Raw genomic sequence first — 57,671 nt, forward strand, 5'->3', positions numbered from 1 at the left:
CTAACCAATGCGCGCCGCCGCAAGACTCAAATGCCACCGTTGTATGGGGTAAATTAGAGAGCCATAAAAGCAGTTGAACCCGATTGAATTTCTTACGAAACACCTCATGCCCATGCTGGTCATGTCCGATACAGTGAAATGTACGTCTACCTAGATCGATGCCAAGAATATGTAAATTGTCCATGATGGAACACCTCAGTGGTTTCGGTTTCCTCAAGCTTAGCCACTGACGTCGCTAGGGGTGAGGTTGGGGCGGACCATATCATTAGAGTGCCCAGAAATGCCTGTTTGTTCGTTGGCGTTGTCCGGGCCGGTTGTAGGCGCTCCCGGCGCCGACAACCTAAAAATTCGTCCTGAATTTTCCCCCTGGGGGCGTGATTCCGTTTGATGCTGTAAATGGAACAATCCGTCATTCCCGCGCAGGCGGGAATCCAGACAGCGAGTGCATTTCTAAAGATTTTGCGGGTATGTCGCGCTTGGGTTCAGCGACAATCTCAGCATTTACGGATGCGCGCCAGACACTCTTTGTTGGCCCAAAGAGTGCCCAGAAATGCCTGTTTGTTCGTTGGTGTTGTCCGGGGCGGTTGTAGGCGCTCCCGGCGCCGACAACCTAAAAATTCGTCCTGAATTTTTCCCTGGGGGCGTGGTTTTCTTGTGATTTTTGAGTTGCTGTGGCTGGCGGTTTGTGTGAGGCATGAAGGTATGTCGCGCTTGGGTTCAGTGGCAATCTCACCATTTGCGGATGCGCGCCAGACACTCTTTGCTGGCACAAAGAGTGCCCAGAAATGCCTGTTTGTTCGCTGGTGTTGTCCGGGCCGGTTGTAGGCGCTCCCGGCGCCGACAACCTAAAAATTCGTCCTGAATTTTTCCCTTGAAGCGTGATTCCTTTTGATGCTGTGAATGCAAAAATCCGTCATTCCCGCGCAGGCGGGAATCCAGACAGCGAGTGCATTTCTAAAGATTTTGCGGGTATGTCGCGCTTGGGTTCAGTGGCAATCTCACCATTTACGGATGCGCGCCAGACACTCTTTGCTGGCCCAAAGAGTGCCCAGAAATGCCTTTTGATTCTTTGGTGTTGTCCGGGTCGCTTGTAGGCGCTCCCGGCGCCGACAACCTAAAAATTCGTCCTGAATTTTTCCCTGGGGGAGTGGCACTGTTTGGGTTCGTAACTCGTTATTGCCCCATTGTGAGTTAGAGTGATTGTTCAGTCATTCTCTGGATCATATTTTTTGGTTAAGATTTTCTAATGTGTCGTAAATTGTAAAGAAAGGGGCTCATCAACGGCCCATTACGAGATTACATACGGCCAAGACGCACAACAGACTCTTTCATACTTTCTTCAGTAGCTGAAGCAGTAGTGGAGCAGCGCTTTTGGTCAACACATATTGAATGTTGATAAGCGCTTGAAGATGAGTGCATTACCGGCCTGAGCACATAACCTGAATCTATGTATAATGCAAATCCATGCATATACTTAGCAAGTGTCCAGTATTAGTATTGCAGTTTCATATGTTCCGAGTAGTATGTGTAGTTTGTCATACACTTAAGCCTACTCTTTGTCGGCTGATAGAAAGTATGGAAGCTGGAGATGTGCGGGGAGTAGGACTGTTACCTAGAGGCGGTAGCGTGGCTGTGTAGTGGTCAAGTAATATATCACCTTTAATCAGGTGGCCAAATTCACCGTAACATACATACCTACTTAATTTAGAAGAATTCAATTTTATAAGGCAGGAATGGCCAATGTGGTCAGATAAAGAATCATCAATCGATTTTCTAAATTTTAATGAAACAGCTGAATCTATCAAAGATCTAATTACTGAAAAGAAACTAATGCCCATTAGCGTTGGGGTTTTTGGTAATTGGGGTGCAGGTAAATCCACAATACTAGAACTAACTAAAAGCTGCCTTGAAAACGATAGTAAAGAAGGAAAAGAGTATATTCAAATACACTTCGATGCATGGATGTTTGAAGGTTTTGATGATGCTAAGGCGGCGTTGTTAGAAACGATAGCCTCTGAGCTTATTAAAGAAGCAGAAGGAGATAAAGGGCTATTAAAAAAAGCAGAAGAGTTTTCTAAACGGGTAGATAAAATCAGATTACTGGGAATGTTGGCAGAAGGAGGTGCGGCATTATCTGGATTTCCAACATTTGGGATTAGCCAAAAGATAATAGGTTTGTTTGGCGAGGATGATGAAGATCCTGAAACTCAAATAGAAGAAGACGAATTTGAGATTGGTGATATTAAATCTGCTGTAAGTAATGTAAGCAAGACCGCTAAAAATGGCAAAGGTGTTCTAAAACCAAAGAAAAAGTTGTCACCACCTACAGAAATAAGAAAGTTTAGAAATGCGTACTCTTCACTATTGAAAAGTTTCAATAGGCCACTTATCGTTTATGTTGATAACTTGGATCGATGCTCTCCAATCAATGCTATTTCTACACTGGAAGCGATTCGATTATTTCTATTCTTGCCAAATACAGCTTTTGTTATCGCGGCAGATGAAGACATGATTCGCTTAGCTGTACCACACTTTCATAAAGGTGCTTCTCAACGGCATCAGACGGACTATTTAGATAAACTGATTCAAATTCCTGTTCATGTGCCTAAGCCTGGTATTGCTGAGGTTAGAGCCTATCTGATGATGTTGATAGCTTCAGACAAAAAAGTTGAAAAGCAGGAATTTGAGAAGTTCAGGTCAAAACTTGAGGAATCGTTAAGGCTTTCTTGGCAACAGGATCAAATAACGGTAGACGACCTGTTGGCGGATTGCGATATAGAAAATAAAGATGAATTAAGAGGTGAGTTTAAAGTTGCCGAACAGCTTGCCCCTATTTTAGCTGAATCATCAAACATCAATGGTAATCCGAGGATTGTAAAACGCTTACTTAACCAAGTTCGAATGAGGTTGAAAACAGCTAAAAGAAGAGGAATGCAACTAGATGAAAAAACAATAACTAAGTTAGTTATTTTTGAACGATGTATGGGTACTCAGGCGACGAATAAGTTGTATGAACTTATCGATAAAGAAAAGGGCTTACCTGCTGTTATCGCTGACATGGAAAACATTGATGAGGAATTTTCTCTCAATAATCTCCCAGAAGAATGGAAGCATGATTTAGAGTTTCTCGATAAATGGTCAAAAATCCAACCATCCTTTGCTGAACAAGATCTCACAGCCGCAGCTTATCTAAGTAGGCAAAGCATTCCAATGGGAGCGATTAATTCAATCATGTCTGGTGCAGCTCAAAAACTCTTAGATGGTTTATCGAAGCAAAAAAATAGACTAAGTGAAACAAATTCCAAGCTTATAGAATTGACCTCGCAAGAGGAGTATTTATCGGTAATGGATGCCTTAATCGAGAAATTTAAGTTAGTGGAAGATTGGAACAAAATGCCATTAGGCTTATATGGCGCAAGATTACTTGCTATTAAAGATAGTAAATGTAAATCAGTCCTTTTAGCTTATGTAAAGACAGTACCAAATAAAGCTTGGAAAAAGCCAATTGTTAACGAATTAGAGGTAGTTAAGTAGTGGGAACTTCAGCATCTTCTACTGGGCCAAATAATCAAAGTCCATTAGTACCACCGTGGGCAGAACAGAGTGATCCAATGCAGTTTGGTACTGGTGACGGAACAAATGACGGCCAAGATTCCACAAATGATGATGGTCAGGATCCAAGTAACGATCCTAGTCAAGAAATAGATAACGGAAAGGTTCAAGAGAAAATACCGGGGCCAGCATCGATTCCAGCACCTCCAAATCGTTTAGCAAGCGCGAGAAGAGCTTTTGGTGAATACGCTAGTGGTGGAGGTAGTTCATCTAATTTAAGAAGCTCACTTAGAAAGTATGCTAAAGGGTCAGGCGGTGGTTCAGGTACAAGCAGGCGATTAGCGAGTGGTATTAGTGCTGGTACCGGTCTGTTAAGAATGATGAGCGGCGACAGCGTAACGGTAAATAATAACTCGCTGTCTTTATCAGAATTAAATGGCTTAACAACAGATCAGGCTATAGACAGGATCACGGAGCATTTAACACCAGAAAATGGTGATGCAGATGCTGTTAGGATAGCGTTGGATTATGCACTTTCCGAAGCATTACCTGATGAGGAAGATTTTAACGCGGATGTAATTACTGAAGATGTAATGCATGAAGCACTCTCTTGCTATTTAACCGACCTAATTTTCCAAGATATTGTTACTGGAATGGGGAGAGCATGGTTTAATACTGAGCATGCAAGTAAGCATCATCGAATGGAAGAAGAACTAAGGGAGTTAGTGAAGGTGGTTACACAAGAACAAGTAGAAAAATTGACGAGTGGTAACGCGGGGAATATAACAAAAGACAACATTACTCAGTTACAGATTGATGCTATTACACAATCGGTTGAAGTTTGGGAGAGTTACAATGACTAATTTTTACTTTCATAACGATCCATCTGAACTTCCTTCATATTCAAAACATTGCCATCCAGTGCAGATCTATAATACTCACCAGTATGATAAAACAAAGTACAGCGTAGCATCTCGCGCTTTACTAGATACAGTAAGGAATTTAGGTGTTCAAATTGATACTGATGCGATAGACCTTATAACAATTGCTACTGCTGTTACAGCTGCTGATACTTTCGAGCAAAGAGAAACAGCAGCAGATGCTTGGTCAAGGCAAATGCACCTGCATATACCGGTAAAAGATAATAGCAAGTGGAGTTTATTGGCAGATCGACTTAGAGATATTTTAAACTTTCTTACAGGAGATCAGTGGAAGTTTACTTTTTTTAAATCATCAATGGCAATTCCTAAACCAAAGACGAGTTCAAAAGCTGAAGAAAAACGTGACACTCTTAAGGGACTAAACTCTGTTTGTTTATTCTCAGGAGGATTGGATAGTGCTGTAGGTGCTATCGACATATTGAATGGAAATTCTGATTACAGACCTCTTCTTGTTAGTCACGCCTATAGAGGGGATGGAGTTAAGCAAGAAAATATCAAATCTCTTTTAAGATCGCGATTTGGAGAGCTTTCTTACAGTATTTCTCCCAGTTTAAAGGAAGATTTAAAAGGGAAAACAGATACATCCATGAGAGGAAGAAGCTTTAATTTTCTAGCTATGGCTGTGCTGGGAATTGTTGCGTTGAGGAATGTCAATGATGATTCTAAAATATCAACAATAATTGTGCCTGAGAATGGATATATATCTATTAATCCTCCATTGACACGACGAAGGATAGGCAGCCATAGTACCCGAACAACCCATCCGTACTTTTTGAATAGATTTGAGTCTTTCTTGAATGATGCTGGATATAATGTGAAGTTTATAAACCCATATCAATTCAAAACTAAAGGTGAAATGCTTGCCGAATGTAAAGACCAAGTAGCTATTGCTAAAGCAGTACCATTGAGTGTGTCTTGCAGCCACTGGCACAGGGAGCATATTCAGTGTGGTCGATGTGTTCCCTGTTTAATCAGGCGCTCTTCTGTTTATCATGCAAAGCTAACGGAAGATGCAGATTACGAAAGCACAAACTTGCAGGTCGTTTATAAAGAAAGAGAAAAACGAGATGATCTTCAAGCCGTACAAACCGCTATCATTAGACTCAATAAATCTGGTGATTATCGTTCATGGCTACGACAAAGCGGATCACTACCTTCTGATGCTGATATCAGGAGAAAACTTGAATCGACAATTCGGCGTGGCTTAAGAGAGGTTGAAGTTTTTCTCAAAGCGGAAAATCTATAATGATGGATTTACATTGTCATGTGGATCTCTATCCCGATCATGAAAAAATCCTCAAAGACATAGATAGTTCAGGTATTTATGTTCTATCTGTCACAACGGTCCCTTCTGCTTTCAGAGGAACTGTTGCTCTTACTAAAAAGTTAGATAATTGTAGAACGGCGTTAGGGTTACACCCTCAGTTGGCTCATCAAAGATATAATGAATTATCTTTATTTGACTCATTATGCAATGGAACAAGATATATCGGCGAAATTGGATTGGATGGCTCTAAAGGCTATGTTGAACACATGGAAGTTCAACAAGTGGTGTTTGAGCACATTCTAAATAAGTGCTGTGAGTTTAACGATAAAATCTTAACAATTCATAGCCTTAATGCTGTTGATAAAGTGTTAGAGCTATTAAGTGTCTATCCAAAAGCAGGAAGACCAATTCTTCATTGGTTCTTAGCAACAAAAAAACAAGTTGATAGGGCTGTTGAGCTGGGGTGCTACTTCTCTATTGGGCCAGCAATGCTTCATTCTGCAAGAGCTAAGAAAGTAATCTCATGGTTACCAAAAGAGAGAGTTTTATTGGAGAGTGATGGCCCATTTGCCAAGGTTAATGGAAAAATATTGTTTCCTTCTGATGTTATTGGAGTTGTGAGTTTCCTCTCTACGCAGTGGAGCACATCAGCGGATGCTGTTCAATATCAACTTAGAATCAATCTTAAAACTTTGCTTACTTAAAGTGTTAATTGGTCTGATTGATTTGATACTCATACTTAGGCCTGAGTTTCAGCACTAACATATTTATGCCCAAAAACAAGTTTCGGCCCAAAGTTACCCACTTCCCTAGGGAAAAATTCAGGACGAATTTTTAGGTTGTCGGCGCCGGGAGCGCCTACAACCGGCCCGGACAACAGCAACGGACAAACAGGCATTTCTGGGCACTCTTTGTGCCAACAAAGAGTGTCTGGCGCGCGTCATATCATGGCGAGGGAAGCACTGAACTCAAGCGCGACATACTCACTCAATCTTTAGGAATGTACTCGCTAACTGGATTCCCGCCTGCGCGGGAATGACGGCTTTTAGCATTGACGATATATAATAGGAAATACAAAACAAGGGAAAAATTCATGGACGAATTTTTAGGTTGTCGGCGCCGGTAGCGCCTACAACCGGCCCGGACAACATCAGCGAACAAGTCGGCATTTCTGGGCACTCTTTGTGCCAGCAAAGAGTGTCTGGCGCGCGCCACACCATGCCGAAGAAACCACTGAACCCAAGCGCGACATACCAGACAGATTTTAAAGAGAACACACCCCACTTCGCTCACCTTATATTGATCACCCAGAATGATCCGTATAACCTGAACTGAAACAACACTCTAAGAATCATTATGAGCACAACTAAGCCCATTACCCGAAAAGAAAAAGGCTCGACGATTGAGCGTGTCTTACGGATTTTATCCTTTATTTCCGAACACCAAGGTCAGTATGATCAGAATGAACTGGCTGAGGCGATGGATCTCCCCAAGCCAGCTACTGCAAAACTCCTTGTGCAGTTAAAAGAGCTTGGCATTCTGCGCGAGAACATGCTGAGAAAAGTGATTGCCGGCCCTGAATTCCGCCAGATGGCGCTGGCCGTGCTGCGCAATAAGGTCTTTGAATCGCAGCGCCTGACGGTACTGGAAAGACTGTCGGCGCAAATTGGTGAAACCTGTGGCATCTCTGTGCCGAACGGCATCGAAATGCTGTACTTTGAGCGGGTTCAGACCAACTGGCCTTTGCAGATCAGCCTGCCGGTTGGCAGCTCAGTGCCGCTGGCCGCGACGGCGTCAGGCAAACTGTATCTGGCGACTTTGCCGGACGGCGTGCGCCGGGTGATTCTGGATAATATTGCTCTGGAAGTCTTCACCGAGCATACCCTGATAGACAAGGCAAAACTGGAGCAGGAGCTGACCGCTATCCGTGAACTGGGTTATGGCCGCGATAATGGTGAATTCATTGATGGTATGGCCGCGGTTTCCGTGCCGATAGCCCGTGATGGTTTGCTGCTGGGTTTTCTGTTCTGTCACAGCCCTGTGGTTCGTCATCCATTGCTTGATCTGGAAACTTTTGTGCCGCTGATGCAAGAAGCCGCGGATGAAATTATGGCAATGATGCTGAGCTGAGATTAGCTGGCAACAGCAAAGGGCCGTGTTTATGTCAGTTCTTGAATATAGCCCTGAAGCTGATCCCGGGTACGTTCGAGATCGGGCAGATAAGTCAGTAACTGATCCAGAGATTTGCGTGTTTTCGGGCAGTGGCAAAACAGGGATGCCAGAAATTTGCCATCGGAAGATTTGACCGGAATAGCCACAGCGACCAGCCCGTCGATGAATTCTTCGTTATCTACACTCACCTGACGTCCGCGGATGATCTTTAATTCCTGCTCCAGCGTATCAGGGTCGGTATGGGTATTTTTGGCCAGTTTGGTCATATCCAGCTGGCCTATGATCCGCTCCCGCTGCGTCTTGGGCAGGGAGCTCAGAAACAACTTGCCGCTGGCGGTTGCCCAGACAGGGGTTTTCATCCCTATGGGTAAGACAATCTGCAGCGGCCAGTTGGTCTGAATTCGTTCGTGGTACACCATTTCATTGCCGTCCGGAATCGCAATCCCACAGGTTTCTTTCACCCGTCGCGACAATCCGTGCAATATCGCCTGAAGTTGTGCTTTTCGCTCGTTGTTGCTGTTCAGGTTGAGGGCAATACGTTTGAGCTCAGCACCGGGGTAAACGTTGCCGCGTTCGTCGGCAGTCAGAAACTGTTCTTCGTCCAGTTGCTGAACCAGGCGATGATAGGTCGGTTTTGGGATCTCAGAATGAAAAATCAGATCCGGCAGCGGAACCGGCTGCTCCTGTCTGGCGCTTTGGGTGATGATTTCCACAATGCGACTGACGGCGTTGGCTTTGTTTTCCATAGCTGAATCCTGCATTTCCTGTTGTCCGGCGATTATAGCGGGTATACCTATTGCCTAAAAGGTTGATGTGGAAACGATTCGCAGAAAATACTCTCGGTATTTCCCTCAAACAGGGACGGCATGACAAAGGTGCGCCCAGAGAGTGGCAACTCACTGCGTTCTTGCTCCGACATGCCATACCAGCCCGTGGTAACAAACAAAATGTCGAGTTTGTCGCCGCCAAAGGTACACCGGGTCGCGTGCTTTACCGGCAGCGCTTCCAGATGAATACATTTACCTTCCGGGTTGTAGATGCTGACAGCGCCTTTATTCCAGTGGCACACGTAGAGATTTCCCAGCGCGTCGGTTGTCAGCCCATCGGGTAAGCCTTCTTGCTCCGGCAACTGAATAAAGACACGTTTATTGAGGACGGCAGTCCAGTCATCATTCATTTGCAGCTCGATAACCTGACCCCGGAACATATTGGCTACGTAGGCGCGCTTTAGCCTGGCGTTAAACGCAATACCATTGGCAACAGCATATCCGCTATCAAGCTGACTGATGGTGTGGGTGTCAGCCCGGTAGCGGTACAGACAGCCATCGGCTTGCTCCAGGTGGCTTTCATTCATGGAGCCAAACCAGAGATCGCCACTCGGGCAATTCACCGCATCATTCAGTCGTATTCCGGCCAGCCCTTCGGTTGGGTCGGCGATAAACTCAAAGCCGCTGAAATCCGCATGGCAGCGATACAACCCCGTTTTTGTCGCGGCGAGCCAGCCAGAGCTGGCAGGCGCAATGGCCGTGACCGCGACCGGTACGTCGGTGGCGCTATGGGTTTTTGTTTTCAGGGAATACTGGAGGATGCAGTTGTGCTCAGTATCGACCCAGAACAGGGTCTGCTCTGAGGCCAGCCAGATCGGCGACTCGCCAATTTCGCACGTGATATCAGTCAGGGGTTGAGCCAAGGGGTTGTTCATAATTAATGTCCATATAATGATATTTAAAGTATCAATATAGATTAACTATGGCAAAGGTGAGCTGGCGGTGTGTAAAAAACAAACCCTGCTCACAGAGCAGGGTTCAGGTCGTCTTTTCGCGTGTGAAGGGTTTACCAGCGGTAATTCAGTGTGGCTATCACACTGCGTTCTTCACCGTAGTAACAGTAGTAGTCACAGCTCGACACATAGGTTTCGTCAAACAGGTTGTTGACGTTCAGTTGAGCCTGCCATTGGTTGTTGATGTTGTAACGGGCAACGGCATCCACCAGTGTGTATGACGGTACAGTACGGCTACTGCTGGCCGGGTTATCGACGGTTTCACCGTTATAACGAACGCCACCGCCCAGAGTCAGTCCCTGTAACAGCTCTGTGGTGAAGTCATAGTCCAGCCAGGCTGATGCGGCGTGACGCGGTATCAGAGCGGCTCGCTGTTCTTTGCCTTTACCATAGGTTTCGTCTGTACGTGCATCGGTATAGGTGTAGCTGGCGGTGAGTTTCAGATTGTCAGTCAGGTAACCGATACCTTCCACTTCCACACCCTGCGAGGTAGCCTCACCGGTTTGGGTTTTTACATAGGTAGCCGGGTTTGTCACCAGCGCGTTTTTCTGTGTGATATCAAATAATGCAAGGTTCAGATAACCATCAATAAATTCTGGGGTGTATTTCACACCAACTTCTGTTTGCTGACCTTCAAGCGGTTTGTACAGTTTACCTGTTGCGGGATCCACAGTGGTCAGTACTTCAAACGACTCAGAGTAACTTGCGTAAGGCGCGAATCCATTGCTGGCCAGATACATCAGGCCGCCGTTCAGAGAGAGCTGGCTATCATCACGTTTCTCTTTGACTTCAGATGTTTTGTTGTTGTTCTTGGTTTTTACGTAGTCATAACGCCCACCAAGTAACATAACCCATTGGCCGTCAAGTTTGACCTGATGCTGCGCGTAAAGACCCACTTGATCTTTCCCGATGGTGCGCGAGGTGAGTGTACTTGGATCAACGGGTGTGAAATTACCCGGTGTGTGATTGAAAATATCAATCGGACCACCAAAGGCGTAATCGTCTTTTTCTTTACCTTCGTTTTTATGGGTTTGGAGATCCAGACCCAGCAACAGTGTTTGTTCGGTACGGTCGGTGTAGAAGCGGCCGACAGTTTGTGTATCCAGGCTGTAGCTGTCAACAGAACCATCACGGTAGACCAAGCCTCGGTTATAAACGTTCGGGTCTATGATATTTCCACCCGAGTCAACTGCAGGTGCTGAGAAGACATAAGAACTACGAAGCAGCATATCAATATGCCCGTAATTGGCATTTTGTTTCAGCGTCCAGGTATCGTTAAACTCGTGTTCAAGTGCGTACCCAAGCGAGAACTGCGTTTTCTCATTGATGTCGTAACCTGGCTCACCCAAGTTCGTGCTTGGATCCAGTTTGCCTTGCGGAGTGTCGGTCAAGCTGCCATTAGCAGGGAAAAAGCCGTTTGTTGGTACACCTTCATCGTCAATAATACTGGCCAACAAGGTCAGCGTAGTGCGATCTGATAAATCCAGCGCTAAGCTGGGTGCCAGATAGTATCGCTGATTATAGGTGCCATCCAGTACACCATCCCGTTCGTTAGCCATGGCAACAATCCGGTAACGCGCATCACCGTTTTCATTGGCATAGTCTGAAATATCGATACCGATTTGTTTGTGTGAGCGATTGCCCACCTGCAGGTCGATTTCGCCTTGCGGTGTATCGGTCGGACGCTTGCTGACTGCACTGATAACGCCACCCGGAGGCGCCTCACCGTACAGAATAGAAGCCGGGCCTTTCAATACCTCGACACGCTCTATGCCGAAAGGTTCGAGCATCCAGCCATAATAACCATCTTTAAATAAACGGTTACCGTCCAGATAGGTGGCAGCATCAAAGCCACGAACTTTAATCCAGTCTGTGTCGTTGTCCGCGCCATAGGGCTGCGAAGTCACACCGGCTCGGTAACGCAGGGCTTCGTCAACTTTCTGAACCTGACGAATTTCCAGCTCTTCACGATCAACAACTGAAGCAGAACGAGGCGTTTCTTCTAAAGGTGTTTCCACTTTCAGTGCTGACGCAGTCACAACGATAGTCTCTGGCTCAGCGTCCTGTACGCTGTTCGTTGCTTCATCTGCGAATGCAGGCAATGCGATAGCGAATAAGGAAATCGGCAGAATATTTTTGTGGCAGATTTTTCTGATTGCCAGCCCAAGCGTACTTAGACTCGGCTTGAATAATTGTGTCATAACGCGGATACCCAAACGAATGTAAAACAAATTCGAAGTAATAATTATTGTTATTTGCAATTATACTGACCGATCGTCCAGGTTGTGTGACTTTTGTCACCTTTTTAAAGTGGTGTGGCGCATTGTGAGAATAAAAAATCACTTAATGTCATATTTTCTCTACAAAGTACTGGACTTGATGCATAGCAATGTTTATGGGTTTGTTGGCGAGATACTTAGGGCTATTAAACGACATAATTATTCAATTTGTTTAATAAGGTGTGCTTTTTTGAGGCGTTTACCACACGTAATGCTGAAAAAATTCATACTTTGATGACAAAGTGTTCACAATTCACATCGCTATCATTATATTGGTCCAACATACGAAGTAAACGGACTTGTCAGTTATGAATTTATCTATTGCAAGGAAGCTCAGAGTCAGCTTTTTCTTGTTGACTGCGTTGTTTTTAGCCGCCGCAATCATTCTTTATCTCCAGATCAGTAAAGTGGAAAGCCATGCTTATTCACTATTGAATGTGAATATACCCACTGTGGACGCCAGTCGCTCCATACAGCAAAACGCCGAATTTTCATTATCCAGCCTCCGGGCTTATATGCTGGCGGCAGATGAAGCGCGCCAGGAAAGGTACCGTCAACAACTTGACGATGCGTTTACCAAGGTTGATGAAGAAGTCGCCCGTTTACAAAACCATCTGAGTGAAGCGCAGTTTAAGTTAGTGAAAGCTGACTGGGAAGCGCTGAAAGCCAGTGAAAAAGCGGTGGCCGCTATGAGCCACACGCCGGAGAACCTGCCCGCGCATACGTTATTGCAATCAGAAGCGGCGCCGTTGGCTGAAGTCGCTTTAGACCAGCTGCAGGGCATGCTTAACGAAGAAGAAAGTAACCCTGTGGGCGACGATCGTAAGCGCCTGATGAAGTTGCTGACGGATGCTTATTCATCGTTATCCAATGGATTGGGTGAATTGCGGGCATTTTTGATCAGCGCTAATCAGGACAATCTGGACAAGTTCGAAGAGTACCTGCGGCATAATAATCGGGCGGTGTCTGAAATTAACCGCAAGCAGGACAGCCTGAGTGACAGCCAGAAAAGTCTCTGGTCGCTGTTTAAAGAAATGCAGGATATGTATTTGCCAATGGCGACAGATGTTGTCATGCACCGTCAGGCACAGGACTGGAATAAAGCCACTTACCTGATGGAAACAGAAACCTTGCTTGCAGTCGAACAACTGGCGCAAACCATTGAAACTGTGGTTAGTGAACAGCAGGTGATTGCTGCAGAAAGTGGAGATGCCATTAGCAGCAGCGTGCAGAAAGTGGTGGCTCTGCTGATTGCCACCAGTGTGATTGCCAGTTTATGTTCTTTGTTTATCGCAACCTGGCTGGGGCGGGATATCGGTTCGCGTTTAAGCCGTGTGGTAACTCGTGCTGAAGAAATATCGCACGGTAATTTCTCAGGTACAGCGCTGGCAAACAAAGGTTCTGATGAAATTGCGGCACTGATCGATGCGGTGAACCGCATGTCCGTCGCTTTGTCTGGCTTAGTCACCGGGGTGTCGACCAAAGCGCACGCGGTGAATGCCAGCATGGATCAGCTGCTTGCCACCAATGCTGACACGGCAGGTGAAGTGAACGATCAGGCGTCGCGGATCAACTCTGTGGCGACAGCAATAGAAGAAATGTCCGCTACGGCCCATGAAACGGCACAAAATACCCAGGCGGCATCTGACGATCTTGCCCACTCGGCTTCCCTGTTGGTGAATGGCGAGCAGGCGTTGGATCAGAACCAGCAGACAGTGACAGAGCTGAATACGCTGGTGGTGCAGGCCAGTGACATGGTTCAGCAACTCAGGGCAGACAGTGATCGTATCGAACATGTCACGGAAGTGATTCAGGGGGTCGCAGAGCAGACTAATCTGCTGGCGTTAAATGCGGCGATAGAAGCGGCCCGTGCCGGCGATTTAGGTCGCGGTTTTGCGGTTGTTGCTGATGAAGTCCGCCTGCTGGCCCAGCGCACGACTGAATCTACGACAGAGATCAACGCCATTGTTGAAGCGCTTCAGGCGTCCACACATCAGGTCGTGCAGGTTATCGAACAGAGCCAGTCTCTGGTTCAGGTAGGTACAGAGCATACTGCGACGGCCAATGAGATGCTCAAAGATACGGTTCGCTACATGGAGGTGGTGTCGCAGAAAGTGAGTGATATTGCGGTTGCGACAGAACAACAGTCGAATGTGTCGCAGTCTGTTGCTGAGCTGGTGCACCAGCTGTCATCTTCTGCCGACGATGTGTCCGGCAATTGCGACAATGCCAACCAAACTTCTCAGTCCATTAAATCCCAGGTGGATGAATTAAACAGTGCAATGAAGAAATTTGTCGTCTAGCGATTGTCACTGTCTCGAAAGTAAAACCCGGTAAAAGCCGGGTTTTTTTGTGTCTTATAAATCAATGGCTTGATGCCATTCCCTGCGAAGGGGAGTCCGTCGGGGCAGTCGTCGCCAATTCACGACGAGCACACAAACCATGCCTTGGCACTTGCCGTGATATAGGCTTCTTCATGCCAGTCTAAGCGCTCTAAGGTTGGCGCTGTCCGAATATCACCTTTGTATTTTTCGGTGACCAATACCCTCACTCTGCCATCGGTGGCATTTCGGACAGTACCTCGGTAGGTGTAACCCAGCGTGCTGTTGCGCGGCCTTTCATACAGACAGACATTTTCGCCGACACTGGTATAAATGTGTTCGCTTTCTTCTGTCCAGGCGCCATTCGCAGCCGGTGCTCTGGTTGGCTCAATCAGCGCGGTTGCTGCTGCGGGTGCATCCAGCAGCCTGCGTTCAGCCGTGTAAGGCAGGTAGCCCAGTACAATGGCCGAGCTGTACCATTCGTCGTCCGGTGCGCCATCATTTTCGATCACTTTCAGCGTCACGAATGGGCCGTCGAGACAAAGATCTGCCCATTGATCCGTACCGCTGATACTAGCTGAGAAGAAAGGGTATTCCTCGGCTGTGTTGGTGTTTACTACGCACCAGGTGCCTGTCTCCTGGTGATTGAGCTGGCCATTGTTGAGGTCACAAACTTGCCTGGCCAGATTCTGAAACTGCGCGATATCTTCCGCGGCCTGCTCCGGGCCGTTACTGCAATAACGGTAGGTATAAGAGTAGGCGCTTTTGGGGTAATACTGCCCTTTGTCAACCACGGCACCGTTGGAGCGAACCTCATTTTCATCAATGAATTCCTGGGCAGTGTCATACATACTGTAATCACTGCTGAATCCCAGCGAGGATAAACTGCTGCATCCCGACAGCCAGAACAGGCCTGTAAAAGCCAGACACGCGCGAGAAAAGTGCTTTTGCATATCATCAACACCTATTACCCAAACACATAATTTTTATGACGTTAAGTATAGGTAAGTACTCGAAAAAGTGAAGGAATACAGAGGCTAACAATGACGCGGTATCTTTAATAAGAAAGATACTGCGTCATTTATCACGTTATATATGCGGAAAGGGTTATTTTGCCAGTGCCTGATTCAGCCACTGGTCGAAGTGAGATTTTGGCAGTGCGCCATTGATGGTATCGACCAGCTTGCCCTGTCTGAAGACCATAATGGTAGGAATACTGCGGATACGGTATTGCGCCGCCAGCGCCTGCTGAGCTTCGGTATCAATTTTTACGAAGCGCACCTGTCCGGCTCTCTCAGCTGCGACATCTTCGAAAACAGGGGCAAAACCCACGCAAGGGTTGCACCAGGGTGCCCAGAAGTCGACCACAACGGCTTGTTCACTTTGCAGCACAGCCTGGAAGTTATCTGTGGTGCCTTCTAATGGTTTTCCGTCGAGCAGTGCTTCTTTACATGCACCACATACGGCTTTGTCATTAATACGTTCAACGGGAATACGGTTCAGGCCCTGGCAATGCGGGCATCGGGTAGTGATAGTCGACATAATCAATTTCCATCTGTCTCAATATGGGCTCAATGTACTGATTTTATGTCGCTCAGAAAAGAGGGGATCGGGCAATTAATGCAATAGAAAAAAACGATGATGAGGTGGTGACAATTCATGGCTAATGCAAGAGAGCACATTAGCCATGACGAGATCGGTAGAGTTCACTGTGGGTTTTCAGTGTAATAAACCCAGCTCTTTGGCTTCCTCAATGGTTAATCCGCATTCACGGATGTCACGCAGCATTTCGATACGGCGGCGTGCAGCAGCTTGTTGACGTTTATTAGCAGAGACTTTAGCAGATGATGCTGTTTCGTCTTGCTGATCCCACTTGTTAGCGGCATCAGCCATTTCCAGATATTCAAGTGAGTTGATAGACACAATTACCTCCTGAAAGCACTATGCGTCGAGATCAGGCATATCTTTATCAGAGCTTTCAGACAGCGTCAAAGCAAAGAAATCGTGCTTTGTGACCAATGGCGTATTTGTGAGATGAAGTCGCTGGCGGGATAAAATTCTACTTTGACACAAACCGTTTTCAGAGTATCTTTCGCCGTTCCAGCCTGAGAAAATGCGGGCTGAATAATGCGCCATCCAAGTGCTAAAAAGCCAGTCCGAAGACTGGCTTTTGCATTTCTCAGGCCGCAATAATCAACGCAGTTGGTCAACGACCACACGTACTGCGGCTAACATGTCCTGACCGAAAGCCAGACTGCGCTCCGGCGACCAGCCGTAAAAGGCATCCGGTTGCAGGTTGTGATCTTTAAATGGCATTTCAACGGTATATGCCAGACACTGAAATTGCTCACCAACCCAAGCGGTACCCATGTTCAGATTGGCTTCGCCCGGTGCATCTTTGTCATAGCCATATTCATCCTGAAATTCCGGCGTAATCGTCAGCAAGGCTTGTTTAAAGTTGTTTTCCAGCGTGGCGTGGCGCTCATCATAAGAGGGAATGCCTTCACAGCCAGCGACAAAATTGTATGGGATGGCTTCATCACCATGAATGTCGAGAAACAGGTCGACGCCGGTTTTCAGCATACGCTCCCGTACCAGGAAGACCTCCGGGCTTTTCTCCATGCTGGGTGTCAGCCATTCACGGTTGAGGTTGATTCCTGCCGCATTGGTCCGCAGATGGCCTCTGATGCTGCCGTCCGGGTTCATGTTCGGCACGATGTAAAAGACGGCACGTTCGAGCAGCGCACGGCCGACAGTGTCGGTTTCATCAAGCAGGCGCTGCAGCAGGCCTTCCATGAACCACTCTGCCATGGTTTCGCCCGGATGCTGGCGGGCAATAATCCAGATCTTCTTCTTACCTTCGCCTGGCTCGCCAATTGTCAGCAGGCTGATGTCATTGTTATCGAGCGTGCTGCCCAGGGTTTCCAGTTCACAGTTGAAGTTCATCTGGGCCTGATGCAGCAAATCCAGGTGTCTGTCGTAGCTGTAGGGGGCAAAGTAGGCGAAATACATGGAGCGCTGTTCAGGAATCACCTTAAAGCGCAGGGTGTCGCCGTCAAATTCAGCCGGGATGCGAAACCACTCTTCACGGTCATAAGATGCTACAACATCGTAATCTTTCCAGCCTTCCGGGTAGGCAGATTTCGCTAAATCCTGTAATTCGAAGCCATGTTCAACCTGAGCCTGAGTTTCCAGACGAAAGTGAAACCATTGGTAGAAATCAGACTGGTTGTCTTTTTTTATTCGCAGTTGAATATCACCAGGCTGGTCGGCTTTTACAACATCAATATTGCCGCTTTCGAAGTTACTGAAAATGTTCATCTCTCTAAACCTTGTAAGGTAAATGAAGGCAGAAGGTTAGCACAACTATAGCAAGAGCATAACCTGAGCGCTGATTGCCGCGGTATCCTCAAGCCGTTAAGCTATATGCACAGTAAAGTAACCACAGAGGTGGCAAGGTTGGGATTACACTATGCATCCCGGGCACTGATAGAAGTGCAGGGAAAAGTACTTCTGGTAAAACGGGTTGGGGAGGCATTTACGTTTCTCCCTGGCGGTCATGTTGATGCCGGAGAAGCGGCAGTGCAGGCTGTCGCAAGAGAAATCCGCGAAGAAACGGGACTCACAGCAGAGATCGGGGATCTGATCGGTATCGCTGAAAACGACTGGCAGGAAAATGGGCAGCATCAAACGGAAATCGCGCTGGTGTTTCGTGCCCGTCTTGCAGGAATTGATGTGCCGGCAGCTGTTGTTTCAAAAGAACCCCACCTTGAATTTATCTGGGCAGACAAGTTACAACTGGACACACATCATCTTCACCCTGTTGCTTTGCGCGATATTATCCGTAATGACACTGGTCAGTATCAGGGATTTGTGGCGTCAGATTTAGCTTAAGTGGTGTTTTTTATTGCAGGCTGAGACTAAAGTCATCAGTTAACTTTCCGCCTGGCGGCTTATTGAGCACTTGAACTTTTTTTACTTTACAGCACCACCATCACCACGTATTATTCGCCGCACTTACGGAGAGATGGCTGAGTGGTTGAAAGCACCGGTCTTGAAAACCGGCATACGTTAATAGCGTATCTAGGGTTCAAATCCCTATCTCTCCGCCACATTCGAAAGCCTCGTCATCAGACGGGGACGCCTAGTCGGGGCTTTTTTTATTGGGTTTCAGATGATGTTTTCCGGGATTTGAAAATCCCTCTATACCTTGTTCTGGCTCCGCCACATTTGAAGAAACCGCTGAACTATCAGCGGTTTTTTTTCGCCTGAACCTTGGCAAGATGAGATAGGGTGAAGAACCTGTATCAAGTCAGCCGAGTACTTCTTCAGCCAGAAGCAAATCGTCAATTCTCCAATCCTGTACTTCGTCTCAATAAGGGACAACACCGCCACCCATGAATGGGTTTTACTCTATTGATAGGTTGATTTAATTACACGGGACCTGTTCCGGGTCGCCGTGGTGCGCCTGCGCCATAAACCATAGTTGGCTGAGCGAGCACTCTGTGCATGTGGTCCAGGCAATGAATGACGCGGAGGCGGGTATGAGCCAGCTAGAGGCTGCATCCATTGATAGATTCAGGGTGCATTTTCAGGGGAAGGTGATAGTCCCCAAAGATGATGAATATGATGAGGTCCGGCAGATCTGGAACGCGATGATTGATCGTAAACCGGCTCTCATTGCTCGTTGTACTTCGGCGGAATGTGTGCTCCAGGCGGTGAATTTTGCCCGTGAGCATGACCTTCTGCTGTCTGTGCGCGGCGGTGGACACAATATTGCCGGTAACGCGGTTTGTGATGGCGGGATCATGATTGACCTGTCATTGATGAAGGCGGTGCATGTGAACCCGAATACCCGCAAGGTGATGGTGGAACCTGGGTGTACGCTGGGCGATGTGGATGCCGCGGTACAAAAATACGGCCTTGCTACTCCTTTCGGCATTAACTCAACCACAGGTGTGGCAGGTTTGACTCTGGGAGGCGGCTTTGGCTGGTTGAGCCGTCTGTATGGCATGACAGTCGATAACTTACTTTCAGCGCATCTAGTCACTGCCAAAGGCACACAGGTAAAAGCCAGCGACACTGAAAATGCCGATTTATTCTGGGGATTACGGGGTGGCGGCGGTAATTTTGGTATTGTAACCAGCTTTGAGTTTCAGCTGCACCCTGTGGGCCCGGATGTGCTTAGCGGGCTGATCGTCTTTCCGTTTGAGCAGGCAAAAGCCGTTTTGACTCAATTTGCCCGCTTTACGGAATCCATGCCAGAAGCGCTGAATGTCTGGATGGTGACGCGCAAAGCGCCGCCCTTACCATTTTTGCCTGAAACGGTTCATGGCAAAGAAATGATCGCGCTGGCATTGTGCTATTTTGGCGATCCTGCTGAAGGTGAAAAACTGATTGCACCCCTGCGAAGTTTCGGTACACCGTACGGTGAGCATGTCGGTGTACAATCCTATGTCGCCTGGCAGCAGGCATTTGATCCTTTATTGACGCAAGGCGCCCGGAATTACTGGAAGTCGCATAACTTTACCCATTTGTCGGATGAGGTACTGGATATCCTGATCGAATTCGCCGGCAAATTGCCGTCACCTCAGTGTGAGATATTTATCGGCACCATTGGCGGTCAGACAGAAAAAGTATCACCGGATGCCATGGCATACGCCAGCCGTGATGCACGCTATGTCATGAATGTACATGGACGGTGGGACACTGCAGAGGAAGATGAAACCTGCATCGCCTGGGCGCGGGAATTCTTCACCAAGTCACAACCATTCGCCAGTGCCGGGGCATACATTAATTTTCTGACTCAGGACGAAGGTGATCGTGTGGCCTTCGCGTACGGGGAGGCATACACGCGATTGGTCGCACTGAAGAAAAAATACGATCCCCACAATCTGTTCAGGATGAATCAGAATATCAAACCCGAGTAAGCGAGCGTTGCCGCAAGAGTATACATCGGGCTGATCAATGAGACCGTCCGCAGCGGAGCGGTCTCGGTTTGTTGGCTCAGGCTCGTGTGCGTCAATTAAGTTAAGATCACCACCCCGTGCAGGACAATCACGCCTGCAGTCAGTCTGCCTCGTAAAGTCTGATATCCTCTGGGGTTCACTTCACCTTCTGTTTGCCGGATGAGCTTCTCTGCAAACCAGACGGCCAGATAACCCAGTGCCAGTAAACCTATCGCGATAAGGTCATGTTTATGGCCTTGCAGTATGGCCGCCCAGGCAAGCAGCACAAACAGATTGCTTAATATAAGGGCATTGCGGCTGAGTTTATGGGAAATATGGTCAATGGCATTTCCCCACAGGATCCCGGATAAAAAGCTCAGGATAACCGCACTGTAAGCGATGAACATTTGTTGCCCGGACAGGTTAAAAAGGCTGATGTCAGCAACAGCAAGCAGGGCGGTGATGACAAAAGGGACCAGCCCTAAATACCCGAGTTGTTTCATTATGGTGTTGGGTTCTTGCATGCGCAGATCCTGTGTAACCAGTATTGGAATAATCGCTTACTTTGTTGTATTGACTATAGCTTCTGTAAATATTTCCCGCCAAACGCTGTTATGTCTTCTGTAGCGAGAGCCAAAGCCAGGCGCCAGAGTCAGCCAGACAATGCCCAGTATTTGATTTTCAAATACCTGCCAGTGAATCATTTAATTTCAGAGTACTCAGGACAAAACGTATAGTGTCGGATTATCCTGAGTAATGAATTCCGAAATAGTCACACGTAAGCAAAAGGCGCAGTATGAATCCATTTTTATCGCAAGCTATCTCGTTGGCCGAAAGTAGCGTGAAACAAGGTGGACGTCCGTTTGGTGCCGTGGTTGTGAAAGACGATACAGTGATCGCGACTGGGGTTAACCGGATGCAGGCTGAGTGTGATCCTACGGCCCATGCAGAGTTGTTGGCATTACGTGAAGCCGGTAAGGCGCTCAAATCCCCACGTCAGGCTGGCTGATGCATTTGGGCCTGGTGGTGATCCCTGTCTGTCTCTACTGGCGATTCAATCCGCGTGACTGCGATCAGGTGATGCAGCCCGTGGCTGTGAGTAGCCGATGATCACAGTGCTTAAACCAGGCGTAAAACCGGTAATTACGTCGCTGAGGAAACGTCATTTCTCAGAGACTCAGCTACAGTTATTTCTACAGAAGAATTTGACGGTTCAAGCAATTGGAGAGAGGCCAGGTATGGCACTGAATATCTTTCCAGAAGGATGTGTTCAACCGTCATTGAACTATCGCATTCACTAAATGGAGAAACGTAATGAAAGTTCTGTATTCAACAAAAGCAACATCTACTGGCGGTCGTGACGGAGCATCCGAGTCAGCGGACGGTAAACTGGAAGTGAGGCTCAGCACACCAGCTGAGTTGGGGGGCCAGGGAGGAGAGGGCACCAATCCGGAGCAGTTATTTGCGGCAGGCTATTCCGCCTGTTTTATCGGTGCCATGAAATTCGTTGCAGCTCAGGACAGTATCAAACTGCCTGGCGAGCCGAGTGTGACAGCGCAAGTCGGTATCGGTGAAAATCCTGCCGGTGTCGGGTTTGCAATTGATGTTGAGCTGCACATTTCGCTGCCGGGAATGGATCGTGAAGCCGCCACCCAACTGGCTGAAAAAGCACATCAGGTTTGCCCTTATTCGAATGCAACGCGCGGCAACGTACGCGTCGAGCTGGTCGTCGAATAACATTCATCTTGTTGATGTGAATTAAAAAGGGCTTAAATGGCCCTTTTTTCATTTTCATTGGTCTTCATGGTACTGCACTTTTAACGCGCTGTTTCTCTGCAAACCAGAGTCAGGTTTATATCCGGGGTATCTATAAAAAACTATGTTCAGTGAAAGCTGTACTCAGTCAGAAAACCTGTTAAAGAAGCGATAGCAGACAGGTACGAACATTAAAATGGCACCAATATAAACGGCCATGTTTCGGCTTTAATTAAGTGACACTCAATATTGAGTGTTTATTTCATCTGTCATGGTTTTATAGTCTGAAAAAAATAATTGGGATCAATATCAACATCCCTTTATTTCTGGCGATTATCTCTGCGCAAAAGCCACTCATCACCCTGTTTCATTATGAGCTTTTTTATAGTGAAAATGACTTTCTTGACCATCAAAAGGCCGGAATGTTATTCGGCTATTGAAATGCTTAATAAGACAACTCTAAACTCTCGCCATCTATTGGTTTTATGGCTGGTTTTTCCCTTTGTCTGAATCTGGCAATCAAAAGGTGTCTGTGATTGACGATGTCATTAATCGCGCGCTGATAAAGAAAAAGAAACGTCAAAAGGAATTGGATCTTGCGAGCAGACCTTCTCTTGAAGAAAGCTTGCGGGCGAAGTTCGATATTCTCGACACGATTACCAAGCCGGGTCGTGGCACTGTGCTGTATAAATTAGCCGATAAAGATGAACCCAATAAAATTATTTGCTGTAAGTCGGTATTACAGCGTGGCAATGACACAGCTGAAAATGCATTGCTGAGCGAGGCAACAAAACTCGAAGTTTGTCAGCATCCCAATGTTGTGAAGTACATAAAAGTCGGGCACGAGTTTTCCACGCCTTACTTCTTCATGGAGTGGGTTAGCGGGGAGAATCTGGCGCAAAAAGTCAGCCGCCATAATCACGGAGGTTTTCGTGCCGACCACATTGCCTGGCTGATTTACCAGCTGGCCGGTGCGCTGGACTATGCGCACACACAAGGCGTGTGCCACCTTGATGTCAAACCCTCAAATGTGCTGATAGGCGCTGATGATGCCGTTCGTCTGGTTGATTTTGGCGCCGCACAATATACCGGTGAAGCTAACACCTATGCGGAAGCCAGCCTGAATTACGCATCGCCAGACTATATCCGCAGCGGAATCGGTCAGCCTGAAGATGATGTGTACTCCCTTGCTGTCATGGCGTATTGCCTGTTTCTCGGCGTAGCGGCAAGCCCGGATATTGGGGTGGTGATAACCGGTCAGAAACGGCCTGTGGTCATTCCGCCACATGCCTGGAAAGCCATTAAAACCGTGATAGGCAAACCACGCAGTCATGGTTTCTCACCGATTCATTTTGCGCAGATACTGGGTCAGATTGACACAGATACGCCGCTGTCTAATGCACCTATTTTTAACAATATGCGTAATGCCGATCTGGTATTAAGCAGAAGAAAACATGATCTGGTAAATGCCATTGATGGTTGGCGTTCATTGGAGATTACCCTGATTTGCGCCACGTTAGTGCTGGTGGCGTTTCTGGTGATCCGACATGCTTATTTTTTTGCCCTGGACAGCTACCAAACCAGTCAGCCAGCCAGTTTTGCTTATGACGGCAAGGTTTTTCAGCCTGATGATACCTCGTGGTACAGCTACCAGTTTCTGAATGAATTCACCTCAGAAACCCCTGAGTTATCAAAGACTGCGGTATCTGTGGTTGAAGAGTATGACCGCAGAAAATCAGCGCAGGAAAAGCAGATTTATCAGCAGATGAGTCCGGTATTTGAGCAGGAAAGAGCAACCAATGCAGAACGCCGCGATCAGTTGCAAGCCATAAAGAATGAATTAATTGTGATGCGCCGGTTAATGCAGGGCGGAAAAGACAGCGACAAAGTTCACATTGAGAAACAGCTGTCGAGTGCGCAGGCGAGAATTAATGCCTTGTTGCAAAACGCAAGTTTATACAGTGAAAACGCAGTGACACCAGAAGAAGCCTTGAATTTACTGGAGTTGGGCGATGTGGTGTTTGCCCGTAAAGCGTTTGAAGCCTCATGGAAAAAAGCAACGGCAAGCGCATATTACTATTCTCACGAAATCCGGTATCAGACTGTTACCAAAATTCTTTCCCGGGTGTCGCAGCTGATGGATAAAGCGCAATTTAAAGATGCAGCCGGGCTGATCGAAAGTGCTCAGCAGGTGTTTCCTGAAAGTAAGGACATCCGAAGCATGGGAGCCTTACTCTATGCACGCCGCGGTGAATACATACTCCGTCAGTCTCTGCAGTCCGATCTGGTGGTCGAAAAAAATATCATTCAGCAGGCCTATCAGGATGTGAAAACCTTCGCGCCAGACAGGGTGGATACCATCAAAGCTCTGCTTAAACAGGACATTGAAGCAAGTCAGGCAACCCGTTTTAAAGCCGGGGCACTCAGTATCAATGCCAATAATGTTACCTCTGTTGTGTTACCTGACTGGGAGTGGGATACATGAGTGAGCTCAATACCCGATTAGATGAGCTGTTGTCACCGATAGGTGCCGGGCTTCCGGTTGGAGAAGATGCCCGTTATGAACTTTGCTATGAGCTAATGGAAGCTGAAGTCAAAAAGTTCGGTTCATTATTTGGTGAAACGGTGGATTGGCAAGTTGTTGAGTTACAGGCTGAAACTGTCCTGTTACAGCACAGCAAAGATCTGAAAGCCATGGCTTACATAACGCGTGCGTGGGCAGAACATTACGGTAGCGACGGGCTGAAAACCGGACTCACTTTGCTGAAATCGGCGTTGGAACAGTATGGCAGTTCACTGTATCCGGCAAGAGCGCGTGGCCGGGATGGCGCGATAGAATGGCTGGATAATCAAATTGAACTGATTGCAGCCAAACTCAGTAATCCTGTTCAGTCTGATCTGCAAGCCTGTGCTGCCTTGTGCCAGGACATCAGTTTTGCGATGGGCGAAGTCTTTGAAGGCTCAGAGGCATCCTTAATCAATGCGCGCAATGCGTTGACTACCAGCAGCAATTCTCTGGGGGAAGTGCCTGCATCACCACAATCCGCAGTGGAACCAGAAAAAGGCCGGATGGCAGGCGGGCAGTCATTTGTGACTGAGCCTAAAGCGGTTGCTACCCCTGAACCTGTGTCTGCCTCTGCGGCGACCCCGCCTAAAGTAACCCCGCCAGTTCCCCTTGCAAAGACAAGTGTATTGAGCGGCGAGGCGGATAAAAAATCCCTGGATCAGATGGCAGAACACTTACTGCATCAGAGTCCTGAGATGCCGCTTGCCTATCAGGTTGGACGATTTGTGACCTGGATGGCAATTGACGAATTACCGCCTCACGATGCAGAAGGAAAAACACCGCTCAGGTTGCCGGTTAATCAGGATACCTTGTCGGATTATGAGTCGGCACTGGTCAATCAGTCGGCTTCTGAACATTACCGCCGGCTTGAAAAAAGCCTGCGCAATACCCCGTTCTGGCTGACCGGTCAGCGCCTGATGCACGACATGCTCAAACAGCTGGGATTTAGCCAGGCTGCGGAGTCCGTGCGCGAAGAGACACGGCGTTTTACCACACGTTTAGCCGGTATCGACGCGCTGAAGTTTGAGGATGACACCCCTTTCGCTGATGAAGCTACCCGCCAATGGCTGGCTGAACAGTCAGCCACTTCCGGCTCATCAGGCCATGAAGGGCTCGCTGAGCTGCTGGGCGACAGAGGCGATGACATTCTGGAAGGTGCAGAACTGGGACAGCTCCTGGTTTCAGCGTCTTCATTACTGGATGACGCCCAGTCAGGGCGTTCACGATTTCTCTTGCATCTGCAATTGGCCAGGTTACTGCACCACAACGGGCTGCACAGTATTGCGCTGCCGCATCTGGAAGTGATCTGGCCAGAAAGAGAACGCATTAATTTGAGTTACTGGGAACCGACTCTGGATGCCGAACTGGAGCAGTTACTGTCTTTAACGCTGACTCAAATTTATTCACGGGAAGATGCGTTTCCCGCTAAGTACAGAGAATGGCTTGCGGCCGTTCATTAACATATAGCTGCTAAGAAGGACAAGTTATGTCTAAAGATGGTTCAGTCGCTCCTAAAGAGCGAATTAATATCCGATATGTTCCTGCTACAGGTGATGCTCAGGAAGAAGTGGAACTGCCCCTGAGCATGATGGTTATTGGTGATTTCACCGGCCGTGATGACGAGACTCCCATCGAGGATCGTGATCCGATAAACGTTGATAAAGAAAACTTTAATGATGTGCTGAGTGCTTATGCGCCGAATGTCAAAGTTAACGTTGATAACCGTTTGAGCGGCGAAGAAGGCGCTCAGATGGGCGTTGATCTGACCTTTAAAAATATCAAAGACTTTTCACCGGAATCCGTTGCCCGCCAGGTGCCTGAATTAAGCAGCCTGCTGGAACTGCGTGAAGCTCTGGTTGCACTGAAAGGTCCTCTGGGTAACGTGCCTGCATTCCGCAAACGTATCGCTCAGGTGCTGCAGGATGATGAAGCGCGCAGCAAGCTGCTCAGTGAACTGAGCATCAATTCTAATAACGAAGAATAAACAGGTGGCACATGACAACTGAAGCTATGACTCCGGAGCAGGATGCACAATTGGCTGAATCCGGTTCACTGTTAGACAGTATTTTGAACGAAACCCGGCTCAAGCCATCTGATGAAGGTTTTGATGTTGCAAAGCGTGGCGTTGAAGCATTCATTTCTGAACTGCTGAGCAAAAATGTATCCGATAAAGTTGATCAGTCGCTGGTCGATCTGATGATTTCTGAAATCGATCAGAAAATGTCTGCTCAGGTCGATGCCATTTTGCACTCGCCAGAAATTCAGGCCATTGAATCTTCCTGGCGCGGACTGAAGTATCTGGTTGATCAGACTGATTTTCGCGAAAACATTCAGATCGAAGTGATTTCGGCCAAGAAAAATGAAGTCCTTGATGATTTTGACGATGCCCCGGAAGTGGTGAAATCGGGTCTGTATAAGCAAATTTATACCCGTGAATACGGCCAGTTTGGTGGTAAGCCAGTGGGCGCGGTTATCTGTGACTTTAAGATGTCGTCAACCTCACCGGACATCAAACTGATGGAATACATGGCGAATGTGGGTGCCATGTCTCATGCACCTTTCATTACCTCTGCGGGTCCACAGTTCTTTGGTGTCGACAGCTATGAAGAGCTGCCAAACCTGAAAGATTTGAAATCGGTGTTTGAAGGCCCTCAGTACACCAAATGGCGCGGTCTGCGTGAACATGAAGACTCCCGCTATCTGGGCCTGTGTACCACAGGTTTCATGCTGCGTGCGCCGTATTCTGTTGCAGATAACCCGATTAAGGCGTTTGACTACAACGAAACTGTATCAGGCAGCCATGACCATTATCTGTGGGGTAACTCTGCTTACGCGCTGGCTTCCCGTATTTCCGATTCTTTTGCCAATTTCCGCTGGTGTCCGAACATCATCGGTCCTCAAAGCGGCGGTACGGTGAACGATCTGCCGGTGCATAACTTTGAGTCGATGGGTCGCATTGAAACCAAAATTCCGACAGAAGTTCTGGTGTCTGACCGCCGTGAATTTGAACTGGCTGAAGAAGGTTTTATCGCACTGACGATGCGTAAAGGCTCAGATAACGCGGCATTCTTCTCAGCCAACTCTGTGCAGAAGCCAAAATTCTTTGGTAACTCGCCAGAAGGTAAAGCCGCTGAAACTAACTACAAGTTAGGTACTCAGCTGCCGTATATGTTCATTATCAACCGTCTGGCGCATTATCTGAAAGTGCTGCAGCGCGAGCAGATCGGATCGTGGAAAGAGCGTACTGATCTTGAAATTGAACTGAACAAGTGGATTCGTCAGTACGTCTCTGATCAGGAAAATCCGCCGGCAGAAGTACGTGGCCGTCGTCCGTTGCGTGCTGCGCGGGTTGAAGTATCAGATGTTGAAGGCGATCCGGGCTGGTACCGTGTGTCTCTTGCTGTGCGTCCGCACTTCAAGTACATGGGCGCCAGTTTTGAATTGTCTCTGGTCGGTAAACTGGATCAAAACTAAGTAAAGGCGAACGGCAGCTATTGTCAGGTCGAGTGACTCTGAAGTGGTCTGCCGTTCGAAATCTGTCTATGGATAAAGGTTACCGATTACTCGAGCGCATTGAAATGGGCGAAGCAAAGAACAGCTATGATGCTGTGGAGTCGACACAGTTTCTGATTGAGTCGATCCATCATCATCTGGCGGATTTGCTCAATACCCATTCGGGCAATGCAATGATAGCCAAAGATTATGGTCTGCCTGATTTTAATGATGTTTTGGCCGATAAATCCAATATCGTCCGGGAAATCAGAAACAGTGTGAAAGCCACCATCGAAAAGTTTGAGCCAAGATTAGCCGGCGTAGTGGTGAGATATGTTCCCCATACCGATGATCCGCTCCAGCTCCGGTTTGCCGTTAATGGTGAAGTTTTTCATAACAATAAGAAAACCAGAATGAACATTGATTTGTCTGTTGGTGTAGACGGCAAGTTTTCAGTGTAGAGACGACGAACATGACTTATAGCAAGTATTTTCAGGATGAACTCTCGTTTCTTAAAGAAGCGGGTTCTGAGTTTTCGAAAAGCCACCCTCAGCTGACTAAGTTTCTGTCGGAAAGCAGCAATGATCCCGATGTAGAGCGCTTATTGGAAGGCTTTGCATTTCTCAACGGCAAATTACGTCAGAAGCTGGATGATGAGCTTCCTGAGCTGACCCAATCCCTGATATCTCTGTTGTGGCCGCATTATTTACGTTCTGTGCCTTCAATGTGCATTGCGCAGATGATCCCCTATGCCGGGAGTGTGTCGCAGAAAAGCACAGTGACGCGTGGCCATGAAATGGCCAGTGAAAAGGTCGATGAGACTCAGTGCCAGTTTCGCACCTGTTACGATGTCGATTTGTATCCACTGTCGATCAATTCCGTGACTCAGCAGAATACCCGCTCGAACAGCCACCTCAATGTCACCTTATCAACCGACACAGGGGTAGAGTTATCACGCATTGGGTTAGATAAATTACGTTTCCATATTCACGGTGAATTGCATATCTCCCGCATACTGTATCTGTGGTTATTTCGCTATTTAGACAGTGTTGATGTCAATCTTGCGGGAGGAGGAAGTCAGCGTTTACCTGCTTCTTGTATAAAGAAAGTGGGTTTTTCAGAAGATGAAGCCCTATTACCCTACGGGCCAAATTCTTTTTCCGGTTATCGATTAATCCAGGAGTATTTCTCGATGCCGGACAAATTTATGTTCTTTGATGTCGATGGTCTGGAATGGCTCAAAGGTGTACCCAGCCAGAGCACTATGAGCCTGGTGTTTAATTTTTCACGCTCTTTGCCGTCTGAAGTGACTATAAGAGAGAAAAACTTGCGGCTTTTCTGTACACCGATAGCCAATGTGTTTGAACTGGATGCCGATCCGATCCGCTTGGATCATAAGCGCACTGAATACCGGGTTCGTCCGCAAACAACCCGGCAAAATAACTTCGAAGTGTATTCTGTTAATCAGGTGCGAGGCTGGAGTAATGAAAACCGTCGTCAGGTTGATTATTTGCCGTTTGAGTCCTTTGAGCATCAGTTAGGTATTGATAACAATCGCCATTACTACAATGTCAAAGTCTCGGAACATGTTTCAGGGAAAGGCTTGTCACACTATATTTCCTTTTTTGATCACAATGCCGGTGTCGCTAACCTTGAAACTGAAACCGTACTGATTAAGTTAACCTGCACTAACGGTAAACTGCCGCAACGGCTGGCCCCCGGAGACATTACATTTTCTACCCATAAGTCGCCTAACTATGCCAATTTCACCAATCTGACCAAGCCGACAGTTTCTGTCAGTCCACAAATTGACAGTAGTCTTCATTGGCAATTGATTGCCAATATGTCGCTTAACTATCTGTCTTTAATTGATACTGATGTGCTGAAAATGATGCTGAGTATTTACGACTTTCATTCACGCAGTGACAGGCAGTCTCAGCGCGCGTCAGCTAACCGCTTAAATGGCATTAAAGCCATTAACATGAAACCCATAGAACGTATATTCCGTGGCTTGCCGATCCGGGGTAACCAGATTGTACTGCAAATGGATTCATCCATGTTTGCCAATGAAGGGGATATGTACCTGTTGGTGTCTATCCTGAATGAGTTTTTCTCTTTGTATTCCAGCATTAACTCATTCTCTGAACTGGAAGTGATTGATGTAAAAACCGGCGAAGTGTACCGGTGGGATGGCAATCAGGGCAAACAGGCGGTGATATGATAGATAAGATCAATCAGTCCAGCCATGAGTATGCTTTTTTTCAGGCCGTTTATTTACTGGAGGCCGCTGAGAAAAAGAAAACATCCGTACAATTTGCCTCTGTAGGCCAGGCGAAAACACCGCAGCAGGAGTTTCTGCGGTTTCGCATTTCGCCTGAGCTGGGTTTTCCCCGCTCTGATATTTCGCAGTTTGAGTCTGTGCAATGGGATAACAGAGATGTTCCCAGCCTGACGGTGAATTTCGGTGGTCTGCACGGTACTGGCTCACCTTTACCCACCGCATATACAGAAAAGCTGGCCGGCCGGGAAGGCGAAGATAATCCGGTGAAAGATTTTTTCGATTTCTTTCATCACAGGTATCTCTCACACTTGTACCGGATATGGAAAAAATACAGATACCATGTCCGGTACGAATCCGGGGCGGTCGACCCGCTGTCCCGTAATCTGTTTAACCTGGTTGGTATTTCTTCTGATCTCAGCGAAGACAGTGATTTTAACTTCGACAGGGCAAAACTGCTCTCTTATATTGGTCAGTTATCTTCAAGAACGCGCTCTCCAAATCTGGTGTCAGGTATTGTGGCTCACTGCTTTAATCTGGCAAAAGTCAGTATTGAACAGTGGGTACCCCGCAGGGTGAAAATTGCCCCTTCACAGCTTAACCGCTTAGGGCATGTTAACTGTGTGCTGGGCCAGGATTATCACTTGGGTGATCACCTTACCGATATCACGGGTAAATTTAATCTGGTCTTCCATGAATTGGATTATGAGCAATACTGTCATTTTTTGCCGGGTGAACAGGGTTACGGGTTACTCAAAGAGCTGATGCGTTTTGTATTGCGCGACCCTATGGCCTGGGATCTGAAACTGGAAGTGAAAACGGATGGATTACCTGCCAGCATTTTGGGTTCGAAGGAAGCAAATCGGCTTGGACAGGTCAGTTGGTTGGGTAAAGTGCAAGGTGATAAACAGACAGTGGTGATCATCGGTGCTGTCTAGATGAGTACCTGGCACTCTGCTGCCTGCAGTATTGACTGCATGGTAGAGTGCCAGGTGGGTAATCCGTAATGAAGCGGCTAAGCGTGATTCGGGCGCTTAGCGGCAAATAGGGCTGTGGAATACGACTGTGGTATGCAGCTCCTTAATGCCGACAATGTTTTCTGCTTCATCACACAGTTCATTCATCAGGTGTAATGAAGCAGCCTCCAGTAAAGTGATGATGTCAAACCCACCACCGACGACACTGATGGATTTAATCTCCGGAATTTCTCTCAGGCTGTCACACACTTTTTTCTTCCAGCCATTTTCGCATTTGATCAGCAGGTAACAGCTGGTCATAGTTGCGCTTTTTTGGGTCCCGATTTTGGCAGTGTAACCTTCGATCACGCCGGACTTTTCCATTCGCGTAATCCGCTCGGCGACGGCGGTTCTGGAAAGGCCCACATTGCGGGCCATATTTGCGATCGATTCACGTCCGTTAATCAGCAGGTTTGACAATATCTTCCTATCAATTCGGTCAATGCTGTTGCTGTGTAAAGTATTCATTATCATTATTCTCGACTTTGATTAACCTAAGCTACCAACTTATTGGATATCTCTTGGAACAGAGAAGTTATACAGTTCTTGTAAAAGGAACGGATTATTAGAGTTAGACGGTTTGATTTTTACCGTCATGTGTCGCCCTGAAACAAGAATGTCCGCGTTGAATCCACCATCCGATGTAGGCTCGAGCTGCGACTCATTTAACAGTCGGAAAATGGACCAAAAACCTTCCTTTGCTTTTCTGTGTTGCTCGCCGCTGGACGTGATGTCCTGAATGTTGACGTTCACGAAAAACTCGTTACTTTCCGGTGGCCACACAAACTGTTTACTCTTTGCCGGGCCATGGTAATAATCCAGACTTTCACCACCGAAGTTCAGGCTGGCCCGTATTGCGCTGGAATCCAGATCGATAAAGCGTGAACTGAAATCGATGTTGAACTTGTTCGACGTGGGATCGAAAAGCACATTCTTGATCATGGTGTAGTTCTTCATCTGGGTGATCATTTCTTGCGATAGCTGCAATGTTTCGCCATCAACACGTTTGGCCTGCCACAAATTTGTGTCATAGAAAGGCGAAAGCGTGTCATCAATGAAGCTGTCCAGGGTGCCTTGCGCAGCAAAAAACTCTTCGAAATCGGTCAGCGAAATCTCAGTTTCAGCATGTTTGGTGAACGGATATTTGTTCTGACCAACCAGTTCAAATTTACTGTAGACATTACTGGTCCATAACTCCTGAATACCCAATTGTGATTCAGCCAGCAAGACAGCCCACGCCTGATGGGCGATTTCATTCAGCCAGCTTTTTACAGGTTCGGGCGCTTTTTGAGCGACCTGCTTCAAGCGAACAATGGGATCCGCCGCGGTTTCACGCATTCTGGCTTTGGCGGCTATTAAGGCTGCTTGCTGTACATTTGGCGCATCGGTGATCTGTTTCAGATAGGCTCGCAGATTGCTGAGCGAACTGATTACCTGATCCCACGGAGCTTGTGAGTTTTCTGTTTCACTGGTTTGCAGGGTATTGATAACGGCAAAAGCTTTTTCGACCCTTTTCATCAACTCATAGTCAGGCTCGATCACTTTCTCTGCCGAGTCTTTTAACAGATCTACCGCTTGGTTGAGGCGTTCATCCTTCAATGTCATCTGAGCCAGTGCACCAGCTTCTGGCGAATATTTGGTGTTGGTATACAACAGATTCAGTATGGTGCTTAACGGCGATGTCGGGCCTGACAGAGTGTCAATCGCATTGGTTATTTCAACTATGTTGTCATACTGCTTAAAGCGTAAATCGCTAATGGCTGTACGCCAGACATTGATATAGTCGTCAGTATATTTGCGGCGCACCTTGGCCTGAAAGGCTTTAAGCTCTTCGTCCGACGGCAGAGTGTTATTTGACAAACCCAGCACCCAGTTGTCGGCAATCAAATCGTGCGATAAAGACTCCGATAAAGGGCGATAGAAAGTGGTAAAGCCGGTTGCGGTATAAATTTTGTTGATGTTCAGTTCATTAAGATTGCTTTTTTCATTATCAAAAATTTCACCAAAATTGAAGCCTATTGCTCTTGGAATGCTGAGCTGGCCGAGATCGGCATCTCTGCCACTGTTGAGAATCTGGCTGTAGGCAATATCCACTTTGGATTGGGACAGCAGATCTCGCCGTGTAGTACGAACCAGATCCCAGTTGATCTCAATAGGCGGGAAGTTGGTTTTGAAGTACACCGCCAGATATTGAGGTATGTTGGCGTATGCACCCTCTGAGCCGAAATCATCCGTGAGCAGACGCGAAATTGATTTCAGAAGGAAACTGTAATCGCGTTTGTCCGCTTCATTTAGCATCAGATACATTTTCAGTAAATGGAGCTTGTCTTGATGTGAAAGGTTGCTGTTGGCCAGTTTCCGTTGGATATGCTTTTCTACCAGCGGCAACAGCTGCAGGTGAATGCTGTCAAGTAAATGCCGGTAGGCAATCTGTGTCGTCTGATCCAGTTTATCGACATTTATATCGATCAGCTTTTCGTCCAGAAGATAACTGGCGTTGGTCCAGGCCTGATAAAGAGGCAAAATACCGTTCGATGTTACGGCAAACTGGTTTTTCAGGTTGGCGAACTCGTGATCATCACTTTTATTATCAGCGACCTCCAGAAGCTGGTTGATAATGGAAATATTGCTTTGCGTGGTCGTAAAGAAATAGTAACCACTTACACTGAGTAAAGTGACACAAGCGGCCATTGTCATATGACTTTTGCGTATGAGTTGCCTCAGGTGGCGCTTGTTTTCACCGGCAAAGTTTGCCTCTGGCAGCACCTGCTCATCAATAATGAAGCGGGTGAACAGAGGTGACTCTGATAACTGGTCGTGTTCGGACGCAATCATTGGAACATTGAAATAATTACTGCATCCTTTGGCGAGCAGGTTGTATTTTCGGCCACCTTGATGGCTGGATGTGAAGTAAAGACCCCGCAGGTCAACAAGGTGAAATCCGTCCTTTTCCAGCCGCACTTTGTTCAGGGTATCCCGGATGATTCTATGACAAAGCTCGAACTGTTTCGGAAAGGTCACCAGTGCACTGTTGTTGACCAGTGAGCGCTCCATCGCGGCACAGTCAAGCGTGCTTTGTTCCATCTTGCTCAGAATAGCGTAAAAGCCGCTGTCAAAGGCGTCATTGAGTGTACCTTTGGCATCTTTCAGTGATATTGAAAGGTGCTCAAGCTGCATTTTCAGCGGACTGAGAGAAACAAATTCTTTGAAGCCTTTCAGTTTGTCGATTTTCGACAGGAAAACATACACAGGTAAGGCTGTATGGGTCATCCCTGTGATGTCGCTGAGGCGGGTATTGATAATATCCAGGATATACTCGCGCTGAGACTCTTCTTGAGTGATCAAAAATTCAAGATCCACCACATACAGGCTTCCTGCAAATGGTTTGCGGGGCTTAACACTGACAATTTTCTCCAGAAACGCTTTCCAGAGAGTTTGATCTGTATTCGATGTATCTTGATAAATCAGACGTGGAGCCGGTTTGATGTATATCGCCTTTTCTGACTCATGCCAGACAAAGTAATCAGTTTGCAGCGTATTTTTCTGATCTATGGGTTTAATGGCATGAGAACTGGTCAGGAGCGATGTCTTTCCTGACTTTTTGTTGCCCAACAGTAAGTAAATAGGCTTATGACTGGAACTCTTCAGCAAAGAAGATAATAGCCCCTTCAAGGTTTCTTCTTCTGTTTCTATATCACTGGTAGAGCGTGATTTGCGTTTTTTTACTTCGTAACCGATCAGAAGCAAGATTGCTACACTAAAGATGAAGGCCACTGGCCCCCATGTCAGGTAATGACTGACAGGAAAAGCCATAATGAAATATGAGAATAAGCCATACATCACCGAAAGCAGCACTGCTGAGAGTATGATAAATACTCTTGGCGTTTTGAGTTTACTAATCAAGATATAACCTGCCTGAATAATTTTTATTGGTTTTTATTTTCGAAAGTATGTGTGAGTTCCATAAGGCGATATTGATAGGCACTCAAGGTTTTTTGTGCTTTTAAAATATCGTCATGGTTTATGTGACCTTTCTCCAAATAATCAAGACGACCAAGGAATGGAAAAAGGGTATTACTAAATCGGTAGGCCGCTGAGATATTCTCACTGTCATCGACTAGTGCTGCGTTAGCTATGATAGTTCTGGCTCGTTTGAACTGGTCGTTGATGAGCAAATAATCCTGAGCCAGCGCCGCTTTACCTGCCCGATACTGGCTCACAGACTCTTTGGCTGCAATGGAGTCTGGATAGAGTGTATTGACGTTATTTGCCAGCTCTTCCAGTGTCTGGTGCTCATAGACACGTCCAGGAAAAGCAGTCCAGTCCATCAGCAGATCATGGGTTCTGGTCAGAACCTCTTCTTTGAGCCTGTGCTTGAAATAGGGCTCCGCCTGGATAAGCCTTGATGTAATACTTTCCAGTTGCTCTGCAGTTGCAGTTTTAATATCACGCTGGTACAGGTATTGCCGGACTGCGACAATAGAAAATACCAGGCAACCCAGTGTAAACACTGTGGCCAACCAGTAACACCAGGCCGGCAGAGTGCGTATTGCCGCCTGTTTTTTGACAGGTGGCTGCTCAGCAGCTGGTTGACTTGTCACTTCTGGTGCTGGGGCTGGCGTTGGCAATTGACGCTGTTTTTGTTTGGCTAATTCTTTTTCGGCCTGTTCATCAAGTTGATCTTTCCATTCAGTAAACTGTCTGCGAACCGGACCCAGCGATGGGGCTTGTTTCCCCAATTGACGCTGAAGTTCCTGCTCAATATTCAGAGCAAGGTGGTGTCCGGCTTCCACTAAGGGGAGATCCTTCAGTGATACTTTAATTTTGCTCAGTGCCAATGGCATTTGCTCTGCCACCCAGTCAAAAGACTGGATGCGTGCATTCGGTTTATTGACTGCAGGAAAAGCAGTGTGCCAGTAGACGATGGACAGATCATTGAGAACATTGAGTCCATTAACCGCTCCCATTAATCCGTCAATACGGCAGGCAGAGACGCAGTAGTAACTGGCACAGCGAAAGTCCTTGCTGTGCTGGGTCAGAAGCAATTCGGAAGCGGTATAAATCTCTTTCCATGGTGCTGGAGAGACAAAACTGCTTAATCGATTTACGTTTCTTTTTAAGTCAGAAAAGAGATCGAGCTCTTTCGGGTCATGACCAACAGGCAATTGTGCCGATATTGGTCTGAGTGCAATATCAGTGAATTTCATTGTTTTATAGCCAACTTCGAAACTTGTAATTATGAGTAAAGGAGTTACTGCGGCAGGAAGTGAATTCTTGCTCGCTAACTTAATGTTTAGTTTATTAGTAGATGCTAAAAAATAAGGCGGACTAATTTTAAGCTTTATTAACTCCTTCATGTGCTTTCGCCATGATGTAGTCAGGCGCCAGGTAATGTGTCGTTTCCTGCAGTTAGTTGCCACAAATTAGGTGTGTTTAACACGGTTATGACATTCATGTGCAATGCATTGTAATCGGAAGAATTATACTAAACTAAATGAATGCCGACTTTGCTGGATAAAGATCACAGATAAATATCTGCTCACGAATTTGTGTTCATTTTTATGGATAAGATTATGTTTTTTAATATCTTTTACAGTTAAGTGATGAGTTATTGAGTCTTATTAACATGAGTGTGGGGAGGTTTATTTATCATTCATCTTCTTTTTTGTGACTTCCATTCAATATATTAGAGTTGTGCTTAATTTTCTTCTGTTTGTATTTTTTTGGAGGAGTATCTCACAATTTTTATTGATTTATTTGGCGTTTTAGTGAGAGGCCTTTGCAGACCGGTCACGTCTGTATTTTTCTGTCAATTCGCAATCTCATACAGTGAAAATGACAGATCTAATAGGAAAAATGACTTATTTAAAGATAGCGTCAATCAAGCCTTGAATTCATATTTTTATGCGTTTATCTTTCAGGTGTTTTTAAATTAGAGAAAGCGAACATTATGCCTCGTCTTCTTACAGTAGCCTGTATAGCTTATTGTTTAATTCATACTTCCTTCGCCTCTGCCAAAGGTGAACGCTTTGGCGTCACTGGCGCATACTATGATTTTACGTCGACTGCCGAGGAAGGTGAGTCGGGTGAAAACCAAAGTCTTCGCTGGGGACTGGTACATACACGGCCTATCGATGATAACAGTGCCCGCTGGCGCTGGTGGTTTGGCCTGAATTATTTCGCGGACAGTATTCCTGCACCCCAGAATGGTGTTTATCAGGAAGTCACCAATTATGAGTTTCGTGTACTGCCTCAGTACGCTATTCCCTTGGCGAGCTGGCTGACGCCTTACCTTGGCGCGGGTATATCACTGGCCTATAGCGAGTACAGTGAACGTTGGCATGTCGATGCTGATGAATTCAAGTACGGTACTCAGCTACCTGATAATAATGCGTTCGAAGCCAGCTTACTGCTTAATGCCGGAATGGTGATAAAAATGGGCAGTAACCCTGATGCGCATTTGCAGATTGCTCCTCAGGCGACGCTGATCGTGCCGGTCAATGATGGTCTTGGCGGCATAGAATTTTCCTTATCGTTTCTATTCTAAGATCGTTTATGACGCACAAAACCCTCATTCTCAAAGTGAACAGTGCCCCGGAAGAATATGTCGGGGCAAAGCAAATGGAATTTGACAGTCAGGGCGGAACAATCGGCCGTAGTGCTCAGAGTGCTTTCCATCTTGATGATCATAATAAATATCTATCGGCGACTCATGCCCTGATCACCTGTTATAACGGTGAATATTATCTCAATGATATCAGCACTAATGGTACTTTTATCAATGGTAAGCGTGCGCTGAAAAGTCAACCGACAGTCCTGCAGGAAGGCGATTCTATTTCGATGGGACGCTATGAATTCAGTGCCGGATTTGAGAATGAGGTGCATCACATTAATCTGGCAGAAGATATTATGCCGGACATGAAAAGCAATGATCCTGTCGACAGTCTAAACCTGATCCTCCCTCCTGAATCTGAAATGTTAGGAGAGGGAACGATAGAAGAGCTATTCCTGCCCCAAGATGATAAAGCGGATTCTACCGAACCGCTTTCTTATCTTCAGGAAGTGAATGAAGAAGCTGAGTCTCTGATTGAAGATGACGAACCCAAACAGTTTGTTGATTACAGCGCAACACAACGACAAATTCTTGACGACAGTGAGAGCATTCACTCTGAAATGGATGTTCCCAGCCTGATTCCGGAAAACTGGAATGTTGAAGATGGCAGTTTTCCGGCTTCAGAAAAAGCGAAGACCTTTTCATCACCAGGGGATAAATTTACCCCACAAGCTGTGCCTGCCGGGCGTTTAACATCATACACCCAGCCTTCAGTAACAGAAGAACCCACTCAATCCAAATCAGCGGGTGCCATCGCAAAGCGATCTGAAACATCAGATATACAACCGGAACAGGCGTTTTTGCAAGGTTTAGGTATCCCGCCGGAGTTGCAACATCTGTGTGATGAGAACTGGTTTCGTCAAATGGGTCTGAGTTTAAAAAGGTGCCTTGATTCACTGAACGCAGAGCTGCACCGTTCTTTGGTGATGGCTGGTGAATCCGAGGCAGAAAAACCGCATTTACTGGACAGTATGATGTCGCTTTACCAGCAGTCGATACTTGAGCCTTATGAGTTGATAGAACATATCCAGGAAGAGCTGGATGCACACCGCTCCCGATTACTTCAGGCGCGTGAAAGCATTTTCCAGCAACAGTTGGAAGCTTTGTCACCGTCGTCATTTGAAGCCAGGCAAATAACCGGCGGGGGATGGCTGAAAAGCCAAAGGAACTGGAAAGCGTATCAGGCGTACTTTTCGGAACAACAGTCAAATTGGCGGACTGAGGAACAACATAACTTTGATGCAAGCTTAGAATCAAAGTACAGAGAATTGTTACAGGAGCAAAATGCGTAATTACTTTTTGGGATTGATTGCCGCACTGTCACTGTCAGGGTGCGCAGTATGGGAGCAGTTTAAGGACACCACTGGGCTTATCCCTGAAACCGCAGAAGTAGAAGTGCATATTATGACCGATAAGAGCCTGAACCTACGTCCTAACGGGTCATCATCACCGGCCATTCTACGCATCTATGAGCTGTCTTCACCTGTGCTGTTTCGCAGCTTGGATTTCTTTTCATTATTTGAAAACGACAAAGCGGCACTGGGTGATGAATATATTAAGCGGTATGAGTACCAGCTTGAGCCAGACCAGGAACTCACGGAATTTTTGAAACTTCAGCCTGAAACACGTGCCGTCGGATTTGCAGTCGCTTTCCGGGATATTAACGGGACAAGTTGGCGGACTATACACACCATTGAAGAACGGGAGAGTTATTATCTGGACGTGAATCTGGTGAATAATGTGTTGTCTGTCGAGCGTACACAAGGCGTAGAACAGATTTATTTCTAAGGAAGCATTATGTCATTGCATAACCCGGTTGTCTGGCAAGACGGCATGTTCATGAAACCACAGCATTTTCAGCAGTTGGACCGTTTTCACTCTCAGCAAGTGAGTCTGTATACAGCTTTCAGCTCGCCATTAAATTGGGGGATTAGCCGATTAGAAATTAATGCTGAACTGCTGAAAATGGGCAAAATTGGCGTCACGGTTGCGGAAGGGATATTGCAGGACCGCACACCGTTTGCTTTTCCTTCTGAAGCCTTGGCGCCGGCAATGTTGGAAGTGGACACATCGACGGTAGATAAGGTGGTGTATTTATGTTGTCCTTTACCGTCTGAGCAGGGTGAGCTGTATACCAATGCGGGCGACGGAGCGCGCTATCGCCTTCAGGAGCAGCAAGTGGTCGACTGTTTATACGACAGTGAAGATACCACAACCATTCATGTTGGCAGCCTGAATTTCCGTTTGATGCTAGAGACGGAAGACCGTTCAGCTTTCACGTCGATCCCTATTCTGAAAATTTCGGAAGTCAAAAGTGATGGCACTGTATTACTTGATGACAAGTTCATTCCCACTTGCCTTGATATTAAAGCCTCCGCTGTACTGACAAAGTTTGTTACCGAATTTGCTTCTCTGCTAAAACATCGCGCTGAATCGATAGTCAGCCGGCTGGGTGTGGTTGATCAGCAAGGCGTATCCTCGGTGGCAGATTTTATGCTACTGCAGGTGGTGAACAAGCTGGAGCCGGTTTTCTGGCATCTAGCGGGTTTGGAAGGTGTTCATCCTGAAGCGCTGTACCGTGTGTTGCTGCAGGCCGAAGGGGAACTGGCGACATTATGTACCTCATCCCGCCGTCCTGAGACTTTCTCGCCTTATAATCATGGAGATCTAACCGACTGTATGTGGTCTTTGATCAGCCGGAACCGCAACAGCCTGACTGTAATGTCAGAGCAGCGGGCAATCCCGCTGGTGTTGAAAGAGCAAGGCTATGGTGTGCGTGTTGCCAATATTGCTGATCGTGAGATTATCCAGACCACGACCTTTATCCTTGCCGTGAAAGCTGATGTTACACTGGATGTACTTCATACTCGCTTTGTCTCTCAGGTCAAAGTGGGTAGCCTGGAAAATATTCGTGATCTGGTAAACTTCCAGTTACCAGGTATCGCCATTAAAGCAATGCCAGTGGTGCCTCGTCAGCTGCCTTACCATGCCGGCTTTACGTATTTTGAGCTGGATAAGGCGTCTGATGAGTGGAAGGCATTGTCTTCTTCATCCGGCATTGCCATGCATGTGTCCGGCGATTTCCCGAATATTGAATTGCAAATGTGGGCTGTCAGATTATGAGTCAGTTCGATGATGACATAACAGTCGTTCTGTTTCAGCCTGAGCCCGGCCAACCAATGGAGGTTATGCCGGCTCCGGAAGTACCACGCAATATTGCGGTAAAACAGTTGGAAATCAAAAAACTGGGTATTAACCAGTTGGTTGATGAGTTTACCTGGGTACTGGCCTGTCTGACTTGTATTCCATCTATTCCCTGGTTAGATGATCCTACCTTGCTGCGTGAGAAAATCAGCAGGGAGATTCAAGACGCCGAGAAGCGACTGCTACTCGCAAACACAGACAGAGCATCACTGCTGGTGATGCGTTATTGTGTCTGTGCTGCTGTTGACGAAGCGGTTTACAGTCAGGAGTGGGGAGAGAAAAGTAATTGGAGTACACACAGCCTGCTTGCTGAGTTTCATAATGAAACGTCAGGTGGTGATAAATTCTATACAATTCTGGACAGGCTCAGACAAGATCCCAAACGTTACAGGCAACTTATTGAATTTTTATACTTTCTGTTGCAGGTTGGTTTTAAGGGGAAATTCGGTCGTGTCGAGCGTGGTAACGAAAAAATCGCTGACATTGCAGAGACCATTTACCAGCTGATAAAAGAAGACAGGCTGCAGGATCAGGAGAAGCTACAGTTAGTGAATTTAAAGGCTGCTGTTATTAGCCGGCCATTGAGGCGTGTGATTTCGCCAAAACTGATCATTGGCTTTACAGCCGTACTACTGGCAGCCATGTATTCAGCGACTTATTGGGTTATAGACTTTAAATTTAATCAACTGATTGGTTGAGTCGTTAAGTTCATTTTGTTCTCATTAAATGATTCAAGCGCGATGAACTCGCGCTTTTTTGATCTCTATCTGTCCATTTTTTCGGTGCTGAGACACTCTAAACTGGCGTTTTCTGCCACATGTAATCACGATATCACTGACCGGCTGGCGGCGAACTTTGCCCGACGTTTACGCCTGAACAATAAGCTAAAAGGCAGGGTAAGCAGGATATTGGCGGCTAATCCCAGGATGGCACCAAACATCAGACCGTTGAGCGAGAGTGGAATGCCGGGTTTGAAATGGGTGATGGTTTTTTCTAACGAGTCAAAGCGTGCAGGTGTGAACATGTACACTGATTTCTCAATCAGTGACCCTTGTTCAAAAACGGCAATGCCGGATTTCAGGTCCTGATAGTGGCTCAGGGTCGCTTGTTTCTGTAAGGCGTCCGCCCTGACACTGGCTTCCTGATTGTTCAGGTGTTGCTCAATCATCGCATGTACATCAGGGTAACCGTATTGTCTGGCGGTGTTTTCGTAGCCCTTGACTTGCCATTGTGTGGCTTCAAATAATCCTGCCAGATATTGCTGATAGTGATCGGCCAGTAACGGAACCTGAAGCGCTGCGATGAGCATGACGCCAAACAGCAATTTATCAACAATTCTTCCTACCAAGAGACTTTCCTTTTTCGGTTAAAATAGCGCAAAGCGACATCCAGATAACGTAACCTGTTTCAGCCTCGTATGTTATAGCTGATAACCAGGCGGGATTGTTGAAAGTAAAGCGTGCGCTGTGCTCATCGTCACAGGTCAATCTGGGGTAAGTATGTGAGGATTTTTAATCACAAACCCGCGCTCAATACCTGACTGAAATCCGACTTTCTCATAAAGGTGATGCGCCTCTGGCCGGTTTTCCCCTGATAGCAGCATGACTTTATAGCATCCCATGTCCCAGGCGAGTAAGAGGGCTTTCTCGATGACTTTCTGGCTCAGTCCTTGCCGCCTGTATTGGGCCGAAGTAATGACATGCTCAATGATGGCAAAAGGCTGACCCCCGTTTGTCATGGTAGGCACCAGGCCAAGCTGGCAGGTGGATGCCAGCACGCCATCAATATCAGCAACAATGATTTTTGTGTGCGGGCTGTTGAGTAAATCCTGCCAGCATTTCATGGCCTGTGGCCCCGATAATACGGGGTCATGAGGGCGCAGTTCTGCGTAGAGTTCGCGTACACCTGCTAAATCGCTGGCCTGGCAGCACCGGATGATGTCCACTGAGGTTCTCCTGTGTCAGAAAGATGATTGATGAGGTTATCTGTCAGCTAGGAGGCACAATGCGAATGCACCGCACACAGTCCTTTCCAGTCTTCAAGATCTTGCTCTGGTTTTTCTTTTCGGAATTGTGCGTAAAGTGCAATGCCTTGTTTATCTTCCAGAATATCGACCTGAATCCCTTTTTCCCGCAGCAAATCTTCGTTTCCTGAGGCATTGGTAATATCGCCGACGACAACCCGCTTGAATCCGCGCATGTACAGGAGCGTCGCGCAGACATCGCAAGGACTCAGGCTGGTAAACAAGGTGGTCTGGCTGAAATCTATCCTGCCTGCATCGCGAATGGCAGAGGTCTCACCGTGGTTGTACGGGTGATCTTCCTGAACCAGCGTATTGTGGCCTTTGCCAACTATTTGTCCGGTTTGGTTATTGATGATCACCGCACCAATCGGACAACCGCCTTCGTCGTAACTTTTTTGCGCCAGCAGAACAGCAATGTGCATGTAATCAGCATCGGATAATTTGCTTGTGAAGTCATGGCCCATCAATACCGGCAAGCTGGTCGTTGGCATATGGGCAATAGCGCGAAGGGCAGCTTCATTGATGTCTGAATGTGTATCCAGCAGGGGCGTCATAAGGTTCTCTCTGTTCCCGGGAAATCAGTAACAGAAGTATAACGCCTGATTTTGTTGATCATTTTACTTCAGCAGATTGCCATCTGTCATGGCTCACATTCTTGCCCGAAAACAATGCAAATGGTGAAGAAAAAGCTCTCTGCCAGCTTTATCGATTACCCATCAGGCAATCTGTTGCTTGAGTTGATCTGCCTGCTCTGAAAAGATCGCCATGTCGGTTTGTTTATGACCTTTTACAACGCTAATCCACTGAAGCCCGGTTTCGTCAGTATGCTCGAACTCAATCTGCAGTTCATATTTACGTGCAGTGGCTAAAGCGCTCAGCGCGCCAGTGATAAACCCGAACGGCATGAATACCCAAGCGATTCCTGCAGGCTCCATGAACCCTATGACGCTGGAAACGATCATGCCGGTAATAATTACTCTGAACAGATGATCTTTCAGCGTATTTACTTTTACTCTCGCATTTTTAATTCTTGATAATGTGTATTCATCGGCTTTGTAGATGAAATACTGGCGACTGATTGAAAAATCTTGGGCGGAGGCCATAGTCGTTACTTTTCCTGCCTGTATGGTGCTTTCTTTATGGACATTGAAGAGTCCGGTTATTTTCTGCCTGGTTCGTGTGCTTCATACTGGGGCAGATTGATATCCAGGCTATCCCAGCTGGCTTTCGACGTGACAAAGTTATGCGATATGGGTTTTTCGGCGATCTCTGAGTCAATAATGCCGAGCCTGATTCGAATGCGGGCGGGATCTGCCGTATTGGAACTGTATACCGGCGACGCGCAGATACGGCAGAAATGGCGTTGTCTGCCAGACCGTAATGCAAAGTGATTCAGTAATTCCTGCCCCTGGGTAACAGTAAAATCTGATGTATTTACAAACCCGTTTGTGGCAAAAGCAGAGCCTGTCGATTTTCGGCATAAAGAGCAATGACAGTGAATGATATCACTGATTTTGCCAGTAATGGCCAGCTGTACGCCGCCGCATAAACAACTGCCTGTATACATGAAGCACTCCTGGTAGTAGTTATGGCACTTACAGCATCCGCACGAATTTAGGTATTAACGTGCGCGAGGACCGCAATAATGTAAGCACTCAGTATGATGGCCCAGAGTCTGACGAGTGCATGGCTGATCTTCCCTTTCGGGTTTGCTGCACATAGCCATAGTGAACGTACGGCAAATACGCCAAATGCGGAAAGAATAAAAGAAAAGAAGACCGTGTGGATGGCAACATGATTGAAATGCATCACACCCGACTTAACCAGAAAAAGCAGCACCAGGCTTACCCCGATACTGACCAGCAGTGTTAAGACAAGCCCGCCTAAACTGACCAAAACGACGGCCTTCCAGACAGCAATCTGACCGTTCCAGGCTTGTTTAATAAACATCTGTTTCCCGTGCAATGGATGTCAACTCGAATAAAGAACCAATAATTTGGCCGTATTATCCTGATTTACTGCAACTTTTCATGTATTTCGTGCTGTGTGGTTTCAGTTTTGTGCGCTTACGCAACATGTTGCCAATTCAGGTCGGCGCTCTTCCCTGCATGCCACAGCCCTGATATCAGTGCTCGAATAGAGAAACGACTTTCAACTTACCCCAAACGGTGCGCCCATTTGCCCTTGTTTTCTCGTTCGCAATTTTCTTCTGTGTCATACGCGATATGGGCAGACGGCCTGTTCAGGCGGATGCCAACCGTTGCCAATTTTTTGACTATCAAGGCTTCAAGTACAGGGTTTCCCGCATCATCATAAAAGTGTGACAGATTCGCATTGGTATCGAACACACAAACCACTTTCAAACTGTCAGGAAAGTGCGAGTAATCAACCAGATGGGTCAGCCACTGAAAGCCGGGGTAAGCTTCCAGCGCATGGTCACACACTTCTGTCAGTACTATTCTGATTTGATTGTCCGTTTTTTTATCGGTCTTTCGCATGTTTGTCTCGCTGAGGGCGGTAAGCTTGATGTTTTGCTTACCGCACTGTTTGCCGGAAGGGCGATACGGTAACGTTTTGGACAGCACAATAAAAGTGCCTGTTTCAGTTGTCTGGTTTCTCGTAGCTGGCGATGAGGGTTGTGGCCCGAACTGATGGCGTAAAATAATGCTGCTTTATCGCCATATACTCTTTGTCGTTAAAGAATTGATTTTTCATTTCTTCACTGGGAAAGCAAATAGAGAACACACGGTTGATGGGTGCAGACACCTGTGAAATTAACACCTCAGAGACTTTGAAATCATACCCAAAGTTGCCGTTATAGCGGGATAAAATGGGGGTCATTTCGCGTCTGTACTGTGCGTATATTTCATCGTCCGCGACATCAAGCGCGACCAGCATTTCAAAAGACATAGTTACTTCCCTATTCTGTGTTTGTCTGAAATCGTAGAGTAATCCTTCGGGAAAACCTAGCCTGTTGAGTGAAGATTCAGAGTTTGCTCAAGGGATACGTTAATATTTATCCAGAATGTTATCAGGCCAAGCCCTTGCTGTGCTTCCATAGCTTGCTCCTATCTGAACAATCCGTGATTTCAATTACCCAGCCTGAGTAACTTTAGGTACTCTTTATTTAATTTAAATCAGTTGGTTAGCAAATTATGAATAAGAAAACAGCATTAGTGGTGGAAGGCGGTGCGATGCGCGGTATTTTTGCCAGCGGGGTACTGGATGCTTTTATGGACGATAGCTATAACCCTTTTGATTTGGCCATCGGCGTTTCAGCAGGCGCATCCAACTTATTGGGGTATCTGGCGAATCAGCCTAAACGGAGTTATCGCGTTATCACGCAGTTAGCGACGGATAAACGATTTTACAATCCCGCTCGCTTCCTGAAAGGAGGCAACCTGGTTGATGTGAAGTGGCTGATTGATGAATCATTGCGGCTCTATCCGCTGGATCAGCATAAACTGTTCGGGAAAACCGCACTGATTGCCGCAGCAACCAATGTTAATACTGGCACCGCTGATTATTACAACGTGAGCCCATTAAATGTCAGCGATGTCATGGAAGCGACCAGTGCGCTCCCTATTGCTTATAAAGCGACACCCTGTTTTGCTGGTGGCTGTTATACCGATGGCGGCGTGGCCGACTCGATTCCGGTGCGGGAAGCCTACCGTCGCGGAGCTAGAGACATCACAGTGATTTTGTCACATCCACTGAGCTATCAGATGAAACCGGCAAAATATCCCTGGATGATGAAAAAAGTCTTCGTCCGTCAACCTCAGATCGCCAGTGCTATGATCAAACGTGCTGATAACTATAACGCGTCGCTGGAGTTCATTCGTCAACCGCCGCAAGATGCCATAATCCGGGTCATCGCCCCGCCAGAAAGCTTCAGCGTGAAGCGTTTAACAATGCGAAAATCTACTCTGGATGAAGGTTACAAGATGGGCCTGAAAGAAGGCATGCTGCATATACATCGCCGAAAGTCTCTGAATGGCTCCCATGATGAAAACTGCCAGTTTTGTCTGTGAGAAACTGTTTCCTCACAACAAGGGCTAAAAATTAGTGTAACTGTTATATATTTATCGCCTTTTTCAGCTTGATGATTTCAAATTGAGTGCAAATTACTCAATGCAGGGTTACCTGAGGGAGAATGATGAACGCGTTAGTTTCAACATATTGGCTGGAAAGAAAGAGCGGATCGCCGGAAGTGGTTATCGTCGATGCCACCATGCAAAGTGTGACTGGCGATAATTCCGACCTAGACACACGGCAGTATATCCCCGGCGCTCTTGTGTTTGATCTTGAGCGGCAGTTTTCTGCTTCTTCTTCGTTGCCTCACACCGCACCGGAATATGAAGTATTTCAGCGAGAAGTCTCCAGACTGGGCATTGAGACGGATTCTGTGATTGTCATTTACGATGCAAAAGGTATCTACTCAGCGCCGCGCGTCTGGTGGCTGTTTAAACTGATGGGGCACGAACAGGTTTATGTGCTGGATGGCGGTTTGCCCAAATGGATCGCAGAAGGCCGGGCTGTCGTTGCTTCTCCCGTCATTCCTGAGAGCGGCAACGGGTGGCAGGGTGAGTATCGCACAGGGTGGATTTCTGACTGGCGCGAACTGGCAGAAAAAGCCGGTCTGCCGAAACATCATATTATTGATGTACGCAGCGCCGGGCGGTTTTCTGGTCAACAGCCAGAACCACGACCAGAGCTGAGAAGCGGGCATATTCCCCATGCGATAAACCTTCCCCTCGCCTCTTTTATTGAAGACGGCCAGTATAAAGACCCAGACAAACTGCAGGCGTTGTTCGCACAACAGCAGGTGTTCGGCGACGAAAAACTGTATTTCAGCTGCGGCTCAGGCGTAACCGCCTGCATTGGATTACTGGCAGCTTATCAGTGCGGGTACAGAAACCTGTCGGTTTATGATGGTTCCTGGGCGGAGTGGGGACAGCGAGCCGACTTACCCGTAGTTTGAAGTCGCCGGCTCGCTGCTGATTATGGTGGTTATGACACTATCTGGTAAGCCTGAATCTTAGGCAGTTTCAGGGAAATCAGGGTGGTGAGGACCAAAAAGATGAAAGAGACCCACAGGCAGGCGGACAGTCCTGCAATCTGGAAGATCCAGCCTGACAGCACTGTGCCTATCAGTCTACCCATAGCATTGGCCATGTAGTAGAAGCCGACATCCAGTGATACGCCATCGTCTTTGGCATAGCTGACAATCAGATACGAGTGCAGCGACGAGTTAATTGCAAAGATGGCGCCAAAGAGCATCAGCCCGCCGACGATCACCAGTTCCGGCTGCCATTGAATCTGCACCCCGTAAGCGATACCTGCGGTAATGATGGCCAGCAGCAGTGCCCAGCGTGTTGCGGCTTGCCCGTCTGGCACTTTACCTTGTGCTTTTCCTGTCAGTTTTGGTGCAAAGCCCTGCACAAAACCATAAGCCATTACCCAGGCCGCCATGAAGCCACCGACAGCACTGTGATTCCAGCCAAAGACGGAACCGAGATACACAGGCAGCGCAACCACAAACCAGACGTCTCGCGCCCCGAACAGGAACATACGCGCAGCAGAAAGGATATTGACGCTTTCGGATTTGGAGAACATCTCGGCAAATTTGGGCTTATTTTTCGCTTTGCCCATGTCGGCTTTCAGCGTCAGGATACTGCTGACGAATACCAGCGTCAGCACACCCGCCATTGTCAGCACCGCATTCTGGAACCCTATTACGCTGAGTAGCAGACCGCCGAGGAAGAAGCCAGCGCCCTTAAGGGTGTTTTTTGACCCCGTCATCAGCGCAACCCACTGGTACAGAGCACTTTGTTTGTTGTCAGGCACCAGGGTTTTGATCGCGCTCTTGGCACTCATTTTGTTGAGATCTTTGGCGATCCCGGACATTGCCTGTGCGGCCATTACCCAGGGAATCGTCAGCATGGGATTGGGTACAGCCAGCATCAGCAGGGCAACAATTTGCATGCCAAGGCCAATGTTCATGGTTCGGTTCAGACCCAGTCTGGCACCCAGCCAGCCCCCGACCAGGTTGGTGACTACGCCGAAAAATTCATAGAACAGAAAGAGGGAGGCGATGGCGAGGGTGGAGTAACCCAGCTCGTAAAAGTAGAGTACGACTAACATGCGCAACGCGCCGTCAGTGACAGTGAAATTCCAGTAGTTAAAGGTCACCAGCATATACTGGCGAACCGGCTGGCTGAATTGTGAGAAATATTTAGCAAACATAGACACGACACTCGTATTGTTCGCCGTTTCGGCTGCTGGCTGCGATGCAAAACAGACAGGCGCGAAACGGCGAAACACTGTTTATGGTTGTGACGCTACCTGACGGATGTAATCGACCTGTACCGATTTGGTAAAGGCTCCCGGGCGTAACGCCTGGACGTCTTCAATAATGCGTGACAACGGCCAGCCCATTTCCAGCAGCAGGTGCGCGGCGAGTAAACCGGTGCGGCCTGAGCCACCCATACAGTGCAAAGCAATGTTGCCGCCTTCTGCAATAATTTTATGCAATTGCGGGCTGACTGCCTGCCATTGTGCCGCAAATTCGCTATCAGGCGCGGCATCGTCTTCGATCGGGGTATATGCCCACAGCATGCCAGCTTGTTCAACTAACTGGCCCAAGTCAGCGACCTCTTTGTCAGCCATTTCCTGTTTATTGATGGCGGTGACGACAGCGCGTACCCCTTGTGCTTTCAGCTGGGTCAGGCTGTCTGACAGAGCAACGCCTTTGGTGCCGGGGCAGGGAGTCAGTACCAGTGCGCTGGTATCGGTTACGGGTAAAGTCCAGGTTGGATGTGTCATTGTCATTGCTCCCTTAAGCCTGTCCCACTTTACGCACCAGTTCAGCAGTGCGGGTGGCATAACCCATTTCGTTGTCATACCAGGCATAGATTTTCACCATGCGCTTACCCACTACCATGGTTGATAAAGCATCCACTATGGTTGAGCGCTGATCGCCTTTATAGTCGATAGAAACCAGCGGGCGATCTTCGTAACCCAAAATGCCTTGCAGTTCACCCTGTGAAGCCTCTTTCAGCAGTTGGTTGACTTCTTCTGCTGTGGTGTCGCGTTTGACGTCGAAAATGATGTCAGTTAAAGACGCGTTTGCCAGCGGGACACGCACTGCATGGCCGTTAATTTTGCCTTTCAGTTCCGGGAAGATCTCCACGATAGCCGAGGCTGAACCTGTGGTGGTAGGGATAAGGCTCATACCGCAGGCACGGGCGCGGCGAAGATCTTTATGCGGTGCATCCAGAATGGTTTGCGTATTGGTTAAATCATGAATGGTGGTAAATGAAGACTGCTCAATACCCAGTTTTTCATGGATCACTTTGACCACAGGCGCAATACAGTTGGTGGTGCAGGACGCTGCCGTGACAATACGGTGCTGCTCAGGATTAAAGATATAATCGTTAACGCCCACCACGATATTGGCGATGCCTTCTTCTTTCACCGGTGCTGACACGACAACACGCTGCACACCCTGCGCCAGATATTGATTCAGGAACTCGGTTTTGCGATGTTTGCCTGTGGCTTCAATCACCACGTCACAACCTGACCAGTCAACGGCATTAATGTCTTTTTCTTGTGTGGCAAGAATGGCTTTGCCATTGATGACAATGTGGCTGCCTTCCGCTTTCACTTCATGGTGCCAGCGTCCCTGCACGGAATCGAATTCCAGCAGGTGAGCCAGCGTTGCGGCATCACCGGCAACATCGTTAATCTGCACAAACTCCAGTTCTGGCCAGTCAAACGCTGCGCGCAGTGCCAGACGGCCAATGCGGCCAAAACCATTGATACCTACTTTGATTGTCATAGTTAACTCTTCCTACATTATTGGCAACAAACGGGTCGTTGTTTCATTACCATGAGTCGTTCACTGTCCTGTTGGTATTCCTGCTCTAAGCAGTTCGAATCCACCAGTCCGTAAATTTGCTTACGCATCCAGCCGGGCAGTTCTTCGGTTAACCGGTAGAACACCCATTGCCCCTGCCGGACATCAACCAATAGCCCGCTGGCGCGCATCACAGCCAGATGGCGAGACATTTTCGGCTGGCTGACCTGCAGTGCTTCGGTCAGCTCGGCCACACACAGACATTGCTCTTTCACGATTAACCGTAAGCAACGCACACGGGTTTCATCTGCCAGCAGTTTAAAAAATTGATGTGGTAGCATGCTTATAACCATATTCGAATTTCCGTATATATTAGTCTGCTGAAGTGTTTGGTCAATCCCTGTGACGTCATTGTCATAAAATTTTCATATTGGAAGAAAACGCAGTTGCCGTTCTGAATTGAGTTTGCAATGCCCTGAAGGCAGGAGATGAAGGGAAAGAATGCGGCCCAGTATCAATGGGCCGCATGCAGGCTTAGTGACCTGAAGCAGGCTGCTCGATTGAGCCAATCGTACAAATCGATGCCAGAGGTGGCAATGCTGCCAGACAGTTCACATTGATAGTATTTTCACTGTTGACCATTGTACCGGAGAAATTCACCACTGAGGAAATGCGCTCATTGGTAAGCACACCAGCTTTCAATGTCACTAGACCTTCAGTGTTAACCGTAAGCAATGATGTTTCAGTTGAGTGATAAGTCACCAGGCTGTTATCAATAACTATACGGGTACCGTCGGTATAGTAAGCGTTGGTAGTCACATTAAAGATACTCGAACCGAGTAATTGAATGGCCAGCTCACCCATGTGATCAGATTCCACCCGAACGCGATCCAGTGCAGCCGCGGTTACATTGAGATCTGCGGTGCCTTCGAAGCCTTCATATCGTCCTGAAACTGTCGCAGCACCTTCAGAAATACCTTGCACCATGCCTGAATTGACAGTTGCAACAGCAGTGTTGCTACTGAGCCAACTGACCAAATCTGTCACATCCTGGGTGGATCCATCAGTAAAGGTAGCGACAGCTTGTAACTGTTGATCCAAACCGTTTGCCAGATTGAGTATCGCAGGCGTGATGTTCAGGGAAGTCATGGTTTCTGCTGTTACTGTCAGAGTAACAGAGAGGCTTTGGGTTGCCAGGTATTGAGCCACTATGTTGGTTGCCCCTTGAGACAGTGCTTGAGCACGGCCTTTGGCATCAATGATAGCGACCTGAGTATTGCTACTGGCCCAGCTGACCAGGTTCGTGACATCTTGTGTTGTACCGTCAGAGAAGGTCGCAATGGCATTGAATAACTGAGCTGTACCTTTGGCAATGCTCGTTGTCACTGGTGTAATGCTCAGCTCAGTAAGGAGTGCTGAAGTGACAGTTAATGAGTGCTCGTTGCTTACTGTACCTTGCAGGTGTGCTGAAATCACAGTACTTCCTTCAGCGATCCCCTGAACAAGACCGTCGGTAGAAACAGTTGCTATGCTCGTGTCACCACTGAGCCAGTTGGCCTGCGCGGTGATGTCGACAAGACTGCCATCTGAGAATAACGCTGTGGCTTTTAACTGTTGAGTGGTTCCGTTTGCAATCGTGGTCAGCAGCGGATCAACCGAGATCGATAATACGCTTGCCGCAGAAACAGTAACGCTGGCGTGGTTACTCTCTATACCTTGCAGGTTGGCAGAAATAACGGCAGTACCTTCTGCCAAAGCATGGACTGAGCCAGTAAGCATAACATTGGCGACGGCGGTATCACTGCTGGCCCAGTTCACCAGATTCGTCACATTCTGTGTTGTACCATCAGAGAAAGAAGCAATGGCAGTCAGAGGATGTGATGTGCCTTCCGGCAGGTTGATGTTTCCCGGGGTGATTTGCAAACCGTTCATAACTGCAGGTTTAATGGTAACCAGTATGCCGTCACTGGTTACGTCACCCAGGCTCGCTGAAATCGTCACTGTACCGTTTAACAAGGTAATGAGCAGACCGGTATCTGAGACTGTCGCCAGAAGCAGGTCATCACTATTCCAAGCCACCTGAGCCGTCAGGTTTTGCGTTGTTCCGTCCGTGTAGTGACCAATAACGGTCAGTTGCTGCTCTGTACCGATTGCCAGAGAAAGGCCAGAAGTTGTGATGTCGAGGGAGACCAAAGATGCATCGGTGACTGTCAGATCAGCGCTGTTGCTGGTGATACCATCAAATACACCGGTAATTACCGTATTCCCTGCAGCTTGCGCGATAACCAGTCCGTTGCTGTCAACACTGGCGGTACCTGATGCACTGCTGCTCCAGACGACCTGATCAGTGACATCCTTTCGGGTCCCGTCATGATAGAAAGCTAATGCGGTGTATTGAACGTGAGTCCCTTTCGCTACCGATGTCACCCCTGGTGTAATTTGGAGCTGGCTGACAGAGTGTTTACCGGACACACGAATTACGATGCCTCCTGCACTTAACTCGCCGACATCACAGGATATCGATGTTTCTCCCGTTGCAACTGCCTGGATAACACCGCTGGTGCTAATTGTCGCTACTGCAGTTTGGCTACTGACGCAGGTTGCCTGAGTCGTGACATCGTGTGCCACACCAGAACTGTTAGTCGCTTTGACCATAAAACTCAGTGAGTGGCCTACTTCTACTGAATCAGCGCTGGGGATAATAGCTAATGTGCTGAAATCATTTTTTCCGTTTTCAACACTGTGTTTGGCCGTTCTGCTTTCCTGACCGGCTGTAGCGCTTTCATCACCGCCACAGCCGGCTAAGGCGAGTACCAGTGCCATGAGTAAATATCCCAGCCATTTTTTGACGTATTGGCAAATGTCGTTTCGCATTAGATTGCCTTCCTTGTAATTGTGGGTAGTGTCAGTTACTACACGAGGGTTCATAGCACGTGCCCTGGACGATTTCCGGCCAGAGACATCGCTTCCCCAATCGCTTTGTAGCTGACTTTTTCAGGGGGTTTCCCTGTGCTTTCAATGTACTGCACAACACTTTTGGCTCTATGTCATGAGAGCTGTCTGTTGCATGTATCCGCTCCGACATCGCGATACAACTGTCACCGCAGAGCAAGAATTCCGGATTCTGGCAGCATTGTTTTTGCCTGGCTGCTCACGACAATCAGTGAACAATCAACTTCATCAATCCTTGAGATAATTACTTTTATGGGTGATTTTTTTATTCAAAGCTGTTTAAAGCCAAATTAGTACAAGGATGGTAATCTTGCTAAATTAGTTGCATATATTTTTTGCTTCTTTAGGGGGGCATGTATTCTCATGGGGAATTCTATCGGTGGTAATTTACACTGGTCTGGCTGCTTTTCGCGGGAAGTGACGAATTAGCAGGAAACCCTGAGTGTCAAAAGTGGGGCAGCCGTTGCTGCTCTTGATGATTCAGATGAGAAGGTGCAGTTGATGAAAAAGCCCGCTGTGGCCAGCGGGCTAATGGTTGCAGTGGTGTTACATTTCTAAATCGCTTTTCTCGACAGAGTTGATGGTGCAAACAGACAGCACTCCGGGTACGGTTGCCAGGCAACTGATATTGATGGCATTTTCACTATCAACATCGGTGCCTGATATATCGGCGGTGGAAGTAATCAGTACATCAGACAATACGCCTGCCAGTAATCTGACGGCACCCTCTGTGCTGACCGCCAGCAATGACGCTGCGGAGACGTGATAGGTCACGCTGCTATTATCAACCAGTACCTTGGAGCCGTCAGAATAGTAGGCGTGGGTTGAGACATTGAAAATGTCTGAACCAAGCAACTCAACGGCCAGACTGCCTGAGTGATCCGACTCTATCCGAACCCGCGACAGTACAGCAGGACCAATCGTCAGGGTTGTGTCCGCTGAACTGCTCCCATAATTTGCAGTAATGGTTGCCGACCCAACGGATATACCCTGTGCCAGACCGTCTGTTGTGATAGTCGCGACACTGGTATCACTGCTGTGCCAGCTCACCAGATCAGTGACAACCTGAGTGGACGTATCCGTAAAGGTGGCTGTGGCTTCGAACTGCTCGGTCAGGCCGTTGGCGATAGTCGCATTGAGCGGGGTGATTGCGAGTGAAGTTACCGTTGCTGCGGTGACATTCAGGGTCACGCCCGGACTGGTTTGCCCCTGATAGCTGGCAGTAATTTCTGTCGTCCCCATTGCCAGCGATTGCGCCAGACCTGAGGTATTGATGCTGGCGACACCCGTGTCCGAGCTGACCCAACTGACCAGATGGGTGACATCCTGCGTGCTGGTATCGGAAAAGGTTGCCGTGGCAGTGAACTGCTGCGTTGTACCATTGGCTATGCTTGGAGCGTTGGGAGTCACAGCAATGGCGCTGACGGTCGCTGGTGTGACTGAGAGTGGAATGTCGGCACTGTTGACCCCCTGATAATGGGCGGTAACGACTGTATTGCCTTCACCCAGACCGTGGGCTAAACCCGTTGCAGACAGGGTCGCAACACTGGTATCGCCGCTTTTCCAGTTTACCTGATCGGTCACATCCATGGTGCTGCCGTCGGAGAACTTGGCGGTGGCGGTAAATTGCTGGGTGGTGCCGTTAGCAATACTGGCCGTCTCTGGTTCAACTGAGATAGACGACACGGTTGCTGCCGTCACTTCCAGACTCGCGTTATTGCTGTCTGTTTCGCCAAAGTTGGCAGAGATAGCGGCAGACCCCGTCGCGAGAGCACTGACAACACCTGTAGTGGAAACGGTCGCCACAGCGGTATCGGTACTGCTCCATGTCGCTTGCGCACTGACATCCTGCGAGGTGCTGTTATTAAAATGCGCTATGGCCGTATAGGCATGGCTGGTGCCCTTGGCCAGACTCAGGTTAGCAGGTGTGACTTGCACTGAATTAACTGTCGCAGCCGTAACAGTGATATTCACAGGATCGCTGGGTAGGATACCGAAACTGGCGGTGATGACGGCAGTCCCATTAGTAACAGCTTCAGCTAACCCGGATGCCGAAATGGTCGCAATTGCGGTATTGTCGCTGTTCCAGGTGACCTGAGAGGTTAAGTCTTGTGTCGAACCATCGGAGAACAGACCAGTGGCAGTAAACTGCTGTTGTGTACCAGTGACCAATGATGCCGTAGCGGGTGAGAGATGAATTGAACTCAATGTCTCATCTGTCACTTTTATCGTCGCCTGATTACTGCTGACGCCTTCAAATTGCCCGGTAACAGTGGCGGTTCCTGATGCCTTGGCGGAGGCTATACCGTCGGTGCTTAGCTCAACGGTACTGGCATCTGTCGTATTCCAGATTGTCTGGCTGGTGACATCTTCACGGCTGCCATCGTGATAGTAAGCCAGCGCGGTAAACTGCACCTGTGTTCCTGCGGCTGCTGACACCTGTCCGGGAGTGATTTGCAACTGGCTGACCGTATGGCCGCCTGTTACCGTAATCACAACTCCGCCGCCACTCACACCGGCATAGCTGCAGGAAATGGTGGCTTCGCCTGCCGCAATGGCCTGGATCACGCCTTTGTCACTGACGGTGGCAACTGACTCATCGCTGCTGGTACATTGCGCGTACTGAGTGACATCTTTTTTATCTTTGTTCGCGTAAATGGCATTCACGGTAAAGCTAAGGGAGCTGCCAGCTTCTGCTGTGTTCGCGCTGGGGGTGATTTCGAGATTACGAACGGTTTTACCGCCCTTATCTACGGCGTTGCCGTCGTTGTCTTTCTGGCTGGGCAGACCGCTACTTTCTCCGCCGCAACCTGCCAGAGTCAGCGCCATGAGAAAAATACCCAGCCATAGTGTTAAGTACCGGCTAATGTTGTTCTTCATTGGGTTGCCTTCCTTGTAAACTGAGGAGAAGTCAGCACTACGCGTCGGTTCATAGCACGGTTAGCCGGGGTGTCATTACTGACCAGCGGCTTGGTTTCGCCAAACGCTTCGTAGCTGATACGGTCAGGGGTAATGCCCTGTTGTTCAAAATACTGCACAACACTTTGCGCCCTGCGTTCAGACAACTTCATGTTGTAGTCTTCCGAGCCAACATCGTCGGTATGGGTTTCAACGCGCAACATGGCTTCCGGATACTGATTCAGGTGATTCAGCATCGGTTGGAACGTGGAAGTCATATCAGGACGAAGCTTGGCAGAATTGAATTCGAAGATCGCATTGGACTGAGCACCATCCACCTGGAGTGTAAAGGCTTCCTGAGTGGCAGGCGGCGGAGCGGGTTCTGGCTCAGGTTCAACAACTGCGACAGGTTGCGGGTCATTACCTGAAAACCGGTAGCTGATACCCAGCATCAGGGTATGGAGATCGGCACCAGCCGTACCATCGTCGCCGACATCATTGGCAAACTGATAGCTGAGTCCGGTTCGCCAGCGCGGTGTAAAGTCCCAGTCAACGCCGACACCGACTATGGGGGAGAATCCATCTTCGTCGTTAGATACAGTACCGGCAATTTCTTTACCATCGCTGGAAACATGCCAGGCCATCACGCCGGCTTTACCCACCACAGACACCACATCCGATACCGGATAACGATAGCCCAGAGAGGCTGACAGCCCTAATACATCACCTTCATAATCGGCGCCAACGGAAGGGTCA

50 protein-coding genes, 1 tRNA gene and 1 pseudogene (1 of these 52 running past the window's edge) are annotated in these 57,671 nt (G+C 47.7%); 25 read left to right on the forward strand and 27 right to left on the reverse strand.

All coding sequences use genetic code 11. The features are described 5' to 3' along the window. Positions 1–184, reverse strand: a pseudogene (locus Q4491_RS14580) (IS110 family transposase); the annotation flags it as partial. A gap of 1,556 nt (positions 185–1,740) precedes the next feature. Here Q4491_RS14580 and Q4491_RS14585 point away from each other — a divergent pair. From Q4491_RS14585 to Q4491_RS14605, 5 genes are all read left to right on the forward strand, one after another. Further along, positions 1,741–3,534, forward strand: a complete 1,794-nt coding sequence (locus Q4491_RS14585) for a P-loop NTPase fold protein (RefSeq protein WP_303458422.1) — start codon at positions 1,741–1,743, stop codon at positions 3,532–3,534. Between the two features lie 77 nt (positions 3,535–3,611). Further along, the gene (locus tag Q4491_RS14590) at positions 3,612–4,415 is read left to right on the forward strand and encodes a hypothetical protein (protein ID WP_303458423.1); all 804 of its coding nucleotides are present in this window, start codon (positions 3,612–3,614) and stop codon (positions 4,413–4,415) included. Beyond that, entirely contained in the window at positions 4,408–5,739 is a 1,332-nt protein-coding gene (gene qatC / locus Q4491_RS14595; protein ID WP_303458424.1) for a Qat anti-phage system QueC-like protein QatC, read from the forward strand. The genes Q4491_RS14590 and qatC overlap by 8 nt, the downstream gene beginning before the upstream one ends. Beyond that, positions 5,739–6,464, forward strand: a complete 726-nt coding sequence (gene qatD / locus Q4491_RS14600; RefSeq protein ID WP_303458426.1) for a Qat anti-phage system TatD family nuclease QatD — start codon at positions 5,739–5,741, stop codon at positions 6,462–6,464. The genes qatC and qatD overlap by 1 nt, the downstream gene beginning before the upstream one ends. Before the next feature lie 652 nt (positions 6,465–7,116). Next, the gene (locus Q4491_RS14605; RefSeq protein WP_303458428.1) at positions 7,117–7,890 is read left to right on the forward strand and encodes an IclR family transcriptional regulator; all 774 of its coding nucleotides are present in this window, start codon (positions 7,117–7,119) and stop codon (positions 7,888–7,890) included. 29 nt (positions 7,891–7,919) lie between these two features. Here Q4491_RS14605 and Q4491_RS14610 read toward each other — a convergent pair whose 3' ends face one another. From Q4491_RS14610 to Q4491_RS14620, 3 genes are all read right to left on the reverse strand, one after another. Further along, positions 7,920–8,678, reverse strand: coding sequence for an IclR family transcriptional regulator (locus Q4491_RS14610; RefSeq protein ID WP_192014490.1), 759 nt, complete (start codon positions 8,676–8,678; stop codon positions 7,920–7,922). A 47-nt stretch (positions 8,679–8,725) separates the two neighbouring features. Then, the gene (locus Q4491_RS14615; RefSeq protein WP_303458431.1) at positions 8,726–9,634 is read right to left on the reverse strand and encodes an SMP-30/gluconolactonase/LRE family protein; all 909 of its coding nucleotides are present in this window, start codon (positions 9,632–9,634) and stop codon (positions 8,726–8,728) included. Positions 9,635–9,765: 131 nt separating this feature from the next. After that, entirely contained in the window at positions 9,766–11,913 is a 2,148-nt protein-coding gene (locus tag Q4491_RS14620; protein WP_303458433.1) for a TonB-dependent siderophore receptor, read from the reverse strand. Positions 11,914–12,299: 386 nt separating this feature from the next. Here Q4491_RS14620 and Q4491_RS14625 point away from each other — a divergent pair, with 386 nt between their 5' ends. Continuing rightward, positions 12,300–14,294 carry a methyl-accepting chemotaxis protein gene (locus tag Q4491_RS14625; protein WP_303458435.1) on the forward strand — a complete coding sequence of 665 codons (1,995 nt, stop codon included), beginning with the start codon at positions 12,300–12,302 and terminating at the stop codon, positions 14,292–14,294. 119 nt (positions 14,295–14,413) lie between these two features. On the opposite strand, the gene Q4491_RS14630 is transcribed toward Q4491_RS14625, so the two are convergent. The 4 genes from Q4491_RS14630 to Q4491_RS14645 all read right to left on the reverse strand — a co-directional run bounded on the left by Q4491_RS14630 (position 14,414) and on the right by Q4491_RS14645 (position 17,633). Continuing rightward, positions 14,414–15,265 (reverse strand): hypothetical protein, encoded by an 852-nt coding sequence (locus Q4491_RS14630; protein WP_218386816.1) that lies wholly within the window; start codon positions 15,263–15,265, stop codon positions 14,414–14,416. A 154-nt stretch (positions 15,266–15,419) separates the two neighbouring features. Continuing rightward, complete coding sequence (gene trxC / locus Q4491_RS14635; RefSeq protein ID WP_192014485.1) at positions 15,420–15,854, reverse strand: thioredoxin TrxC; 435 nt, start codon at positions 15,852–15,854, stop codon at positions 15,420–15,422. A 177-nt stretch (positions 15,855–16,031) separates the two neighbouring features. Beyond that, positions 16,032–16,235 (reverse strand): hypothetical protein, encoded by a 204-nt coding sequence (locus Q4491_RS14640; protein WP_192014484.1) that lies wholly within the window; start codon positions 16,233–16,235, stop codon positions 16,032–16,034. Positions 16,236–16,505: 270 nt separating this feature from the next. After that, a complete protein-coding gene (locus tag Q4491_RS14645) occupies positions 16,506–17,633 on the reverse strand; it encodes a M14-type cytosolic carboxypeptidase (protein WP_303458438.1) in 1,128 nt (375 codons plus the stop codon). 105 nt (positions 17,634–17,738) lie between these two features. Here Q4491_RS14645 and Q4491_RS14650 point away from each other — a divergent pair, with 105 nt between their 5' ends. From Q4491_RS14650 to Q4491_RS14660, 3 genes are all read left to right on the forward strand, one after another. Further along, the gene (locus tag Q4491_RS14650) at positions 17,739–18,206 is read left to right on the forward strand and encodes an NUDIX domain-containing protein (protein ID WP_303458440.1); all 468 of its coding nucleotides are present in this window, start codon (positions 17,739–17,741) and stop codon (positions 18,204–18,206) included. A gap of 127 nt (positions 18,207–18,333) precedes the next feature. Continuing rightward, positions 18,334–18,424, forward strand: a tRNA-Ser gene (locus tag Q4491_RS14655). A 432-nt stretch (positions 18,425–18,856) separates the two neighbouring features. Then, a complete protein-coding gene (locus Q4491_RS14660; RefSeq protein WP_303458442.1) occupies positions 18,857–20,242 on the forward strand; it encodes an FAD-binding oxidoreductase in 1,386 nt (461 codons plus the stop codon). Positions 20,243–20,337: 95 nt separating this feature from the next. Here Q4491_RS14660 and Q4491_RS14665 read toward each other — a convergent pair whose 3' ends face one another. Further along, on the reverse strand, positions 20,338–20,784 hold the full coding sequence (locus tag Q4491_RS14665; RefSeq protein ID WP_303458445.1) for a DUF3429 domain-containing protein: 447 nt from the start codon (positions 20,782–20,784) through the stop codon (positions 20,338–20,340). A gap of 272 nt (positions 20,785–21,056) precedes the next feature. Here Q4491_RS14665 and Q4491_RS14670 point away from each other — a divergent pair, with 272 nt between their 5' ends. The 9 genes from Q4491_RS14670 to tssG all read left to right on the forward strand — a co-directional run bounded on the left by Q4491_RS14670 (position 21,057) and on the right by tssG (position 31,289). Further along, positions 21,057–21,269 carry a nucleoside deaminase gene (locus Q4491_RS14670; RefSeq protein ID WP_303458447.1) on the forward strand — a complete coding sequence of 71 codons (213 nt, stop codon included), beginning with the start codon at positions 21,057–21,059 and terminating at the stop codon, positions 21,267–21,269. A gap of 305 nt (positions 21,270–21,574) precedes the next feature. After that, the gene (locus tag Q4491_RS14675) at positions 21,575–21,997 is read left to right on the forward strand and encodes an organic hydroperoxide resistance protein (protein ID WP_303458449.1); all 423 of its coding nucleotides are present in this window, start codon (positions 21,575–21,577) and stop codon (positions 21,995–21,997) included. A gap of 550 nt (positions 21,998–22,547) precedes the next feature. Continuing rightward, a complete protein-coding gene (locus Q4491_RS14680) occupies positions 22,548–24,500 on the forward strand; it encodes a protein kinase (RefSeq protein WP_192014478.1) in 1,953 nt (650 codons plus the stop codon). Next, a complete protein-coding gene (gene tssA / locus Q4491_RS14685; protein WP_303458451.1) occupies positions 24,497–26,041 on the forward strand; it encodes a type VI secretion system protein TssA in 1,545 nt (514 codons plus the stop codon). Before Q4491_RS14680 ends, tssA begins: the two co-directional genes overlap by 4 nt. A 26-nt stretch (positions 26,042–26,067) precedes the next feature. Then, positions 26,068–26,565 (forward strand): type VI secretion system contractile sheath small subunit, encoded by a 498-nt coding sequence (gene tssB, locus Q4491_RS14690; RefSeq protein WP_192014476.1) that lies wholly within the window; start codon positions 26,068–26,070, stop codon positions 26,563–26,565. Between the two features lie 11 nt (positions 26,566–26,576). After that, complete coding sequence (tssC, locus tag Q4491_RS14695; protein WP_192014475.1) at positions 26,577–28,055, forward strand: type VI secretion system contractile sheath large subunit; 1,479 nt, start codon at positions 26,577–26,579, stop codon at positions 28,053–28,055. A 68-nt stretch (positions 28,056–28,123) separates the two neighbouring features. Then, on the forward strand, positions 28,124–28,534 hold the full coding sequence (gene tssE / locus Q4491_RS14700) for a type VI secretion system baseplate subunit TssE (RefSeq protein ID WP_192014474.1): 411 nt from the start codon (positions 28,124–28,126) through the stop codon (positions 28,532–28,534). Between the two features lie 11 nt (positions 28,535–28,545). After that, a complete protein-coding gene (gene tssF, locus Q4491_RS14705; protein WP_192014473.1) occupies positions 28,546–30,294 on the forward strand; it encodes a type VI secretion system baseplate subunit TssF in 1,749 nt (582 codons plus the stop codon). Further along, on the forward strand, positions 30,291–31,289 hold the full coding sequence (tssG, locus tag Q4491_RS14710) for a type VI secretion system baseplate subunit TssG (protein WP_218386836.1): 999 nt from the start codon (positions 30,291–30,293) through the stop codon (positions 31,287–31,289). Before tssF ends, tssG begins: the two co-directional genes overlap by 4 nt. Before the next feature lie 96 nt (positions 31,290–31,385). Here tssG and Q4491_RS14715 read toward each other — a convergent pair whose 3' ends face one another. The 3 genes from Q4491_RS14715 to Q4491_RS14725 are packed head-to-tail and all read right to left on the reverse strand — an operon-like array spanning position 31,386 to position 36,724. Further along, positions 31,386–31,835, reverse strand: coding sequence for an Lrp/AsnC family transcriptional regulator (locus tag Q4491_RS14715; protein WP_192014471.1), 450 nt, complete (start codon positions 31,833–31,835; stop codon positions 31,386–31,388). A gap of 39 nt (positions 31,836–31,874) precedes the next feature. Next, a complete protein-coding gene (gene tssM / locus Q4491_RS14720) occupies positions 31,875–35,270 on the reverse strand; it encodes a type VI secretion system membrane subunit TssM (protein WP_303458457.1) in 3,396 nt (1,131 codons plus the stop codon). A 23-nt stretch (positions 35,271–35,293) separates the two neighbouring features. Then, on the reverse strand, positions 35,294–36,724 hold the full coding sequence (locus tag Q4491_RS14725) for a type VI secretion system ImpA family N-terminal domain-containing protein (RefSeq protein ID WP_303458459.1): 1,431 nt from the start codon (positions 36,722–36,724) through the stop codon (positions 35,294–35,296). A 593-nt stretch (positions 36,725–37,317) separates the two neighbouring features. Here Q4491_RS14725 and Q4491_RS14730 point away from each other — a divergent pair. The 5 genes from Q4491_RS14730 to icmH are packed head-to-tail and all read left to right on the forward strand — an operon-like array spanning position 37,318 to position 41,882. Beyond that, positions 37,318–37,914 carry a hypothetical protein gene (locus tag Q4491_RS14730; RefSeq protein WP_303458461.1) on the forward strand — a complete coding sequence of 199 codons (597 nt, stop codon included), beginning with the start codon at positions 37,318–37,320 and terminating at the stop codon, positions 37,912–37,914. 8 nt (positions 37,915–37,922) lie between these two features. Continuing rightward, a complete protein-coding gene (locus Q4491_RS14735; protein WP_303458463.1) occupies positions 37,923–39,272 on the forward strand; it encodes a type VI secretion system-associated FHA domain protein in 1,350 nt (449 codons plus the stop codon). Then, positions 39,265–39,768, forward strand: coding sequence for a type VI secretion system lipoprotein TssJ (gene tssJ / locus Q4491_RS14740; protein WP_192014460.1), 504 nt, complete (start codon positions 39,265–39,267; stop codon positions 39,766–39,768). The genes Q4491_RS14735 and tssJ overlap by 8 nt, the downstream gene beginning before the upstream one ends. Before the next feature lie 9 nt (positions 39,769–39,777). Further along, the gene (gene tssK, locus Q4491_RS14745; protein WP_192014458.1) at positions 39,778–41,103 is read left to right on the forward strand and encodes a type VI secretion system baseplate subunit TssK; all 1,326 of its coding nucleotides are present in this window, start codon (positions 39,778–39,780) and stop codon (positions 41,101–41,103) included. Then, positions 41,100–41,882: a type IVB secretion system protein IcmH/DotU gene (gene icmH / locus Q4491_RS14750; RefSeq protein WP_303458467.1), complete on the forward strand. Its 783-nt coding sequence runs from the start codon at positions 41,100–41,102 to the stop codon at positions 41,880–41,882. Before tssK ends, icmH begins: the two co-directional genes overlap by 4 nt. 125 nt (positions 41,883–42,007) lie before the next feature. Here the strand turns inward: icmH and Q4491_RS14755 are convergent, their stop codons facing one another. The 8 genes from Q4491_RS14755 to Q4491_RS14790 form a co-directional block, all read right to left on the reverse strand. Continuing rightward, positions 42,008–42,532, reverse strand: coding sequence for a DUF2937 family protein (locus Q4491_RS14755; protein WP_303458469.1), 525 nt, complete (start codon positions 42,530–42,532; stop codon positions 42,008–42,010). A gap of 135 nt (positions 42,533–42,667) precedes the next feature. Further along, on the reverse strand, positions 42,668–43,129 hold the full coding sequence (locus Q4491_RS14760; RefSeq protein ID WP_303458471.1) for a GNAT family N-acetyltransferase: 462 nt from the start codon (positions 43,127–43,129) through the stop codon (positions 42,668–42,670). 47 nt (positions 43,130–43,176) lie between these two features. Next, a complete protein-coding gene (locus tag Q4491_RS14765) occupies positions 43,177–43,761 on the reverse strand; it encodes a nucleoside deaminase (RefSeq protein WP_303458473.1) in 585 nt (194 codons plus the stop codon). Positions 43,762–43,923: 162 nt separating this feature from the next. Further along, positions 43,924–44,310 carry a hypothetical protein gene (locus tag Q4491_RS14770; RefSeq protein ID WP_303458475.1) on the reverse strand — a complete coding sequence of 129 codons (387 nt, stop codon included), beginning with the start codon at positions 44,308–44,310 and terminating at the stop codon, positions 43,924–43,926. A 56-nt stretch (positions 44,311–44,366) separates the two neighbouring features. Next, on the reverse strand, positions 44,367–44,774 hold the full coding sequence (locus Q4491_RS14775; protein WP_192014443.1) for a GFA family protein: 408 nt from the start codon (positions 44,772–44,774) through the stop codon (positions 44,367–44,369). A 47-nt stretch (positions 44,775–44,821) separates the two neighbouring features. Beyond that, positions 44,822–45,157, reverse strand: a complete 336-nt coding sequence (locus Q4491_RS14780; protein ID WP_192014441.1) for a hypothetical protein — start codon at positions 45,155–45,157, stop codon at positions 44,822–44,824. Between the two features lie 206 nt (positions 45,158–45,363). After that, positions 45,364–45,705 carry a Fis family transcriptional regulator gene (locus Q4491_RS14785; protein ID WP_303458478.1) on the reverse strand — a complete coding sequence of 114 codons (342 nt, stop codon included), beginning with the start codon at positions 45,703–45,705 and terminating at the stop codon, positions 45,364–45,366. Between the two features lie 103 nt (positions 45,706–45,808). Further along, entirely contained in the window at positions 45,809–46,117 is a 309-nt protein-coding gene (locus Q4491_RS14790) for a DUF1330 domain-containing protein (RefSeq protein WP_303458480.1), read from the reverse strand. A 245-nt stretch (positions 46,118–46,362) separates the two neighbouring features. On the opposite strand from Q4491_RS14790, the gene Q4491_RS14795 reads away from it, so the two are divergent. Both Q4491_RS14795 and Q4491_RS14800 read left to right on the forward strand, forming a co-directional pair. Continuing rightward, positions 46,363–47,238 carry a patatin family protein gene (locus Q4491_RS14795; RefSeq protein WP_303458482.1) on the forward strand — a complete coding sequence of 292 codons (876 nt, stop codon included), beginning with the start codon at positions 46,363–46,365 and terminating at the stop codon, positions 47,236–47,238. A gap of 122 nt (positions 47,239–47,360) precedes the next feature. Then, the gene (locus tag Q4491_RS14800; protein ID WP_303458484.1) at positions 47,361–48,188 is read left to right on the forward strand and encodes a sulfurtransferase; all 828 of its coding nucleotides are present in this window, start codon (positions 47,361–47,363) and stop codon (positions 48,186–48,188) included. A 29-nt stretch (positions 48,189–48,217) separates the two neighbouring features. Here Q4491_RS14800 and arsJ read toward each other — a convergent pair whose 3' ends face one another. From arsJ to Q4491_RS14835, 7 genes are all read right to left on the reverse strand, one after another. Next, on the reverse strand, positions 48,218–49,453 hold the full coding sequence (arsJ, locus tag Q4491_RS14805) for an organoarsenical effux MFS transporter ArsJ (RefSeq protein WP_303458486.1): 1,236 nt from the start codon (positions 49,451–49,453) through the stop codon (positions 48,218–48,220). An 81-nt stretch (positions 49,454–49,534) separates the two neighbouring features. Next, positions 49,535–50,032, reverse strand: coding sequence for a cyclin-dependent kinase inhibitor 3 family protein (locus Q4491_RS14810; RefSeq protein WP_192014429.1), 498 nt, complete (start codon positions 50,030–50,032; stop codon positions 49,535–49,537). 13 nt (positions 50,033–50,045) lie between these two features. After that, on the reverse strand, positions 50,046–51,047 hold the full coding sequence (locus Q4491_RS14815; protein ID WP_303458490.1) for an ArsJ-associated glyceraldehyde-3-phosphate dehydrogenase: 1,002 nt from the start codon (positions 51,045–51,047) through the stop codon (positions 50,046–50,048). A gap of 17 nt (positions 51,048–51,064) precedes the next feature. After that, positions 51,065–51,406, reverse strand: coding sequence for a helix-turn-helix transcriptional regulator (locus Q4491_RS14820; protein ID WP_192014425.1), 342 nt, complete (start codon positions 51,404–51,406; stop codon positions 51,065–51,067). A gap of 193 nt (positions 51,407–51,599) precedes the next feature. Further along, positions 51,600–53,939 carry an Ig-like domain-containing protein gene (locus tag Q4491_RS14825; RefSeq protein WP_303458492.1) on the reverse strand — a complete coding sequence of 780 codons (2,340 nt, stop codon included), beginning with the start codon at positions 53,937–53,939 and terminating at the stop codon, positions 51,600–51,602. Between the two features lie 624 nt (positions 53,940–54,563). Continuing rightward, positions 54,564–56,897: an Ig-like domain-containing protein gene (locus Q4491_RS14830; RefSeq protein ID WP_303458494.1), complete on the reverse strand. Its 2,334-nt coding sequence runs from the start codon at positions 56,895–56,897 to the stop codon at positions 54,564–54,566. Further along, positions 56,894–57,671: the 3' portion of an OmpA family protein gene (locus Q4491_RS14835; RefSeq protein WP_303458496.1), read on the reverse strand. Its footprint extends 263 nt past the window's final position; the window shows 778 of its 1,041 coding nt (coding positions 264–1,041); its start codon lies off the right edge, out of view; the stop codon is at positions 56,894–56,896. Before Q4491_RS14835 ends, Q4491_RS14830 begins: the two co-directional genes overlap by 4 nt.

The organism is Photobacterium sp. 2_MG-2023, from assembly GCF_030547675.1.
Lineage (GTDB): Bacteria > Pseudomonadota > Gammaproteobacteria > Enterobacterales > Vibrionaceae > Photobacterium > Photobacterium arenosum.

Coding starts and splice junctions, on each gene's coding strand:
- Q4491_RS14590 (WP_303458423.1), top strand. CDS start 3,612: ATGCAGTTTGGTACTGGTGACGGAACAAATGACGGCCAAGATTCCACA.
- trxC (WP_192014485.1), bottom strand. CDS start 15,854: ATGTCGACTATCACTACCCGATGCCCGCATTGCCAGGGCCTGAACCGT.
- Q4491_RS14815 (WP_303458490.1), bottom strand. CDS start 51,047: ATGACAATCAAAGTAGGTATCAATGGTTTTGGCCGCATTGGCCGTCTG.
- tssG (WP_218386836.1), top strand. CDS start 30,291: ATGATAGATAAGATCAATCAGTCCAGCCATGAGTATGCTTTTTTTCAG.
- tssF (WP_192014473.1), top strand. CDS start 28,546: ATGACTTATAGCAAGTATTTTCAGGATGAACTCTCGTTTCTTAAAGAA.
- Q4491_RS14660 (WP_303458442.1), top strand. CDS start 18,857: ATGAGCCAGCTAGAGGCTGCATCCATTGATAGATTCAGGGTGCATTTT.
- Q4491_RS14730 (WP_303458461.1), top strand. CDS start 37,318: ATGCCTCGTCTTCTTACAGTAGCCTGTATAGCTTATTGTTTAATTCAT.
- Q4491_RS14765 (WP_303458473.1), bottom strand. CDS start 43,761: ATGACGCCCCTGCTGGATACACATTCAGACATCAATGAAGCTGCCCTT.
- Q4491_RS14785 (WP_303458478.1), bottom strand. CDS start 45,705: ATGCGAAAGACCGATAAAAAAACGGACAATCAAATCAGAATAGTACTG.
- Q4491_RS14820 (WP_192014425.1), bottom strand. CDS start 51,406: ATGCTACCACATCAATTTTTTAAACTGCTGGCAGATGAAACCCGTGTG.
- tssK (WP_192014458.1), top strand. CDS start 39,778: ATGTCATTGCATAACCCGGTTGTCTGGCAAGACGGCATGTTCATGAAA.
- Q4491_RS14605 (WP_303458428.1), top strand. CDS start 7,117: ATGAGCACAACTAAGCCCATTACCCGAAAAGAAAAAGGCTCGACGATT.
- tssC (WP_192014475.1), top strand. CDS start 26,577: ATGACAACTGAAGCTATGACTCCGGAGCAGGATGCACAATTGGCTGAA.
- tssB (WP_192014476.1), top strand. CDS start 26,068: ATGTCTAAAGATGGTTCAGTCGCTCCTAAAGAGCGAATTAATATCCGA.
- Q4491_RS14790 (WP_303458480.1), bottom strand. CDS start 46,117: ATGTCTTTTGAAATGCTGGTCGCGCTTGATGTCGCGGACGATGAAATA.
- Q4491_RS14800 (WP_303458484.1), top strand. CDS start 47,361: ATGATGAACGCGTTAGTTTCAACATATTGGCTGGAAAGAAAGAGCGGA.
- tssA (WP_303458451.1), top strand. CDS start 24,497: ATGAGTGAGCTCAATACCCGATTAGATGAGCTGTTGTCACCGATAGGT.
- Q4491_RS14650 (WP_303458440.1), top strand. CDS start 17,739: ATGCACAGTAAAGTAACCACAGAGGTGGCAAGGTTGGGATTACACTAT.
- Q4491_RS14675 (WP_303458449.1), top strand. CDS start 21,575: ATGAAAGTTCTGTATTCAACAAAAGCAACATCTACTGGCGGTCGTGAC.
- Q4491_RS14615 (WP_303458431.1), bottom strand. CDS start 9,634: ATGAACAACCCCTTGGCTCAACCCCTGACTGATATCACGTGCGAAATT.
- Q4491_RS14795 (WP_303458482.1), top strand. CDS start 46,363: ATGAATAAGAAAACAGCATTAGTGGTGGAAGGCGGTGCGATGCGCGGT.
- Q4491_RS14645 (WP_303458438.1), bottom strand. CDS start 17,633: ATGAACATTTTCAGTAACTTCGAAAGCGGCAATATTGATGTTGTAAAA.
- Q4491_RS14610 (WP_192014490.1), bottom strand. CDS start 8,678: ATGGAAAACAAAGCCAACGCCGTCAGTCGCATTGTGGAAATCATCACC.
- tssE (WP_192014474.1), top strand. CDS start 28,124: ATGGATAAAGGTTACCGATTACTCGAGCGCATTGAAATGGGCGAAGCA.
- Q4491_RS14810 (WP_192014429.1), bottom strand. CDS start 50,032: ATGACACATCCAACCTGGACTTTACCCGTAACCGATACCAGCGCACTG.
- Q4491_RS14735 (WP_303458463.1), top strand. CDS start 37,923: ATGACGCACAAAACCCTCATTCTCAAAGTGAACAGTGCCCCGGAAGAA.
- Q4491_RS14770 (WP_303458475.1), bottom strand. CDS start 44,310: ATGGCCTCCGCCCAAGATTTTTCAATCAGTCGCCAGTATTTCATCTAC.
- Q4491_RS14620 (WP_303458433.1), bottom strand. CDS start 11,913: ATGACACAATTATTCAAGCCGAGTCTAAGTACGCTTGGGCTGGCAATC.
- Q4491_RS14725 (WP_303458459.1), bottom strand. CDS start 36,724: ATGAAGGAGTTAATAAAGCTTAAAATTAGTCCGCCTTATTTTTTAGCA.
- Q4491_RS14585 (WP_303458422.1), top strand. CDS start 1,741: ATGTGGTCAGATAAAGAATCATCAATCGATTTTCTAAATTTTAATGAA.
- qatC (WP_303458424.1), top strand. CDS start 4,408: ATGACTAATTTTTACTTTCATAACGATCCATCTGAACTTCCTTCATAT.
- qatD (WP_303458426.1), top strand. CDS start 5,739: ATGATGGATTTACATTGTCATGTGGATCTCTATCCCGATCATGAAAAA.
- tssJ (WP_192014460.1), top strand. CDS start 39,265: ATGCGTAATTACTTTTTGGGATTGATTGCCGCACTGTCACTGTCAGGG.
- Q4491_RS14625 (WP_303458435.1), top strand. CDS start 12,300: ATGAATTTATCTATTGCAAGGAAGCTCAGAGTCAGCTTTTTCTTGTTG.
- Q4491_RS14830 (WP_303458494.1), bottom strand. CDS start 56,897: ATGAAGAACAACATTAGCCGGTACTTAACACTATGGCTGGGTATTTTT.
- Q4491_RS14780 (WP_192014441.1), bottom strand. CDS start 45,157: ATGTTTATTAAACAAGCCTGGAACGGTCAGATTGCTGTCTGGAAGGCC.
- icmH (WP_303458467.1), top strand. CDS start 41,100: ATGAGTCAGTTCGATGATGACATAACAGTCGTTCTGTTTCAGCCTGAG.
- Q4491_RS14630 (WP_218386816.1), bottom strand. CDS start 15,265: ATGCAAAAGCACTTTTCTCGCGCGTGTCTGGCTTTTACAGGCCTGTTC.
- Q4491_RS14825 (WP_303458492.1), bottom strand. CDS start 53,939: ATGCGAAACGACATTTGCCAATACGTCAAAAAATGGCTGGGATATTTA.
- Q4491_RS14670 (WP_303458447.1), top strand. CDS start 21,057: ATGAATCCATTTTTATCGCAAGCTATCTCGTTGGCCGAAAGTAGCGTG.
- Q4491_RS14715 (WP_192014471.1), bottom strand. CDS start 31,835: ATGAATACTTTACACAGCAACAGCATTGACCGAATTGATAGGAAGATA.
- Q4491_RS14775 (WP_192014443.1), bottom strand. CDS start 44,774: ATGTATACAGGCAGTTGTTTATGCGGCGGCGTACAGCTGGCCATTACT.
- arsJ (WP_303458486.1), bottom strand. CDS start 49,453: ATGTTTGCTAAATATTTCTCACAATTCAGCCAGCCGGTTCGCCAGTAT.
- Q4491_RS14665 (WP_303458445.1), bottom strand. CDS start 20,784: ATGCAAGAACCCAACACCATAATGAAACAACTCGGGTATTTAGGGCTG.